General features: G+C 65.5%; 54 protein-coding genes and 2 tRNA genes (2 of these 56 only partly in view). 34 read left to right on the top strand and 22 right to left on the bottom strand.

What is annotated here, in order from left to right; genetic code table 11:
• The 4 genes from Ga0102493_RS13495 to Ga0102493_RS13480 all read left to right on the top strand — a co-directional run.
• Positions 1-746: the 3' portion of a P-loop NTPase gene (locus tag Ga0102493_RS13495; RefSeq protein WP_051698473.1), read on the top strand. 238 nt of this gene lie to the left of the window's left edge; only the last 746 of its 984 coding nucleotides appear in the window; its start codon lies off the left edge, out of view; its stop codon occupies positions 744-746.
• Positions 747-750: 4 nt separating this feature from the next.
• Positions 751-3,078, top strand: coding sequence for a molybdopterin cofactor-binding domain-containing protein (locus Ga0102493_RS13490; RefSeq protein ID WP_034906742.1), 2,328 nt, complete (start codon positions 751-753; stop codon positions 3,076-3,078).
• A gap of 106 nt (positions 3,079-3,184) precedes the next feature.
• Positions 3,185-4,219 (top strand): ferrochelatase, encoded by a 1,035-nt coding sequence (hemH, locus tag Ga0102493_RS13485; protein WP_034906743.1) that lies wholly within the window; start codon positions 3,185-3,187, stop codon positions 4,217-4,219.
• 66 nt (positions 4,220-4,285) lie between these two features.
• Positions 4,286-5,692 (top strand): cytochrome P450, encoded by a 1,407-nt coding sequence (locus Ga0102493_RS13480; RefSeq protein WP_034906745.1) that lies wholly within the window; start codon positions 4,286-4,288, stop codon positions 5,690-5,692.
• Between the two features lie 96 nt (positions 5,693-5,788).
• On the opposite strand, the gene Ga0102493_RS13475 is transcribed toward Ga0102493_RS13480, so the two are convergent.
• Entirely contained in the window at positions 5,789-5,959 is a 171-nt protein-coding gene (locus tag Ga0102493_RS13475; protein ID WP_069297556.1) for a DUF1674 domain-containing protein, read from the bottom strand.
• Positions 5,960-6,016: 57 nt separating this feature from the next.
• On the opposite strand from Ga0102493_RS13475, the gene Ga0102493_RS13470 reads away from it, so the two are divergent.
• Entirely contained in the window at positions 6,017-7,264 is a 1,248-nt protein-coding gene (locus Ga0102493_RS13470; protein WP_034906748.1) for an RsmB/NOP family class I SAM-dependent RNA methyltransferase, read from the top strand.
• A 7-nt stretch (positions 7,265-7,271) separates the two neighbouring features.
• On the opposite strand, the gene msrA is transcribed toward Ga0102493_RS13470, so the two are convergent.
• A complete protein-coding gene (gene msrA / locus Ga0102493_RS13465; RefSeq protein WP_034906752.1) occupies positions 7,272-7,835 on the bottom strand; it encodes a peptide-methionine (S)-S-oxide reductase MsrA in 564 nt (187 codons plus the stop codon).
• Positions 7,836-7,968: 133 nt separating this feature from the next.
• On the opposite strand from msrA, the gene Ga0102493_RS13460 reads away from it, so the two are divergent.
• From Ga0102493_RS13460 to Ga0102493_RS13445, 4 genes are all read left to right on the top strand, one after another.
• On the top strand, positions 7,969-8,805 hold the full coding sequence (locus tag Ga0102493_RS13460; RefSeq protein WP_034906758.1) for a class I SAM-dependent methyltransferase: 837 nt from the start codon (positions 7,969-7,971) through the stop codon (positions 8,803-8,805).
• A 35-nt stretch (positions 8,806-8,840) separates the two neighbouring features.
• A complete protein-coding gene (gene aguB / locus Ga0102493_RS13455; RefSeq protein WP_034906760.1) occupies positions 8,841-9,719 on the top strand; it encodes an N-carbamoylputrescine amidase in 879 nt (292 codons plus the stop codon).
• Positions 9,716-10,204: a 2-amino-4-hydroxy-6-hydroxymethyldihydropteridine diphosphokinase gene (folK, locus tag Ga0102493_RS13450; protein WP_034906763.1), complete on the top strand. Its 489-nt coding sequence runs from the start codon at positions 9,716-9,718 to the stop codon at positions 10,202-10,204. Before aguB ends, folK begins: the two co-directional genes overlap by 4 nt.
• A 47-nt stretch (positions 10,205-10,251) precedes the next feature.
• A tRNA-Lys gene (locus tag Ga0102493_RS13445) sits at positions 10,252-10,327 on the top strand.
• An 18-nt stretch (positions 10,328-10,345) separates the two neighbouring features.
• On the opposite strand, the gene Ga0102493_RS13440 is transcribed toward Ga0102493_RS13445, so the two are convergent.
• Positions 10,346-10,672, bottom strand: a complete 327-nt coding sequence (locus Ga0102493_RS13440) for an MliC family protein (RefSeq protein ID WP_081845799.1) — start codon at positions 10,670-10,672, stop codon at positions 10,346-10,348.
• Positions 10,673-10,747: 75 nt separating this feature from the next.
• Entirely contained in the window at positions 10,748-11,449 is a 702-nt protein-coding gene (locus Ga0102493_RS13435) for a queuosine precursor transporter (protein WP_034906896.1), read from the bottom strand.
• 249 nt (positions 11,450-11,698) lie between these two features.
• On the opposite strand from Ga0102493_RS13435, the gene Ga0102493_RS13430 reads away from it, so the two are divergent.
• The 3 genes from Ga0102493_RS13430 (at position 11,699) to Ga0102493_RS13420 (ending at position 18,003) form a co-directional block, all read left to right on the top strand.
• Positions 11,699-13,177: a NupC/NupG family nucleoside CNT transporter gene (locus Ga0102493_RS13430; protein ID WP_081845800.1), complete on the top strand. Its 1,479-nt coding sequence runs from the start codon at positions 11,699-11,701 to the stop codon at positions 13,175-13,177.
• Between the two features lie 79 nt (positions 13,178-13,256).
• A complete protein-coding gene (locus tag Ga0102493_RS13425; protein ID WP_034906767.1) occupies positions 13,257-14,204 on the top strand; it encodes an isopenicillin N synthase family dioxygenase in 948 nt (315 codons plus the stop codon).
• Positions 14,205-14,547: 343 nt separating this feature from the next.
• Positions 14,548-18,003 (top strand): TonB-dependent receptor, encoded by a 3,456-nt coding sequence (locus Ga0102493_RS13420; protein WP_034906770.1) that lies wholly within the window; start codon positions 14,548-14,550, stop codon positions 18,001-18,003.
• A gap of 346 nt (positions 18,004-18,349) precedes the next feature.
• Here Ga0102493_RS13420 and Ga0102493_RS13415 read toward each other — a convergent pair whose 3' ends face one another.
• Positions 18,350-18,586, bottom strand: a complete 237-nt coding sequence (locus Ga0102493_RS13415; protein ID WP_069297555.1) for a hypothetical protein — start codon at positions 18,584-18,586, stop codon at positions 18,350-18,352.
• Between the two features lie 114 nt (positions 18,587-18,700).
• Between Ga0102493_RS13415 and Ga0102493_RS13410 the strand changes: the two genes are divergently transcribed.
• From Ga0102493_RS13410 to Ga0102493_RS13400, 3 genes are all read left to right on the top strand, one after another.
• Entirely contained in the window at positions 18,701-19,426 is a 726-nt protein-coding gene (locus Ga0102493_RS13410) for an energy transducer TonB (protein ID WP_034906777.1), read from the top strand.
• 114 nt (positions 19,427-19,540) lie between these two features.
• On the top strand, positions 19,541-20,605 hold the full coding sequence (locus Ga0102493_RS13405; protein ID WP_034906780.1) for a mannose-1-phosphate guanylyltransferase: 1,065 nt from the start codon (positions 19,541-19,543) through the stop codon (positions 20,603-20,605).
• Complete coding sequence (locus Ga0102493_RS13400) at positions 20,602-21,423, top strand: class I mannose-6-phosphate isomerase (RefSeq protein ID WP_034906784.1); 822 nt, start codon at positions 20,602-20,604, stop codon at positions 21,421-21,423. Before Ga0102493_RS13405 ends, Ga0102493_RS13400 begins: the two co-directional genes overlap by 4 nt.
• Before the next feature lie 4 nt (positions 21,424-21,427).
• Here the strand turns inward: Ga0102493_RS13400 and Ga0102493_RS13395 are convergent, their stop codons facing one another.
• Genes Ga0102493_RS13395 through Ga0102493_RS13385 form a run of 3 tightly spaced genes read right to left on the bottom strand, consistent with a single transcriptional unit; the run spans position 21,428 to position 23,794 of the window.
• Complete coding sequence (locus Ga0102493_RS13395) at positions 21,428-21,724, bottom strand: polyhydroxyalkanoic acid system family protein (RefSeq protein ID WP_034906786.1); 297 nt, start codon at positions 21,722-21,724, stop codon at positions 21,428-21,430.
• Between the two features lie 10 nt (positions 21,725-21,734).
• Positions 21,735-22,550 (bottom strand): hypothetical protein, encoded by an 816-nt coding sequence (locus tag Ga0102493_RS13390; RefSeq protein WP_034906788.1) that lies wholly within the window; start codon positions 22,548-22,550, stop codon positions 21,735-21,737.
• Positions 22,551-22,561: 11 nt separating this feature from the next.
• Positions 22,562-23,794, bottom strand: coding sequence for a toxic anion resistance protein (locus tag Ga0102493_RS13385; RefSeq protein ID WP_034906902.1), 1,233 nt, complete (start codon positions 23,792-23,794; stop codon positions 22,562-22,564).
• A 198-nt stretch (positions 23,795-23,992) separates the two neighbouring features.
• Here Ga0102493_RS13385 and Ga0102493_RS13380 point away from each other — a divergent pair, with 198 nt between their 5' ends.
• A complete protein-coding gene (locus tag Ga0102493_RS13380) occupies positions 23,993-25,600 on the top strand; it encodes a TIGR00341 family protein (protein ID WP_051698476.1) in 1,608 nt (535 codons plus the stop codon).
• A gap of 10 nt (positions 25,601-25,610) precedes the next feature.
• On the opposite strand, the gene Ga0102493_RS13375 is transcribed toward Ga0102493_RS13380, so the two are convergent.
• A complete protein-coding gene (locus Ga0102493_RS13375; protein ID WP_034906790.1) occupies positions 25,611-27,344 on the bottom strand; it encodes a fatty acyl-AMP ligase in 1,734 nt (577 codons plus the stop codon).
• A gap of 134 nt (positions 27,345-27,478) precedes the next feature.
• On the opposite strand from Ga0102493_RS13375, the gene Ga0102493_RS13370 reads away from it, so the two are divergent.
• From Ga0102493_RS13370 to Ga0102493_RS13355, 4 genes are all read left to right on the top strand, one after another.
• On the top strand, positions 27,479-28,156 hold the full coding sequence (locus tag Ga0102493_RS13370) for a regulatory protein RecX (protein WP_081845801.1): 678 nt from the start codon (positions 27,479-27,481) through the stop codon (positions 28,154-28,156).
• On the top strand, positions 28,153-28,692 hold the full coding sequence (locus Ga0102493_RS13365; RefSeq protein WP_051698477.1) for a DUF192 domain-containing protein: 540 nt from the start codon (positions 28,153-28,155) through the stop codon (positions 28,690-28,692). Before Ga0102493_RS13370 ends, Ga0102493_RS13365 begins: the two co-directional genes overlap by 4 nt.
• A gap of 99 nt (positions 28,693-28,791) precedes the next feature.
• The gene (locus Ga0102493_RS13360) at positions 28,792-29,226 is read left to right on the top strand and encodes an NADH:ubiquinone oxidoreductase subunit NDUFA12 (RefSeq protein ID WP_034906793.1); all 435 of its coding nucleotides are present in this window, start codon (positions 28,792-28,794) and stop codon (positions 29,224-29,226) included.
• A gap of 12 nt (positions 29,227-29,238) precedes the next feature.
• Entirely contained in the window at positions 29,239-29,772 is a 534-nt protein-coding gene (locus Ga0102493_RS13355; protein ID WP_034906796.1) for a DUF2155 domain-containing protein, read from the top strand.
• On the opposite strand, the gene aat is transcribed toward Ga0102493_RS13355, so the two are convergent.
• Positions 29,697-30,443: a leucyl/phenylalanyl-tRNA--protein transferase gene (gene aat / locus Ga0102493_RS13350; RefSeq protein ID WP_236922233.1), complete on the bottom strand. Its 747-nt coding sequence runs from the start codon at positions 30,441-30,443 to the stop codon at positions 29,697-29,699. The two genes, Ga0102493_RS13355 and aat, sit on opposite strands and share 76 nt — an antisense overlap.
• 133 nt (positions 30,444-30,576) lie before the next feature.
• Here aat and Ga0102493_RS13345 point away from each other — a divergent pair.
• Both Ga0102493_RS13345 and Ga0102493_RS16185 read left to right on the top strand, forming a co-directional pair.
• A tRNA-Trp gene (locus tag Ga0102493_RS13345) sits at positions 30,577-30,652 on the top strand.
• Positions 30,653-30,799: 147 nt separating this feature from the next.
• Complete coding sequence (locus Ga0102493_RS16185; RefSeq protein WP_161490070.1) at positions 30,800-30,949, top strand: hypothetical protein; 150 nt, start codon at positions 30,800-30,802, stop codon at positions 30,947-30,949.
• 288 nt (positions 30,950-31,237) lie between these two features.
• Here the strand turns inward: Ga0102493_RS16185 and Ga0102493_RS13340 are convergent, their stop codons facing one another.
• Positions 31,238-32,755, bottom strand: a complete 1,518-nt coding sequence (locus Ga0102493_RS13340) for an alanine/glycine:cation symporter family protein (RefSeq protein WP_034906799.1) — start codon at positions 32,753-32,755, stop codon at positions 31,238-31,240.
• Between the two features lie 324 nt (positions 32,756-33,079).
• On the opposite strand from Ga0102493_RS13340, the gene secE reads away from it, so the two are divergent.
• The 3 genes from secE to Ga0102493_RS13325 all read left to right on the top strand — a co-directional run bounded on the left by secE (position 33,080) and on the right by Ga0102493_RS13325 (position 34,524).
• Entirely contained in the window at positions 33,080-33,301 is a 222-nt protein-coding gene (secE, locus tag Ga0102493_RS13335) for a preprotein translocase subunit SecE (RefSeq protein WP_034906801.1), read from the top strand.
• A gap of 52 nt (positions 33,302-33,353) precedes the next feature.
• A complete protein-coding gene (gene nusG, locus Ga0102493_RS13330) occupies positions 33,354-33,890 on the top strand; it encodes a transcription termination/antitermination protein NusG (protein WP_034906804.1) in 537 nt (178 codons plus the stop codon).
• Between the two features lie 97 nt (positions 33,891-33,987).
• Entirely contained in the window at positions 33,988-34,524 is a 537-nt protein-coding gene (locus tag Ga0102493_RS13325) for a septal ring lytic transglycosylase RlpA family protein (RefSeq protein WP_236922232.1), read from the top strand.
• 53 nt (positions 34,525-34,577) lie between these two features.
• Here the strand turns inward: Ga0102493_RS13325 and Ga0102493_RS15800 are convergent, their stop codons facing one another.
• Together Ga0102493_RS15800 and Ga0102493_RS16180 are read right to left on the bottom strand one after the other, a co-directional pair.
• Entirely contained in the window at positions 34,578-34,877 is a 300-nt protein-coding gene (locus Ga0102493_RS15800; RefSeq protein ID WP_069297554.1) for a GNAT family N-acetyltransferase, read from the bottom strand.
• Positions 34,874-35,080: a hypothetical protein gene (locus tag Ga0102493_RS16180; protein ID WP_161490068.1), complete on the bottom strand. Its 207-nt coding sequence runs from the start codon at positions 35,078-35,080 to the stop codon at positions 34,874-34,876. The genes Ga0102493_RS15800 and Ga0102493_RS16180 overlap by 4 nt, the downstream gene beginning before the upstream one ends.
• 281 nt (positions 35,081-35,361) lie before the next feature.
• Between Ga0102493_RS16180 and rplK the strand changes: the two genes are divergently transcribed.
• The 4 genes from rplK (at position 35,362) to Ga0102493_RS13295 (ending at position 37,679) form a co-directional block, all read left to right on the top strand.
• Entirely contained in the window at positions 35,362-35,793 is a 432-nt protein-coding gene (rplK, locus tag Ga0102493_RS13310) for a 50S ribosomal protein L11 (protein ID WP_034906806.1), read from the top strand.
• A 4-nt stretch (positions 35,794-35,797) separates the two neighbouring features.
• Positions 35,798-36,490, top strand: coding sequence for a 50S ribosomal protein L1 (gene rplA, locus Ga0102493_RS13305; RefSeq protein ID WP_034906809.1), 693 nt, complete (start codon positions 35,798-35,800; stop codon positions 36,488-36,490).
• Positions 36,491-36,829: 339 nt separating this feature from the next.
• Positions 36,830-37,093: a hypothetical protein gene (locus tag Ga0102493_RS13300; RefSeq protein WP_034906812.1), complete on the top strand. Its 264-nt coding sequence runs from the start codon at positions 36,830-36,832 to the stop codon at positions 37,091-37,093.
• Between the two features lie 232 nt (positions 37,094-37,325).
• Complete coding sequence (locus Ga0102493_RS13295; RefSeq protein ID WP_034906815.1) at positions 37,326-37,679, top strand: hypothetical protein; 354 nt, start codon at positions 37,326-37,328, stop codon at positions 37,677-37,679.
• Here Ga0102493_RS13295 and Ga0102493_RS13290 read toward each other — a convergent pair.
• The 5 genes from Ga0102493_RS13290 to Ga0102493_RS13270 all read right to left on the bottom strand — a co-directional run bounded on the left by Ga0102493_RS13290 (position 37,638) and on the right by Ga0102493_RS13270 (position 42,422).
• Positions 37,638-38,606: a GNAT family N-acetyltransferase gene (locus Ga0102493_RS13290; protein WP_034906818.1), complete on the bottom strand. Its 969-nt coding sequence runs from the start codon at positions 38,604-38,606 to the stop codon at positions 37,638-37,640. The two genes, Ga0102493_RS13295 and Ga0102493_RS13290, sit on opposite strands and share 42 nt — an antisense overlap.
• Positions 38,607-38,615: 9 nt before the next feature.
• Entirely contained in the window at positions 38,616-39,590 is a 975-nt protein-coding gene (locus tag Ga0102493_RS13285) for a polysaccharide deacetylase family protein (RefSeq protein WP_034906821.1), read from the bottom strand.
• Between the two features lie 69 nt (positions 39,591-39,659).
• A complete protein-coding gene (locus Ga0102493_RS13280; RefSeq protein ID WP_034906825.1) occupies positions 39,660-40,421 on the bottom strand; it encodes a competence/damage-inducible protein A in 762 nt (253 codons plus the stop codon).
• Positions 40,422-40,488: 67 nt separating this feature from the next.
• Positions 40,489-40,839, bottom strand: coding sequence for a hypothetical protein (locus tag Ga0102493_RS13275; protein WP_150132483.1), 351 nt, complete (start codon positions 40,837-40,839; stop codon positions 40,489-40,491).
• A 74-nt stretch (positions 40,840-40,913) separates the two neighbouring features.
• A complete protein-coding gene (locus Ga0102493_RS13270; protein ID WP_034906830.1) occupies positions 40,914-42,422 on the bottom strand; it encodes a flavin-containing monooxygenase in 1,509 nt (502 codons plus the stop codon).
• 128 nt (positions 42,423-42,550) lie between these two features.
• On the opposite strand from Ga0102493_RS13270, the gene Ga0102493_RS13265 reads away from it, so the two are divergent.
• Both Ga0102493_RS13265 and Ga0102493_RS13260 read left to right on the top strand, forming a co-directional pair.
• Positions 42,551-44,599, top strand: a complete 2,049-nt coding sequence (locus tag Ga0102493_RS13265; protein WP_034906833.1) for a TonB-dependent receptor — start codon at positions 42,551-42,553, stop codon at positions 44,597-44,599.
• 231 nt (positions 44,600-44,830) lie between these two features.
• Positions 44,831-47,509 carry a TonB-dependent receptor gene (locus Ga0102493_RS13260; protein ID WP_069297552.1) on the top strand — a complete coding sequence of 893 codons (2,679 nt, stop codon included), beginning with the start codon at positions 44,831-44,833 and terminating at the stop codon, positions 47,507-47,509.
• Positions 47,510-47,766: 257 nt separating this feature from the next.
• Here the strand turns inward: Ga0102493_RS13260 and Ga0102493_RS13255 are convergent, their stop codons facing one another.
• On the bottom strand, positions 47,767-48,930 hold the full coding sequence (locus Ga0102493_RS13255; protein ID WP_034906840.1) for an acyl-CoA dehydrogenase family protein: 1,164 nt from the start codon (positions 48,928-48,930) through the stop codon (positions 47,767-47,769).
• Between the two features lie 63 nt (positions 48,931-48,993).
• On the bottom strand, positions 48,994-49,767 hold the full coding sequence (locus Ga0102493_RS13250) for a crotonase/enoyl-CoA hydratase family protein (protein ID WP_034906842.1): 774 nt from the start codon (positions 49,765-49,767) through the stop codon (positions 48,994-48,996).
• Between the two features lie 128 nt (positions 49,768-49,895).
• Between Ga0102493_RS13250 and Ga0102493_RS13245 the strand changes: the two genes are divergently transcribed.
• Together Ga0102493_RS13245 and Ga0102493_RS13240 are read left to right on the top strand one after the other, a co-directional pair.
• On the top strand, positions 49,896-51,164 hold the full coding sequence (locus Ga0102493_RS13245; RefSeq protein WP_034906844.1) for an acetyl-CoA C-acetyltransferase: 1,269 nt from the start codon (positions 49,896-49,898) through the stop codon (positions 51,162-51,164).
• 10 nt (positions 51,165-51,174) lie between these two features.
• Positions 51,175-52,716, top strand: a complete 1,542-nt coding sequence (locus Ga0102493_RS13240) for an acetyl-CoA acetyltransferase (protein WP_034906847.1) — start codon at positions 51,175-51,177, stop codon at positions 52,714-52,716.
• On the opposite strand, the gene Ga0102493_RS13235 is transcribed toward Ga0102493_RS13240, so the two are convergent.
• Both Ga0102493_RS13235 and Ga0102493_RS13230 read right to left on the bottom strand, forming a co-directional pair.
• Positions 52,713-53,357, bottom strand: coding sequence for a carboxymuconolactone decarboxylase family protein (locus Ga0102493_RS13235; protein ID WP_034906850.1), 645 nt, complete (start codon positions 53,355-53,357; stop codon positions 52,713-52,715). The genes Ga0102493_RS13240 and Ga0102493_RS13235 overlap by 4 nt on opposite strands.
• Complete coding sequence (locus tag Ga0102493_RS13230) at positions 53,357-53,890, bottom strand: VOC family protein (protein ID WP_034906853.1); 534 nt, start codon at positions 53,888-53,890, stop codon at positions 53,357-53,359. The genes Ga0102493_RS13235 and Ga0102493_RS13230 overlap by 1 nt, the downstream gene beginning before the upstream one ends.
• A gap of 174 nt (positions 53,891-54,064) precedes the next feature.
• On the opposite strand from Ga0102493_RS13230, the gene hppD reads away from it, so the two are divergent.
• Positions 54,065-54,935, top strand: partial view of a 4-hydroxyphenylpyruvate dioxygenase gene (gene hppD / locus Ga0102493_RS13225; protein WP_034906855.1) — the 5' portion only. Its footprint extends 248 nt past the window's final position; the window shows 871 of its 1,119 coding nt (coding positions 1-871); it begins with the start codon at positions 54,065-54,067; its stop codon lies off the right edge, out of view.

Raw genomic sequence — 54,935 nt, 5'->3', positions numbered from 1 at the left:
TCGCGCTCACCGGAGAACGGCGGCGGCGGCGCATCATCGCGGTCGGTTCGGGCAAGGGCGGGGTCGGCAAATCGACGCTGACCACCAATCTTGCAGTCGCCCTGGCGCAAGCGGGACGCAGCGTCGGCGTGATCGACGGCGACATCTATGGCCCCTCCCAGCCCAAGCTCCTCGCGACCGAGGGGACCAAGCCCGCGGTCGAAGACGACAAGCTCGTCCCGCTCGAAAGCCCCTATGGCGTCAGGGTGCTTTCGATGGGGCACATCGTCGCGCCCGGAAAGGCGCTCGCCTGGCGCGGGCCGATGGCGGGCAAGGCGCTGGGCCAGCTGGTCGATGCGAACTGGGGCGATACCGAATTGCTGCTGATCGACATGCCGCCGGGCACGGGCGACGTGCAGCTTTCGATGATGGCCGATCACAAGCCCGACGGGGTGATTCTCATTTCGACACCGCAGGATCTCGCGCTCATCGATGCCGCGCGCGCGGGACAATTGTTCGAACAGGGCGAAGTCGCGATCATCGGGCTGGTCGAAAACATGTCGGGCGAGATATTCGGTTCCGGCGGGGTCGAGAAGTTCGCCCATGCGCTGGACATCCCCTTCCTCGGCCGCATTCCGCTGAATGCGGAAACGCGGGCGAGCGGAGACGCCGGAAAGCCTCCCGCCGCGAGCGAGGGCGAGGCCGGGGAGCCTTTCCGCGCGATCGGCGCGAAGGTCGCGCGCTGGCTCGATACCGGGAAAGTCTAGCCCGATGAAGCTGTCGCGGCGCGGCATCCTGACGGGCGCTGCCGCAGGCGGCGGGTTGCTGGTAGCATGGTGGCTGCTGCCGCGCACCTATCACAACCCGCTTACCCCGGGACGCGGCGAGGATGTTTTCGGCGCATGGCTGAGGATCGGCGAAAATTCGGTGGTGACCGTCGCCGTGCCGCAGCTCGAAATGGGGCAGGGCGTAACCACCGTGCTCCCGCAGCTCGTGGCGATGGAGCTGGGCGCGGACTGGCGCCAGGTCGCGATCGAGCCCGCGCCGCCTTCAGGTGCCTATCCCAATCTCCCCCTTGCCCAGAAATGGGCGCCTTTGTGGGACCCGGTCGCGGCGGGGCTGTCCGACACGACCGACGAACTCCTCGCCGCCCGCTTCGCGCGTGAGACGCGCTTCAACGCGACGGCGGAAGGTACGACGCTTGCCGCCTATGAGGACATGGCGCGCGAGGCGGGCGCGGCGGCGCGGGCGATGCTGGCGCAGGAGGCGGCCGAACGCTGGGGCATGGCGTGGGAGGAGCTCACGATTGCCGAAGGCCTCGTGCGGGGTGGCGATGGTCTCATCGCGACTTTCGGCGAACTCGCCTCCGGGGCGGCCGAGCGGGCAGTGCCCGATCCGGCTCCGCTGCGGCCCGAACCCGCGCGCGAGGAGCCGCTCGCCGTCTTTGCGGATGCCGCTCCTGCCTTTCCCCGGATCGACCTGCCGGCCAAGGTCGACGGATCGCTCCAATTCGCCGGCGATGTGCGACTACCCGGAATGCTCCATGCCTCGATCCGTCACGGGCCTAATGCCGGGGCCGAGCTGACCGGCTTCGACGCCGCCGCAGGATACGGCGTGCCGGGCGTCGTGCAGGTTGTCGAAGGCAGGCGCTGGCTCGCCGCGGTGGCCGAAACCTGGTGGAGCGCCGAACGCGCGCTCGAGGCGATGAACCCGCAATTCACCGTCTCCTATCCCGCAGGCAGCGCCGAGATACCGGCCCGGCTCGGCCTGATGCTCGAAAACGGGGCGTCCTTCCGCATTGCCGAAACGGGTTTCGGCGCGGAAGGCATGACCCGGGTCGACCTCGCCCGCCGCTATGAGGTCGAGCCGCATCTCGCCGCCCCACTCGAGACTGCGACAGCCACCGCGCGCTTCGCCGGCGGGCGCCTCGAATTGTGGATCGCGAGCCAGGCCTCCGAAAGCGCGCGCAGGGCCGCCGCCGATGCTCTCGGCATCGCGGCCGAGGATGTCGCGCTCTACCCCATGCCGGCGGGAGGCAGTTTCGATGCACGGCTCGAACACGATCACGCGATCGAGGTGGCGCTGGTGGCGCGCGAGGTCGCCGAGCGTTTTCCGGAAGGCGCGCGGGCCGTTCAGCTGACCTGGCCGCGGCGTTCGGAACTGACCCATGCCCGGCCGCGCCCGCCTGCATGGATGCTGCTCGGCGCGCAGCTGCAGCCGGGCGTTCCCGGCAGTCCCGGTACCGGCGGGGCGATCGACGCGCTGCGCGTGCGCATCGCCTGTCCGCCAGCCGCGCTCGAATTCGGCCGCCGCCTGTTCGGCGGGCTGACGCCCTGGGCCGCGATCCGCGAGACCGAGGGGAAGAAGGACCCGCTCGCCTGCACCGGCGCGGTTCCGCCCTATCAATTGCCGAGCCTGGTGGTGGAACACGTGCCGGTCGAGATCAGCCTCCCGGTCGGGCGCGTGCGGGGCAATGCCGACAGCTACACCGCCTTTGCGATCGAAAGTTTCATCGACGAGATCGCGCAGCAGAGCGGGCGCGAGCCGCTGTCCTATCGCATGGCCATGCTGGGCAGCGACATCAGGCTTGCCGCCTGCCTTCAGCGCGCCGCGCAGCTGGGGGACTGGGACGGCGGGGCGAGCGGGAGCGGGCAGGGTCTTGCCTGCCACCGCCTCGGCGATGGGCCGGATGCTCCCCGCATCGCCTGCGTCGCCACCGCGCGCGGCAGCGCCGGGGAAAGCGGGGGCGGTGTGAGGGTGACAAGGTTGTCGGTCGCGGTCGATATCGGGCGGATCGTCAATCTCGACATCGCTCGCCAGCAGATCGAGGGCGGGCTTGTCTTCGGGCTCGGCATGGCACTGGCGCGCGCGCCGCGCTGGCGCTCGGGGCTCCCGGCAAGCGTTGATTATGCCGATCTCGATCTCCCGACGCTCGCCGATTGCCCCGAGATCCAGGTCGATTTCATCGCCAGCGAGGCGCCGCCCGCCGATCCGGGTGAAATCGGCGCGGTCGTCGCCCCGCCCGCCATCGCCAATGCACTGTTTTCGGCTACGGGCTTGCGCCTGCGGCGTCTGCCCCTACTTTCGGACGGAATATGACCCGGACAATCCTGCCCCACCCGGTCCGGGCCGCTTTCCTGCCCGGTATCGACACGCCCCGCACAGGCTCGCGGACATTTCGGCGCGCGCAGGCGTTCGAGGGCTCATGACCTGGCGCGGACAAAACCTCCCTCCCGATCACCCGCCGGTGAAGAGCGGGCGCATCGGCGTGCTGCTCGTCAATCTCGGCACGCCCGATGCGCCCGATCCGGTTTCGGTGAAGAGATATCTGAAGCAGTTCCTGTCCGACCGGCGCGTGATCGAGATTCCGCCGATCGCCTGGCAGCCGATCCTGCGCGGCATCATCCTCAACACCCGGCCGCAGAAAAGCGCCGAGGCCTATGCCAAGATATGGACCCCGCGCGGATCGCCGCTCGCCGACATCACCGCGAGCCAGGCCGAGGCGATGGCCGAAGTTCTCGGCGAGGCTGCCCGCGTCGATTACGCGATGCGGTACGGCAACCCTTCGATCGAGGACAAGCTGACCCACCTCATGCGGGAGGGCTGCGACCGTATCCTCATCGCGCCGATGTATCCGCAATATTGCGCCGCGACGACCGCGACCGTTTTCGACGAGATCGCCCGCGTGCTTTCCGAAATGCGCTGGCAGCCGGCGCTGCGCTTCGTGCCGCCCTATCACGACGACGACAATTACATCGCCGCGCTCGCCGACGACCTTTCCCGGCAGGTGGCCGGGCTCGATTTCTCGCCGGAAGTGATGCTGCTCAGTTTCCACGGCATGCCGCTGCGCACGCTCGAACAGGGCGATCCGTACCATTGCCAGTGCTGCAAGACGTCGCGCTTGTTGCAGGAGCGGCTGCGCGAACGGCCCGAATTCGCAGGCACACGCTTCGAGACCACGTTCCAGTCGCGCTTCGGCCCGGCGAAGTGGCTCGAACCGGCGACTGACGACACGCTCATCAAGGAAGGCGAAAAGGGCACGAAGCGTCTCGTGGTCGCTGCGCCGGGTTTCGCGGTCGATTGCGTCGAAACGTTGGAGGAGCTGGCGCTGGAAGGGCGCGACGAATTCCTCGAGGCGGGCGGTGAGCAATACGCGGTGCTCGATTGCCTCAACACGTCGGATGCCGGGCTCGGCATGCTGGATCGGATGCTGCGGCGCGAGCTTTCCGGCTGGATTTGATCCTTACTCCTATTTACACCAAGGTCAGTTGCAAACCCGAACCTCTTTTGTGGTAAGGAACCTGACATGGCCACTCTTGCACACCCCCACGCCGGCGCCGATGCGCGCTCCTTCGACCACTGGAGCGAGGGGCGCATCGACGATTCGGACCTTTCCCATATTCCGGGCGAGGCCGGCTGGCCCGTCGTCGGCAACACCTTTCGCATGCTCGCCGACCCACACGGTTTCGCTCGGCGGATGATCGACACCTACGGCAAGGTCTACAAGAACCGAGCCTTCGGCGGCTGGCAGGTCGCGCTGATCGGGGCCGAAGCGAACGAGCTTTTGCTGTTCGACCGAAACAAGATGTTCTCTTCCGAGCAGGGCTGGGGCCCGATCCTCGACCAGCTTTTTCCGCGCGGGCTCATGCTGATCGATTTTGAGCATCACCGGGTCGACCGGCGCGCGCTTTCGATCGCGTTCAAGCCGGAACCGATGCGCCATTATTCGGGCGCGCTCAATTCGGGCATCTCGCGCGAGGTCGAGAGCTGGGAAGGGCCGATGACTTTCTATACCGCGATCAAGAAGCTCACGCTCGACCTTGCCGCCGACAGTTTCATCGGCATTCCGTGGGGGCCAGAGGCGGACCGTATCAACGAAGCTTTCGTCGACATGGTGCAGGCATCGGTCGCGCCTGTCCGCAAGCCGCTGCCGTTCACCAAGATGAAAAAGGGCGTCGACGGGCGGGCCTACCTGATCGATTATTTCACCCGCGAAACCCACAGGCGCCGGGCCGAGGGCGGCGGGCAGGACATGTTCAGCCAGTTCGCGACCGCCACCCGCGAGGACGGGAGCCTGCTGCCGGTCGACGAGGTGGTCGACCACATGAACTTCCTGATGATGGCCGCGCACGACACGATCACGTCCAGCGCGACCTCGCTGATCTACTATCTCGCCAAGAACCCCGAATGGCAGGAAAAGCTGCGCGAGGAGGTGTTCGCGGTGACCGGCGGCCCCGATGGCTCGGGCAAGGCGCGCGCGCTCGACTATGACGACCTCGGCAAGCTCGAGCTGACCGAGATGGCGTTCAAGGAAGCGCTGCGGATGGTCCCGCCGGTGCCATCCATGCCGCGCCGTGCGCTGAGGGAATTCGAATACGAAGGCTATCGCATCCCTGCGGGCACGATGGTGGGCATCAACATCTACTGGACCCACCATTCTGAGGAATACTGGGAGGACCCCTTCACCTTCGATCCGATGCGCTTCACCCCCGACAAGGTGAAGGCGCGGCACAAATATGCCTGGGTCCCCTTCGGCGGTGGCGCGCATATGTGCCTCGGCCTGCATTTTGCCTACATGCAGGTGAAGATCCTGATCGCGCAGCTGCTCCAGCGCTACCGCATCGAAGTGGCGGATGGCTATGCGCCCGCATGGCAGGAATGGCCGATCCCGCAGCCCAAGGACGGGCTGAAGGTGGAATTCGTGAAGCTGTAGGAAACCCGCAGGGACGTTCCTACAGCCGCGATTCCGGCTAGATCCAGGGGGTATGGATGGCGCGAATCACGCCCCCTTCTAGCCGCGCGGGGAAAATCAGAAGTCCCAGGCGATGCCGTTCTTCTCCCAGTCGCCATAGCGGGTGGGGGAAAGATCGCGCGGCTCGTCCTTGAGCGGATCGACCTTTTTCGGCTCGGGCACGGGATCGTTGGTCCAGTGCGCGGGCTTCTTGAAGTTCCTGGCGGCTTCGGATTTCTGCTTGGTCATGGTGCTCTTTGAAATGCGCGCGCTGGCGCTTGGTTTCAATGCTGTTATGTGCGCGGCATGCCTTCGACCCCCGGTCTTCCCGCGCGCCGCGCTGCGCTCAAGCTAATCGATGCCGTTTTGCGCCGGGGTGAAACGCTCGAACAGGCCGAAGGTGCGGCCATGTCCGGGGTCCATGCCGCCGAGGACCGCGCACTCGCCCGAGCCATCGCGACCGAGGTGTTGCGCTGGCTTACCGATCTGGATGCGCTGATCGACAGCGCGACGAAGCAGAACCTGCCTTACGACGCCAAGGTGCGCAGCGTGCTGCGGATCATGCTGGCGCAGGCGCTGCGGCTCGGCACGCCGCCGCACGCCGTGGTCGCGACCGGTCTGCCGCTTCTTGCCGGAGGGCCGCGCCGACTCGCGCACGGCGTGTTTTCTACCCTTGCGAAGCGCGAGGCAACGCTCCCCGTGGTCCCGACCCTGCCAGACCGTGTCCGCGCGCGCTGGGGCGAGCGTGCCGACGCAATCGCCCCCGGGCTCGCCGATCCGCCCGAACTCGACCTTGCGCTCAGGGACCCCTCGCAAACCGACGCGCGCGCCGCGGCCATGGGCGGGGTCAGCCTGGCGCCAGGCCATGTCCGATTGCCACGGGGCACGGCGGTCGAGGCGCTCGAGGGCTTTGCCGAGGGCAAATGGTGGGTACAGGATCTGGCGGCGCAGACGCCTGCGCGCCTGCTCGGCGAGGGAGAAGGGCGCCACGTGCTCGACCTGTGCGCCGCGCCGGGGGGCAAGACGCTGGCGCTTGCCGCTGCCGGGTGGAAAGTGACCGCGCTCGACATCTCGAAGCGCCGGCTCGACCTTTTGAAAGCGAACCTGAGACGCACCGGTCTTGCCGCCTCGCCGCTGCGCGCCGATGCGCTCACATGGGAGCCGAAGCACCGTTTCGACGCCATCCTGCTCGACGCGCCCTGCACCGCGACCGGCACCTGCCGCCGCCACCCGGACGTGCTCCACCGGATCGGCAGGGGCCAGATCGCCGAGATGGTCGAACTCCAGCGTGCCCTGATCACCCGCGCCGCCGACTGGCTCGCGCCCGGTGGGCGGCTGGTCTACGCGGTCTGCTCGCTCGAGGAAGAAGAGGGCGAGGCGCAGGCGCGCTGGATCGGCGAAACGCTCGGCCTCGATCCGGTGCCGGTCGCCGCGGCCGAACTGCCCGCCGGCCTCGCACCGACGGGCGAAGGTCATGTCCGCACTCATCCCGGCCTGCTTGCCGAAGCGGGCGGGCTCGACGGGTTCTTCGTCAGCCGATGGGTCAGGCCCTGAACCGGGCTCAGTCCTGCTTCACCTTGTCCTGGAAACTCTTCCTCAGCTTCATCAGCTTGGGCGGGATCACCGCGAGGCAATAGGGGTTCCGCTGGCCTTCGCCGTCCCAGTATTCCTGGTGGTAATCCTCGGCCGGGTACCATGGCTTGACCTGTTCGCCGCCGTCTCCGGCTTCGGCGTCGAAGCCCTCGATCGTGGTCACGGCCATCTTGCCGTGTTCGGTGTTCCAGCGCCCGATCGCGGCTTTCGCCTCCTCGAACTGGGCCGCCGAAAGCGGGAAGATCGCGCTGCGATATTGCGTGCCGACATCGTTGCCCTGGCGATTGAGCTGGGTCGGGTCGTGCGTGCCCATGAAGACGTCGAACACCTCGGCAAGGCTGATCGCATCGGGATCGAAGGTCACGCGGATCGCCTCGGCATGTCCCGTCCGGCCCGAGCATACTTCCTTGTAGGTGGGATTTTCCGTGTCCCCTCCGATATAGCCGCTTTCGACCTCGCTGACGCCGACCACGTCGCGAAACACCGCTTCGGTGCACCAGAAGCACCCGCCTGCCAAGATTGCCTGTTCCATTCCGTCTCCTTTGCCTTTTCCCGGGACTTAGGAAGGGAACGCGGCAATGTCATCGCTTGTTTCCGGGTCATCGCTTGTTTCCGCGGGCGCGATCACTAATCATGTCACGCACCCCCACGAGAGGAGATCGAACATGAAACGCCTTGCACTTGCCGCCGCTACTGCGCTTGCCGGAGCCGCCGGCCTCGCTGCCGTTCCGGCCATCGCGGACCATCACATGGAAGCGGCCGCGCCCGCGCTTGAGGAGGTGCTCGCCGACAGCCGCCGCGATGGCGACCGGGCGCGCGACCAGTATCGCAACCCGGCCGAGACGCTTGCCTTCTTCGGGGTCGAACCCGGCATGACCGTGGCCGAATTCAGCCCCGGGGGCGGCTGGTACACCCGCGTGCTCGCACCTTATGTCATGGGCGATGGCAAGTATGTCGCCTTCAACACGCCCGCGCGCCAGCCGGCCGAGGGCGAGGGCTGGGCCAAGACCTTCACCGCGAAGGTTTCCGAAATGCTCGGCGCTCCGGAAGGCAGGATCAACGCCTTCGAGGTCGGCTCGATGCCGGAGGACATGGCCAGCACGGTCGACCGGGTGCTGATCTTCCGTTCGATGCACGGGCTCAACGCCGGCAACATGGCCGACAGCGTGCTCAAGACCGCGCGCCAGCTGCTCAAGGACGACGGCATGGTCGGCGTGGTCCAGCACCGCGCGCCCGACGGGGCGAGCTACGACGATTACGGCGCCCGTCAGCGCGGCTACATGCGCGAGGCCGACGTCGTGAACATCTTCGAGGCGAACGGCTTCGAACTGGTTGAAAGCTCCGAGATCAACGCCAATCCGAAGGACCCCGCCAATTGGGAGAGCGGCGTGTGGACCCTGCCCCCGACGCTCGCCACGGGCGAGGACGATCCGAAGCGGTCCGAATATCTGGCCATCGGCGAGAGCGACCGGATGACGCTCCTGTTCAAGAAGGCCTATTGATCGCCAGAGGGCGGCGGCGAGGAAACACGTAAACCATGCGCAGCATCACCGTCGCCGCCCTCCAGCTCGCGCTCGACCGCGGGAGCGAGCAGGCCAATATCGATGCCGTCGCCGATCTCGTCGGTGAGGCTGCGGGGCGCGGCGCGAAGGTCATCCAGCCGCCCGAACTCTTCTCCACCCCCTATTTCTGCCGCGAGGAGGAGGAGGCGCTGTTCCGGCTGGCGAAACCGACCGCCGAACATCCGAGCGTCATCGGGATGCAGCGCCTCGCCGAAAGGCTGAAGGTCGCGATCCCGACCAGCTTCTTCGAACGCGACGGGCACCATTATTACAACACGCTCGCCATGATCGGGCCGGACGGAGCGATCATGGGGACCTATCGCAAGAGCCATATTCCCGACGGGCCAGGCTATGAGGAGAAGTATTACTTCCGCCCCGGCAATGACGGGTTCAAGGTCTGGGACGTACCCGGCGATGACGGGACCCCGGTGCGCATCGGCGTCGGCGTGTGCTGGGATCAATGGTATCCGGAATGCGCGCGGGTCATGGCACTAAAGGGGGCCGAAGTGCTGTTTTACCCCACAGCGATAGGGTCCGAGCCCTACGATCCCGAACTCGACACGAGCCGCATGTGGCGCCGCGCGATGCAGGGCCATGCGGTCTCGAACTGCATGCCCGTCGTCGCGGTCAACAGGATCGGAGCAGAAGGACCGGAGGGCGCGCAGCAGGTCTTTTACGGCCATTCCTTCATCACCGACGAATGGGGCGACCTCATCTACGAATTCGGGCGCGAGGAGGAGGGCGTGCTGGTGGCGACGCTCGACCTCGATCGGGCGGCGACGCACCGGGCGGGCATGGGCTTTTTCCGTGACCGCCGGCCCAATCTCTACGAACGCTTGGCGCAGGACATTTGAGTAGCCTCTACCTCGTCGCGCTCGGATCGAACCGGCGACATCATCTCTATGGGCTCCCGCGCGCGGTGGTGCATGCCGCGATGGAGGAGCTTGCCGCTTTCGGCACCGTGATGGCCCGTTCGCGCGTGGTGCGCTCGGCACCCGTGGGGGCCGCGCAGCGCCGCTTTGCCAATGCCGCGAGCGTGCTGGCGAGCGAATACGACCCGCCCGCGCTGCTGGCCGCGCTCAAGCGGATGGAGCGCGAATTCGGACGGCGGCCCGGGCGACGCTGGGGCGACCGGGTGCTCGATCTCGACATCGTCCTGTGGAGCGGCGGGGAGTGGGCGGACGAAGCGCTGAGCGTGCCCCACCCGCATTTCCGCGAGCGCGCTTTCGTGCTCGGCCCGGCCTGCGAGGTCGCGCGTTCGTGGCGGGATCCCGTCACCGGTCTCACGATCGCCCAGCTCACTCGCCGCTTGACCCGGTGCGAGGCGCTGCCTAGGTGAGCGCTCCGCAAGGCGGGCCGCCCGGCCGCTCTGCGTGACCCTCCCGGGGGCCCTTAGCTCAGTCGGTAGAGCAACTGACTTTTAATCAGTAGGTCGCTGGTTCGAACCCAGCAGGGCTCACCATCCCTCGGAATCGGCATCTTAGATCGTGCCCGGTGGCACGACTTTGCGACAGGTCATCGGCATCATCCGGCCCACCGTCCAGGTCGCTTCCCCACCGCGGTCCCAGAAGACGTGGCGTGCAGTCATGTATTTCGCGCCCGATGCGGACGGCACCTGGGGCAGGATGAGCGGCTCATCATTGCCGACCTGCACCTGAACCTGTTCATCGGCGATGTAATCGACCTTGAGAACGGGACCGCGATCACATTGGTAATAGGCGCTTGCGCGCGATCCGGTAGAATCGTCGGTGCTGCAGCCTCCGAGCGTCACCGCGCCCGCGGCCATTGCAAATGTAAGCTTCCGCATCCTCTCCCTCCTTGCTTTCGGGCCCTTCTGAACATTACTTCAAGGAGCGATTAAAACAACTCGTCTCTGTCCGCGTCAGGAGGGGCTTTCCGCGCGACTTTCGCGGCCGTCGAGCCACTTGGCGGCCCGAACGCCGAAGGTAATCAGGAACGGCACAAGCACGAGGCTCAGTGTCACCTTGGCGATGACCTGTCCGACCAGCAGGCTGGAGATGTCGAATTCGCCATAGAAGGCAAGCGTTACGAAAATCACCGAATCCACCGCCTGGCTGAGCGCCGAGGCGATAGCGCCGCGCACCATCAGGCCGATCGTCGAAGAGCCGTCACCGCTCCCGCGAAGTCGGTCGAAGATCCAGATGTTGAGCAGCAGTGAGACGAGATAGGCGACCGGACCCGAGGCAACCACTCGCCAGAATTGGCCGTGCACCAGTTCAAAAGCCTCGAGCGCGCCGGGCCTCCCCGCGATCATCTCGGGCGAGGCGGGCAGGGCAAGGACCAGAGTCATCAGGCCGATCGACATTGCGAGCGGCAGGAATCCCCACCACACGATCCGGTTCGCCATTTCGCGTCCGTAAAGCTGCGCGATCGTGCTCGAGATCACGACCAGCAGGAGAAAGGCGAAGATGCCGGATTCGACGGCGAGATCGCTCGGCCATAGGCGCGATTGCTTGTAGGCTAGGAACCCGGCAAGCACGGTCATGCCGCCATAGAGCAGAGTGAAGACGAAAAGTCCCAGCGGCATGGCGATCCGGCGGGGCGCGGAAACGGGTTCGGTCATGAGGCGCAGCGCTAGTCGCGCGCGGGCGAAAAGGAAAGCGGCAAGCCCCGATCCCCGCGCAGCCATTTCCGGTCGGGCGCGCAGTCGGCCCGATTGTCCTTCCGCTATTGCGCAAACGCTCGCAAAGTGCCACCCGATCAGCATCCAGTGCGCGAACCCGCGCGCCGCAGGGGTCTTTTCTTCCGACACGCATATCGCCCGCGGAGAGGTAGAGCCTTCCGTGCGCCCACCAAGAGCCAAGTTTCGCCAGTGAACGAAAGCGCCACTTCCATCCTGTTCAGCCTTTTCGGCATCATCGTCATTCTCGGCATCGCCTATGCGCTGTCCTCGGGGCGGTCGCATATCCGCGTGCGCGTCGTGGGCGCGGCGTTCGGCCTGCAGGCGGCGATGGCGGTGCTGGTCCTGCGCGTGCCTTTCGGACAGGACGTGATCCAGAGCCTTTCGCAGGGCGTGATCGCGCTGCTCGACTATTCGGTGGTCGGGATCGAGAGCGTGTTCGGGCCGATGGACAGCAATCCCTTCGCAACCGCCTTCGTCATCGCGGCGCTGCCGGTGATCGTCTTCTTCGCCGCCATCGTTGCGATCCTCTATCATCTCGGGATCATGCAGCGCCTGGTGCGCTGGGTCGGCGGTGCGATCGGCTGGATCACCGGGGTCAGCCGGGTGGAGGCGCTGGGAAGCGCGGCCAACATCTTCGTAGGCCAGTCCGAAAGCCCGCTGGTCGTGCGACCCTATCTCGCCGCGCTGCCCCCGTCGCATTTGTTCACGCTGATGACGGTCGGCATGGCTGGGGTCGCAGGTACGATCCTTGCCGCCTATGCAAGCTTCATCGGCGCCGAGGCTGTGCCCTTCCTGCTTGCCGCCGCCTTCATGTCGGCGCCGGGCGGCATTCTCATGGCCAAGATCATCATGCCCGACGAGCCCGTCCAGGCCGAAACCGGCCCTGTGGATGTCGCGTCGATGGCGGGTGCCCGGCTGCGCCGCAAGGCCGGGCCGCCGAGCGAAGGCACGCGCGTCGCGATGGTGGGGGCGAACGGCGAGGAGATCGAGCTGCCGCAGCAATTCGGCAGGCCCGGCGCGCCCGGTGCGACCGGCATCTACGAGCCCGACGACGAGGTCGAAATCGCCGAAACCTTCGAGGAAGGACAGCGTCCCGCTAACATCATCGAGGCCGCCGCACAGGGCACCCAGACCGGCGTCAAGCTTGCGGTGGCGGTCGGGGCGATGGTGATGGTCTTCGTCGCACTCGTCGCGCTCGCCAACGGGCTGCTCGGCGGGGTCGGATCGGGGATCGTCACGCTCGCAGCGGCCATCGGCACGCCATTCGGCGCGGAAACCGCCGCCTGGCTCGAGACGCTGAGCTTCCAGGGCCTGCTCGGCATCGTCTTCGCCCCGGTCATGTTCCTAATCGGCATTTCCGACTGGGAGCAGGCGCGCCTTGCCGGAGGGCTGTTCGGGACCAAGATCGTGCTCAACGAATTCGTCGCCTTCATCGACCTCGGCGCGATGACCGGGGACCAGCTGACCGAACGCAGCCGGGCGATCATCACCTTCGCGCTGTGCGGCTTCGCCAATTTCTCCTCGATCGCGATCCAGATGGCGGTCACCGGCAGCCTCGCCCCGAACCAGCGGCCCGTGATTGCCCGGCTTGGGCTTAAGGCGCTTGCCGCGGGCAGCCTTGCCAACCTCATGAGCGCGGCGCTGGCCAGCCTTTTCCTGCCGCTTTGAGCGGGATCAAGGGCTACGGCAAAGGGCTCCGGCACAGCATGCTGGCACAGGGCCGGCGCACTCACTAAATAGGCTTTCCATGACCGACACGACCTCCGAACAGCAAGCCGACATCGCCGTGGTCTCGATCGCTCAGCCGCTCGAGACGATCGCCGACGAACTGGGGCGCAGCTTCGCCGAATACGGCTTCGCGGTGATTCGCGACCACGGTATCCCGCAGGACCTGATCGATCGTGCGGAGGCGAAAAGCCGCGAATTCTTCGCCCTGCCCGATGGCGTAAAGCGCGCCTACAAGCTCGAGGGCGGCGGCGGTGCGCGCGGATACACCCCGTTCGGGACCGAAAAGGCGAAGGGCGCGGAAGTCTTCGACCTGAAGGAATTCTGGCATGTCGGGCGAACCCTGCCCGAGGGCCACCAGCTCGCCGAATTCATGGCCCCCAATATCTGGCCCGAGGAAGTCGCCGGTTTCGAGCAGACCTTTTTTGATCTTTTCGCCGCCTTCGAGACCGCCGGGCTGCGCGTGCTGGAGGCGATTGCGCTCCATCTGGGGCTCGAACGCGATTTCTTCGCACCGACGGTCGAGGACGGCAATTCGGTGATGCGCCTGCTGCATTATCCGCCGCTGGGCGATGACGCTCCCGAAGGCGCGATTCGCGCCGCAGCGCATGGCGACATCAACACGATCACGCTGCTTCTCGGGGCCGAGGAAGCCGGACTCGAACTGTTGACGAGGCAGGGCGATTGGCGCGCGGTCGACGTGCCGCCGGGCGCGCTGGTTATCAATGTCGGCGACATGCTGGAACGGCTCACCAATGGCCGCCTGCGCTCAACCACGCACCGGGTCGTCAATCCGCGCGGGGAAGCGGCGCGGCGTTCACGCTATTCAATGCCTTTCTTCCTCCATTTCCGGCCCGATTACGTGATCGAGCCGCTGGCAAGCTGCATCGGTGAGGGCCAGGATGCGCCCGAACCGATCAGCAGCCACGATTTCCTGATGCAGCGCCTGCGGGAAATCAATCTCGCCTGAGGGAGCAGCGTTCGCGTCCCACCTCACTCGTCTTGGCGCCCGGATGCGGGCGGGCATCGAAGCCGATGACGGAAATGTTACAGTGTGGGCGCGCGAACTACCCGGCAAAGCCCTGAAAATGCATTCTCCGCCAAAAAGGCGCAGTTCGTGGCTCGCATGCAACACATGTTGGTCAACTGCCGGGAATCAGGGGGTTTCGCTGGTCAGGGGAGGGGGGCGAAATTTCCGGTGAAGGAGGCTTGGCCGCGGTTTCACAAAACTGTCACAAAACCGTCAATTTTGTGCAGCGCAACGCACCTAGGAGCGGCCTCGGCTTTACTCCAACCTTCTCCAGGGGCTTTCCATGAAGATCAAATATCTCCTTGCAGCGAGCGTCGTCAGCCTCTCTGCAGCAACAATCGTAGCGACCCCGGCGGTCGCACAGCAGATTACCTCGGGCGTCGAGGGTCAGGTTACCGACGAAACGGGCAATGCGCTTCCCGGTGCGACGATCACCGTCACCGACGAACGCACCGGCGCCTCGCGCACCGCGACTTCGGGTTCGGGCGGCCAGTTCCGCGTGGTCAACCTGCAGCCGGGCGGTCCCTACAGCGTCACCGTTACCGCGCCCGGTTATGAAGGCCAGACCGTCGAGGACGTCTTCACCAACATCGGCGGTCGCCAGAGCTTCTCCTTCCAGCTGACCTCGGGCGCTGCCGAAACGATCATCGTAACGGGCGCGCGCGCTGGCGCCACCCAGCTCGCCGTCGGCCCCGGCACGGCCTTCGATTCCCAGACGCTCGAAGCCTTCCCGTCGATCACCCGCGACATCCGCGACATCATCCGCATCGACCCGCGCGTCGCGATCGACACGGCCAACGACGTTGACCGCATCTCCTGCCTCGGCGGCAACGACCGTTCGAACACCTTCACCGTCGACGGCATCGTCCAGGCCGACGTCTTCGGCCTCAACGGCACGCCCTTCGCCGCACGCAACGCGCTGCCGCTGCCGTTCGACGTGGTCGACCAGGTCTCGGTCGAATTCGCTCCGTTCGACGTCGAGTATTCGGAATTCACCGGCTGTCTCGTCAACGTCGTGACCCAGGCCGGTTCGAACGAATTCCACGGTTCGGCCTTCATCACCTATTTCGACGATGGGATGCTCGCCAACGAAGTAGACGGTCGTCCGCTCCAGGCCGGCAGCGAAAAGCGCTGGGGTGCGACCATCAACGGCCCGATCATCAAGGATCGCCTGTTCTTCTCGTTCGGCTATGAGGAAACCGACCTTGGGGATGGCAACGATTTCGGCCCGGCCGGCGGCGGCTTCGCCAACGAGGCGGACTTCGTCAGCCAGGCCCAGTTCGACGAATTCGCGCAGATCGCGCGCGACGTCTACGGTCAGGACGTTGGCGGATATCCGACCACCCTTCCGGAAAGTTCGGTTCGCTATTTCGGCCGTCTTGACTGGCAGATCGCCGATGGTCACCGCCTTGAGGGCACCTACCAGCGGCTCGAGGAAACCAATGTCGAATCCGACACTGGTGGCCAGAACCTCACCGGCCTCAACTCGTTCGAAGACGAAGGCACGATTTCCGACTATTACTCGGTTCGCCTGTACTCGGAATGGAGCGACACGATCTCCACCGAACTGCGTTTGAGCCGCGCCGAAGTCGGCGACGTGCAGGGTCCGTTCGGTTTCGGTGAAGCGCAGTCGGCCAATCCGACCGTGCGTCTCGCGGTCGGCGTCACTCCTGACGGCACGCCTGCCCAGGGTACCGGCGGCGTGACTGATCAGAACGGCCTGCTGACCACCGGCCCGGGCATCTTCCGTTCGGCCAACCAGCTCGACACCAAGATCGACCAGGCCCGTTTCCAAATGAACGTCGATGCTGGCGACGGCCACTTCCTGAAGTTCGGCGCCGAAATCAACGATCTCGAAGTGTTCAACCTGTTCGCGGTCAACGCGACCGGCACGCTGTTCTTCCGCAACCTCGACGATTTCCGCAACGGCATTGTCGCGAGCGGCGACTTCTCGAGCGTGTTCGGCGATCTTGCCGACGACCTGATCCTCGGCGACGATGGCGACTTCCTCGGCGGCGGCACAATCAGCGCCTCGCCGTCGGGCGACATCAACGAGGCCGCTGCGCTGTTCAGCCGCCGGATCTACTCGATCTATGCGCAGGACGAATGGCAGGCGACCGACCAGCTGTCGATCATCGCCGGCATCCGCGTGCAGATGTATGACGGCGATGCCCCGCCCGCGAACCCGAACTTCCTCGAGCGCTACGGCTTCACTAATGCGACCTCGTTCGGCCGCCTCGACACGCTGCTCCTGCCGCGTCTTTCGGCGACCTACGAATTCGACAATGACGGGTTCTTCTCGAACTCGCGTCTCACCGGCGGCGTCGGCGTCTTCTCCGGCGGCGACCCGGTGGTGTGGTTCTCGAACGCGTTCTCGAACAACGGCTTCAATGTCGGCGAAGGCTCGACCTTCTCGGCGGGCTGTGCCGGGTTCACCAATCCCGACGGTTCGTTCAACGTCCTGAACAACGGCCAGTTCACCGGCTTCCCGCAGTGCGCGATCGATGAAGGCTCGGCCCAGGCTGCCGAGGGTCTTGCCGACACCCAGTCGATCGATCCCGACATCGACATCCCGAGCGTGGTGCGTGCGAACATCGGTCTCGTCACCGATTTCGGCACCGAAACCGGCTTCTTCAGCAACTGGCGCCTGAACCTCGACTACATCTATTCGCGGTTCAACGATACGCTGAACTGGGTCGATCTGTCCCAGACGCCGAACCCGTCGGAGGGCCTCAACGGCTTCACCGTCGACGGTCGCCCGATTTACGACGCGATCGATCCGAGCAATGCCGGCTGCACCGCGCAGCTGCAGGGCACGGGCGGCACGCCGCCGGTCTACACCAACGTCAACGCGCCTTGCTTCAGCACGGGCCGCGATGACGAAATCCAGCTGACCAACGGTCCGAGCTTCGACAGCCACGTCTTCTCGGCGATCCTGTCGAAGACCTTCGAAAGCGGGCTCTTCACCTCGGGCGGCAGCACCCGACTGAACTTCGGCTATGCCTTCACCGACTCGAACAACAACCGGAATGCCGGTTCGTCGACCGCCACTTCGTCCTATGACGTGACCGCGGCCTTCGACCGCCAGAACCCGGCGGTGTCGACCTCCAACTTCGAGACCCGTCATAACATCACCGCGACGGTGAACTTCCGCGAGGAATTCTTCGACGGTTACGACACCAATATTGGGGTCTTCTTCCGGGCGCGTTCGGGTCTGCCCTACAGCCTGACCTTCGACGGCGGCGGCGTCTTCAACGACTCTTCGTCGGGTTCGGACAACGCGCTGCTCTACATCCCGACCGGCGTGAACGATCCGAACCTGTCGCCCGACAGCGATCCGGCTGCGGTGACTGCGCTGCTCGACTATCTCGCCACGAGCGAAGTCGGCGAACAGTGCAGCTTCAACCTCGGCGAGTCGGTCGCGCGCAACACCTGCAACAACGACTGGCATTTCGACATGGACCTGCGCTTCAGCCAGGAACTTCCGTTCCTCGGCAGCCTGACCGGGATTGCCAATGACCGGGTCGAGGTGTTCGCGGACTTCGCCAACTTCCTGAACCTGCTTGATGGTGGGTGGAACGTCCTGCGTGCCCGCGGCGAGTTCGTGGACCTGGTCGACGGCGACTACGACGACGAAGGTCGCTACGTGATCGACGGCTTCAACCCCGACGATCAGAACAACCTCGCCATCGGCCCTTCGGCCTGGCGGATCCAGATCGGCGCCCGCTACGAATTCTAATTCGTAGTCGTCCGGTCATCGGAACATGCGAGCGGCGGGGCCCAAACGGGCTCCGCCGCTTTCGTTTGGGTATGGCTTGGCGCACCCTTTGCGCTCTTGCCTGATTTGCATGAGGGGAGCGAAAGCCATTCGGAAATCCGTTTGTTCCGGTCCTTGCCCATGACGACGACAGATCAATCGGCGTCGGGTATGCCGCCGCTTCTGCCTATCCACAGGCGCTTCCGGCCCCCGGCTCCTGCGGAGCGCCATCGGCATCCGCCACGGCGAGCAATTCGCGAGCCAGCCTCTCTCGGAGCACCCGCATGCTCCATCGCGAGCGCCCTTCCGAGCGCGGCTGCCTGGTCGCCTAGCATTCCCCGCAGAACATCGCGGCAGTGCCCCCCCCCCCCGCAAGGCGGTGGAGTTTGCGCATGAGCGCTGCTCCCGAGGCGCTCGTGCCCGCCCCTTCACGTAAATGTGCGGTCGCAAGGCCTGCGACGGCAAGAACGAAGAACGCGCCCGCCCCGAGAATCGTGCCGAACAGGCTCTTGCGGTCGACACCGCCCATGACCGGCAAACCCGTCCCTGCTTTGGCGCCCTTCATGAAACCTGTCCTAGCGTTTGATCGCAATTCATCGCCCCATGCTGTAGGACGCGGCGCGCGAAAGCAGGCGGAGTTTGCTCCGAACTAGACGCAATCGGGAGCCACGGGGCCAGCATGGCCGATTTTTCCAACCGGGATGGAGCGAGGTCGCAGCGTGTGCGCTGGCCCCTGCTGTTTGGCATCGCCCTCGCTCATCTTGCCGGGCTCTATCTGCTTGGGAAACTGCTCGCTCCTGATTTCACCGGGGGGATCGAGCGCGAAGTGATCGCGGCCTTTTCGCTGGAAACCCCGCCTGCTCCGCCTCCGCCACCCGAAAACGAGATCGAGCCCGACGAAGGCGCACAAGCTGCACCGGGCAAGGAGGCGGTGCCGCAGCCGGTAACCGCGCCTGAACCAGAGATCGCTCTGCCAACACCCAGCCCGGTGCCGCAGTCATCATCGACCGGCGCGGCCGACCGTTCCGGTGCGCGCGCTTCGGGTGACGGGACCGGCGCTGCTGGGAGCGGCCCGGGGACGGGCTCGGGCAATCGCTGCGGCGGGCGCGGCGGGGTGGCGGTGACACGCCCGGTGCACGTCTCCGGGCGGATCGATGATGCACGCGACTATCCCGTCCCTCCCGGCGGGCGCGAGGTCCGGCGGGGGAGCGAGGTGATCGTGCGGGTGATCGTCGGTACGGACGGGCGCGCCCGCGACTGCACGATCTACCGCCCCAGTCCCGACCCCGAGGCCGATGCGATCACTTGTCGGCTGGTCGAACAGCGGCTCTGCTTCCGCCCAGCAATGGATGCGAGCGGGAACCCGGTGCCGGCACCCTTCTACTGGCGCCAGCGCTGGTTCTGAACATGGCGGCCGGGACGGGTCTCATGGCTGGTTTGCGCGGCCCGACTGAATTTTCGCGCGTCCTCCGCGCTCAGTGCTGGCATCGGCTGCCTGCGATGCTATATCTTCGCGCCGATGAGCGTGTCCGCCCCCATCCACCCGGTCATCCTGTGCGGAGGCAGCGGCACGCGGCTCTGGCCCGTCAGCCGCAAGGCCCGGCCCAAGCCGTTCCTGCCACTTGTCGGAAAGCGCACCCTGTTCGAAGCGGCGCAGGACCGGGTCGGCGATCCCGATCGCTTCGCCCCGCCGATCATCGTTGCCGGGCCCCAGCATCAAGACCTCATCGAAGCGCAAGCGCGCGGGGATCATCGCCTTGTCGTCGAGCCGGCGGCCAAGAACACCGCGCCTGCGATAGCGCTCGCCGCCGCCTTGCTCGCGCCCGATGACGTGATGCTGGTCTGCCCGAGCGATCACCACATCGCCGACGAAGCCGCATTCGGCGCCGCCGCCCTCGCCGCGACGGACCTTGCGCGAAAGGACTGGCTCGTCTCTTTCGGCATCGCGCCCGACCGTCCCGAGACCGGCTATGGCTACCTCCATCGCGGCGAGGAACTGCCCGGCGGCTTTCGCATCGCCCGCTTCGTCGAGAAGCCCGATCTCGCGACAGCGCAGAGCTATCTCGCCACCGGCGAATACAGCTGGAACGGCGGCATCTTCGCTTTCCGCGCGGGCAAGTTCCTCGAGGAGCTCAAACGACACCGGCCCGAAATGGCCGGCCTAGTGACCGAGGCGGTCGCGGGCGGTATCGAGGACAGATCGCGCTTCCATCCTGCAGCCGAACCCTTCGGAAGGATCGAGGGGGATTCGGTCGATTACGCGGTGATGGAGAACACGACCCGCGCCGCAATGGTACCGGTCGACATGGGCTGGTCCGATATCGGCAACTGGGACGCGCTTGCCGAGGCGCTGGCCGCCGAACCCGGGCTTGCCGACGGAACGGGCAATGTCGCGTTGGGGCGCGCCGATCTCTTCGGCTGTCGCGGCGTGCTCGCGATTAGCGACGGTCCGCGCGTCTCGGTCGTGGGGCTCGAGGACGTGTGCATCGTGGTGTCCGGGGGCGAGGTACTGGTCACGACCCGCGAAGGCGCTCAGCGCGTCGGCAAGCTGCCGGGGGCGAGCAATCAGGAGCAGGCACGATGAGCGGGCCCGTGCACCGGCTTCCCACCCGTATGGTCGAAAAAGTATGGGGCCGCGACCATCTTCCGCTCCCTTTCGAGGCGCTCGCCGGCACCCGCATCGGGGAAATCTGGTTCGAACCGCCGCCAGAACTGCCGCAGGTTCTCGTCAAATACCTCTTCACTTCGGAAAAACTCTCGGTCCAGGTCCATCCGAGCGATGCGAATGCCCTGCCCGGCGAGGCAGGCAAGGAGGAGTGCTGGCTGGTGCTCGACGCCGAACCGGGTGCGAAACTCGCGATCGGCTTTCGAGAACAGGTGAGGCCCGATCGGATCGAGGCGGCCGCGCTCGACGGGTCGATCGAGGACCTGCTCGAATGGCACGAGGCGAAGCCGGGTGACCTGTTCTACCTGCCCGCAGGCACGGTCCACGCGATCGGTCCGGGCCTTGTGCTGGTCGAGGTGCAGCAGTCGAGCGACACCACGTTCCGGCTCTACGATTACGGACGCCCGCGCGAACTCCACCTCGATCGCGCCATGGCAGTCGCGAAGGGCGAGCCCTATGCGGCCGAGTATCGCGGCAGCATAGCCGAGAGGGGAGAGCGCCTCGTCGACGGCCCCTTCTTCCGGCTCGACCGGATCGAGGGGGTGCCCTCGGACGACATCGCGGCAGACTATTCCGCTCCGCTGCTCGCCCTGCCGCTCGAAGGTTCGGTCGCTGCGCGCACCGGGCAGGCGCGTGCCCGGCCGGGCGAATGCCTGTGCGCGCCCGAAATGGGCACGCTCGATTTTTCGAATGCTGGGATCACCCTGCTGACCCGGGCCCGGAGCCTGGACGGATAGGGCTTCAGCGCAGGAGGCGCGTGCCTTCCTTCTTCATCGCACGCTCGATCGTTCCGCGCAGAAAGGACAGGGCGAGCGGCAGTTCCATCTCGATCGTCACGCTTTCCTCATGGATTTCGATAGCGCCTTTCAGTCGCTGGCCGACCACGGTGATGACCATGTCCATGTGGTCCTCGTCGCGCCATGTAGTGTCGAGATCCGCCATTCCAGGCGGGAAGAACTGGGCGATCTCGTGATGGCGTTCGTGCAGGCGGCGGCGGACTTCCTCGCGGCCGAGATCATGCGGAAGCGATACGCGCATCAGGATGCTTTCAGGATTTCGATTTTTCGCGGGTCGCGATCGACGGCGCGGGAAGCGGCGTGCCACTCGTTTCGAGATCGCCGCGCATGTCGGCAAGCAGCTCGTCGCCGCCATAGCGATAGTCGAGATAGCGCGATTTCACTGCCAGATCGTCGAGCGCGCCTTCGGCCAGCCGCCAGGTGACCCGTTCGACTTCGCCCGACAGGCGGGAGAGGCTCTCGGTCAGGCGCTCGTCGGCGGTCTTGCCGGCATGTTCCTCGCGCCGCAGGTGTTCAGGGATCTTGCGATAATTCTCGATGGTCTCGGGAATGTATTCGCCGATCAGCTCGCGCACCTCGGCAACCGCCGGATGCGCGGCGTCGATCGTCTCCAGCTGCAGGCCGAGCGCGTCAAGCTGCACGCCGAGCTGGTCCACCAACCGCACGGCGGGCGGGGGCAGGGCGGCGCGCTGGGCTTCGAGCCAGAGTTCGGTCCGTGCTACCATCTGCTGCGGATTGCCCTGCTTCAATTCGCTGCGCTTGGGCGGTTTCGGGGTCGGGGCGAGCGCGAAGACACCCACCGCGACGATCACCGCCAGCGCCAGCGCCATGACGCCCCAGAAGCCGATCCCGCCGATGATCCAGCCGGCAACCGCCGTGGCGATGAAGATCGCGACCAGCGCCGCGGCAAGCCAGGCGCCGCGGCGGATCAGATGCTTCATCTTGGCCTGCGCGCTGCCTTTTCCGATGCTGCCGGCCGGGCGATGCGTCCCGCCTTCGCGCTGCACCGCGAGCGAGGTTTTCGCCTCTTTCAGGATGCGCTCGGATTCGCTGGTGGTGTCGGGCATCGCGGCGGCGCTCAATTATCCAGCGCGAGCAGCGAGGGTTCCGAGGCCACCTTGGCCTGCGCCTGGGCCTGCCCTTCGGCGCGGGCGATATAGCCCTTCGACTTCTCGACCTCTTCGGACAGCACGGTGACGGTCTGCTTCATCGAGGACAGCGCACGGACCTTGAATTCGTCGACCTCGTCCATCGTGTCGTAGATGTTCTGGAAGGCGCGCTGGAGCGTTTCGAGCGGGATTGTCGAGGAGGCGGCCTGTTCGTGGATCTGGCCGGTCTGTTCGCGCAGCAGCGTGCTGGTCGAATCGATAATGTCGCTGGTGGTCTGGTTGAGATTGGTGATCTGCTGCAGCACCAGTTTCTGGTTGGTCATCGCCTGCGCCACGGTCACCGCCGTGCGCAGCGCGCTGACGGTGGTGGTGCTGGCGCGGTCGACGCCCTTGACCAGTTCGACGTTGTTCTTCTTGACGAGGTCGAGCGCGAGATAGCCCTGCACGCTCACCGCCATTTGCGTCAGCAGGTCCTGCGTACGCTGGCGGACGTAGAACAGCGCGCTCTCGCGCAGCGCCTTGGCCTTTTCGGGATCGCTTGCATCGAGCTCGTTCGCCTTCGCCTCCAGCCGCGCATCAAGGGTCTTGGCGATGTGGATCATCTGTTCGAGTTCGCCCATCGCCTCCCACAGTTTCTGGCGTTCGGTGTCGATCGCGGCATTGTCGAGATGCAGTTCCTTCTTGCCGGATTCGAGCCGTTCGAGGATCGCCTGGATGTGGCCCTGCGCGCTCGTATAGCTGTCGAAATAGTTCTTAAGCCGGTTACCGAATGGGATGATGCCGAACAGCTTGCGCGGGGCGAGCAGTTTCTGCTTGCGGCCGGGATCGAGGTCTTCGACCGTGCGGCGCAGTTCGGCCAGGTCCTTGCCCACGCTGCTGTCCTCGTCCATCGCGCGCACCGGACGGTCCAGGAACCGGTTCGAATGGCCCGCGGCGGCGCGGATCTGTTCCTGTCCCATGCGGGTGATCTGATCGACCTTCTCGCCGAATTCGGGCGAATTGGAATCGGCCGAGACAAGATCGGCGACGAAGGCATCAACCTTGCTGTCGAGCTTCGATTTCTGCTCAGAGGACACGGGCACGAGCCCGGCAGCCTTTTCCGGCGCCACCTGCGGCACCGGATCGGGCGGGGTGAGTTCGAAATCGCTCGCGGTCTTGGTCGCGGTCGCGATCTTGGTTTCGGGCGTTTCCTGCGTGCTCATGCGGCTCATCGTGCTCCCTCGGGGCCGCTTCGTTTTCGCGGCGCTCGCCTGTCCGGCTGTATTAGTGATCTAAGACACGTCTTTCAAGGCTCCCTCAAACTAGCGGCAAGCGATGGGGCGCGTCCATCGCTTTGAAGGCGGGCAGGCTGGTGCGGGGATGAAAATACGCTAGAAACGCGCCCCGGAGGGACTTTGCAAATGACCGACAACGCCGCCCCGGCCGAACCGCGCCGGCCCGACAGCGCTTCCCCGGCCGAGGACGCGCGCGAGCCCGACGCTGGCGCGCAAGCGGTTGCCGGTTCGCCCGCCGCGCGCAGCGAAGGCGGGATCGCCGGGATCGTCCAGAGCATCCGCCGCTGGTGGCTGACCGAAGTGACCGGCGCGGTCGACCAGGTCCAGGTCATCGCCGACCGCCGCGAGGAATGCCTGCTTTCCGAACGCTATCTGTTCATGATCGCGATGAGCGCCGGGATCGCCGTCGTCGGCCTGCTGCAATCCTCGACCGCGGTCGTGATCGGGGCAATGCTGCTTTCACCGCTGATGGGGCCGATCATGGGGCTGGGCTTCGCGCTCGCGATCGGGGACTATCACTGGCTCAAGCAGAGCGCCCGCAGCCTTGCGTGGGGGAGCGCGCTTGCGGTCCTGCTGTGCGCGCTGATCGTCTACGTGTCGCCAATCAAGACTATCACGCCCGAAATCGCCGCGCGGACCGAGCCGACCCTGTTCGACCTCATGGTCGCGCTCTTTTCCGGCATGGCGGGCGCCTATGCGATGATCCGCGGGCGCGCGGGCACGATCGTCGGGGTCGCGATCGCCACCGCGCTCATGCCGCCGCTCGCGACGGTCGGCTTTGGCCTTGCCACCCTCAACGGCACGGTGTTCTCCGGCGCGCTGCTGCTGTTCGTCACCAACCTCATCACCATCGCGCTCACTGCATGGGCCATGGCCCGGCTCTACGGGTTTCGCACCCGCCTGTCCGAACGGCAGACGCAGGCGCAGAATCTCGCTGTCGTGCTGGTCTTCGTGATGCTCGCGATCCCGCTCGGCTTCTCGCTCCAGCAGATCGCCTGGGAAGCGAATGCGCAGCGCATCGTGCGCTCCGAGATCGAGGAGACCTTCGACCCGCGCTCGGAGGTCTTCGCACTCGAAACGGATTTTAACAGCCAGCCGATCTCGGTCGCCGCGACCGTCTTCACCCCGGCCTTGAGGGAAGATGCCGAGCTCGACATCGAGCGCGCGCTGGCGAAGCGGCTCGGCCAACCGGTCGAACTGACGCTGGTGCAGGACGAGGTCGGAAGCAATGCCGGCGCGGCCGAACAGGCGCAGCTTTCCGCCGCCCGTGACCGCGAGGAGGCGGCTGCGCGTGCCCGGGCTGATGCCCTGGCCCTGCGACTCGCGCTGGTCGCCGGGGTCGGCGAGGATGACGTGACGATCGATCGCACCCGGCGCCGCGCGGTGGTGCGTGCGCGCCCGCTCGAAGGGGCGAACATTGCGACCTATCGCGCGCTCGAGGCGCGCATAAGCGCTACGGAGCAGGACTGGACGATCGAGGTCATCCCGCCCGCTGCCGCCCTGCCCACCGGCTTCGCCTTTAACGAGGAGGGCCTGCCTACCGCCCCGGCGCGGCGCGCGCTCGAAACGCTTGCCTGGGCGGCGGGACGGATCGACCTGCCGGTGGTTCTGGTCGGCAATGACGAGGATGCGGAGCGGGCACGCACCTATCTCGCCGAGCGCGGCATCACCGTCGAATTGCGCGAGGAACGCGGAGATTTGCGCGCCGAATGGGGCGCACTGCCGGCGGAGTGATGCGCCTCGCTCAGGCGGCGAGCTTGAGCGGGACGATCTCGCCCGACAGGTAGAGCTTCTTCGCCTTGGCCCGCGACAGCTTGCCCGAGGATGTGCGCGGCAGCGTGCGCGGCGGGACGAGTTCGACGACGCAGCTCATGCCCGTCACCGAACGCACCTTGTCCGCGATCAGTTCGCGCAGGCGAATTCGTTCGGCAGGATCGGAGACGCGGCAATGGACCAGCACCGCGGGTGCTTCCTCGCCTGTCTCGGTCTCGATCGCGAAAGCGGCGATGTCGCCATGATTGAAGCCGGGCAGCTGCTCAACCGCCCATTCGATGTCCTGCGGCCAGTGGTTCTTGCCGTTGATGATGATCATGTCCTTCGCCCGGCCGACGATGAACAGGTAGCCGTTCGCCATGTAACCCATGTCGCCGGTGTCGAGCCAGCCGTCGACCAGACAGTCACGCGTCGCTTCCTCGTTGCGGAAATAGGAATGCATGACGCTGGGGCCGCGGCACCACACCTTGCCGATGTGATGGTCGGCGCGCGATTCCCCGTCCTCTCCGCGGATTTCGACCTCCATGTCGGGCAGCGCCTTGCCGCAATTGACGATCGCGCGGTACCGGGCGGGGCGGGAGATGTCGCGCGGCGCGCCCGACAGGCGCTCCTCCTCGACCAGTTCGACGCGGATGCCTTCGCCCGGCGGCATGACCGTGACCGCGAGCACCGCCTCGGCAAGGCCATAGGAAGGGGTGAAGGCCGAGGCGCGAAAGCCCGCGTCGGAAAAGGCATTGACGAAATTCTGCATAACGTCCGGGCGGATCATGTCCGCTCCGTTGCCCGCGACCCGCCAGCGCGACAGGTCGAAACGTTCGGCGACGTTCGACTGGCTCGATATCCGGCGCGCGCAGATGTCATAGCCGAAGGTCGGCGAATAGGAGAGGGTGTAGCCTGGATTGCGGCTGATCATGTCAAGCCAGGCAAGCGGGCGGCGGGCGAAGGCATCGGGTTTCAAGAAATCGCCCGACACCTGATTCGCGATCAGCGACAGGAAACAGCCGACGAGGCCCATGTCGTGATACCATGGCAGCCAGCTGATGCAGCGATCGTTCTCGCCCAGATGCATCGTCGTCGAATGGCCGTAGAGATTGTGCAGCAAGGCCTTGTGCGTGACCGCGACCCCGGTCGGGAAGCGGGTCGAGCCGGACGAATATTGCAGGTAGCAGATATCGTCCGGAGCGGCTTCGGGCAGGTCGCATCCGGGCGCCTCGGCCTCGGCGAATTCCTGCCAGCTCGATGCCTTGCATCCCTGCCGCGCCGCAGCGGCCGAGGCCATCTCGGCGATCTCGGCAGGATAGATCAGCAGTTTCGGGTCCGAACTTTTCAGCTGGACCGCGAGCTGGTCGATATAATTCTCCTTGCCGCCGAAGGTCGTCGGCAGCGGCAGCGGAACGGGCCAGGCCCCGGCATAGACGCAGGCGCAGAACAGGGCGGCGAAATCGGGCCCGGTTTCAGCGATCAGCGCGACCCGGTCGGCCTTGCCGATCCCGGCGCCAACAAGGCGGCGCGCCATGACGAGCGCGTCCTCGCGCATTTCCCGATAGGGATACACCCTCTCGAGCACGCCCCGCATGTCATGGAAATTGAGGCCCTTCTCGCTCTTCGCAGCGTAGTCGATAGCCTCGCTGAAAGTCGCGAAATCCGCGCGGCGGCGCGGCAAGTCGCAATCGTTCGGCGTCGGCGTCAAGGCGGCGTCGGTCATTGTCCCTCGCGATACCCGTTATCTGCAGCGCGGCTCTTGCGCGCGATATCGTGCCCATTCATGGTTCGGGAAACTCTCCCCGAGACGATCCAAATTTTCCCATTTGATAAGGACTGTGGCACGAATAAGGCGAAATGGTTTCACCTCCACATCAATCGTCACAGCGCCGTAGCGAGAAAACAGGCGAGCGCAAGGGGCAGGCGGGCCATGGAAAGGCCGCGCGCAGGAACCCGCTGGACTCCGAAACGCTGCGCGATCTCGCCCTGTCCTATGCCGCGCGCTATGCGACGACCGGCGCGAAGCTCGAAGCCTATCTCGCCCGCAAGATCCGCGAGCGCGGGGTCGCGGAAGACGGCGAGGGCCGCTTGGTGGAACTCGATGTCGGCGCGCTCGTCGCGCGGCTCGTGGAACTCGGCTATGTCGATGACGATGCTTTCGCGCGGGCCCGGTCGCGCGATCTCACGACGCGCGGATACGGTGCGCGCCGGGTCGAACAGGCGCTGTGGGCGGCCGGCGTCGAAGAGGAGGTGCGCGGTGAACACGCCCCTGGCGAAGCCGAACGACGCCGCGCGGCGATGCTGATGGCGCGAAAACGCGGCTTTGGCCCCTATGCCCGCGGCGAGGCTGCCGAGGCGGAGGATGAGCCCTCGCCGCCGATCGATCCCGCACGGCGAGAAAAGCAGATTGCGGCAATGCTGCGCGCGGGCCATGATTACGAGCATGTCCGAAAGGTGCTGGAGGCCTCGGTGCGCGCCGACCTGGAGGATTGGCTGGCCGAAGCCGAAGCCGAAGAGGAAGACCAAAGACGATGACATCCGCCGCCATCAAGCGTCCGCCCTTTGCGGGGCTTTTCGTCGGGCTCGCCGCCGTGCTCTCCTGTGCCTGCTCGCCGGTGCAGAGCGCCGAGCAGTTCGCGCCCGCCGCAACGGCCGAGCAATCCGCTGATCAGCCTGAACGCCATTCCGAATCTGGCCTGCCGCTGATCGAGGTCACGGTGGTGCGCGGGGAACGGCGCATCGTTTTCGAAACCGAAGTCGCCGACACCCCGCAGGCGCAGGCGCGCGGCATGATGTTCCGAACCGAGATGGGCGATGACGAGGCCATGCTGTTCCCCTCCGAAAGGCCGGCGCAACGCAATTTCTGGATGAAGAACACGCCCCTGCCGCTCGACATCATCTTCATCGGGGTCGACGGGCGGATTAGCAATATCGAGAGGGGTGTGCCCTACGAACTCGAATCGGTCGGGTCGGACGGCCTGGCAAGCGCGGTACTGGAGATTCGCGGCGGGCTGTCCGCGGAGCTCGGCATCGTGGCGGGCGACCGGGTCGAATATGACTGGCCGCAATGAGGTACGGTAATTGAGGTTCGGCATCGCAGGTCCGGGAATGAAGGTCGGACCGACAGTCCCGCTTGAAGGCGGCGCGCAAACGCAGTAACCGCGCCGGTTATGGGAATCCTCTCCAAGATATTCACCTGGTGGGACGGCGCGACGATCGGCACCCACTTCTGGGCGAGCCGCGTGGGCGCCGAACATGTCGGCACTGATGCGCAGGGCAACAAGTATTATCGCGCAAAGCCGAAACACCTCGAGGGCCGCGTCGACGGCTCCTATACCAGCCGCGAAAAACGCTGGGTGATCTACGCCGGCAACAACGATGCGAGCCGCGTGCCCAGCGAATGGCACGGCTGGCTCCACGGCGCGTTCGACGACGTGCCCGAAAGCCACCTGCCGCCGCCCAAGATCTGGGAAGCGGACTACACTCCGAATTTGACCGGCACCGCAAAGGCCTACCGGCCGCAGGGCGCGCTCGAGCGGGGCGGGCGGCGCGCGCCGGCCGACGGCGATTACGAGGCGTGGGTTCCGGGCAGCCCCGAAGGCTGAGGGGCGCAGGCGATGCGCGCTTTTCTATCCGCCGCGCTTGCATGCGCCGCGCTGCTGCCTGCGGCGTGCTCCGATAGCGAGGAAGAGGCAGGTCCGGTGGACGAACCGGCCGCGAGCGGCGACGCCTCGCCCGCGGCGGGAAGCTCTGCGACGACCGAGCGCGGGATCCGGCAGGATGCGATCGAGGGGGCCACGCCCAACGAGGAGCGGGTGGCGACGCTCGGCCTGCTGAACAAGCGCAACAACCTGTCCGAGGACATCGAACTCAAACCCGGCGAATCGCGCGAGATCGGGCCGGTGATCGTCACGCTCGCCACCTGCGAGCGCACGCCGCCCTGGGAAATGCCCCAGGAAACCGGCGCCTTCGTTCAGGTCGATGTGCTCGAGCGCGGCGAGAGCGAGCATAGGCGCGTCTTTTCCGGCTGGCTGTTCAAGCAATCGCCCAGCCTCAACGTGGTCGAACACCCGATCTACGATGTTTGGGTCAAGGATTGCGCGATGCGTTTCCCGGGCGAGGAAGACCTGCCCGCGCCTTCGCAAGACTGATCTCCGGTCATGAAATGTCGCCACGCCGCGCCGAGGCTCGCCTTCGGCTCGCCGCGCGCTGCGGCTACCCGGTGCATGTAATCCGCCTGCGTGATCTCCTGCGCTCCCATGCTGGCGAGGTGATCGGTCATGAACTGGCAGTCGAGCAGCGCAAAGCCCGCCTGCCGCATGAGCGCGACGAGCCAGCACAGCGCGACCTTGCTGGAATTGTCGGCGCGGCTGAACATGCTTTCGCCGCAGAAAACGCGGTCGAACGAAACTCCGTAAAGCCCGCCGACGAGCCGGGGCTCGCCCTCGTCCCCGTCCTGGGCCCAGCATTCGATCGAATGGGCGTGGCCAGCACGGTGAAGCCCGCAATAGGATTGCACGATCCGTTCGCTGATCCAGGTTTCCGGATGTCCTGGTCGCGGTTCGGCGCAGGCGCGCACGACATCCTCGAAGCGGCGGTTGACCGTGACCGCGAAGGCATCGCGGCGCAGAACCTTGCGCATGCTTTTCGAGACATGGATTGCGCTGAGCGGGAGGATCGCCCGGTCGCGCGGCTCGACCCAGAAGATATCCTGATCGTCGCGCCGGTCGGCCATCGGAAAGATACCGCTGCGATAGGCCAGCAGGAGCGTTTCGACTGGGATGGGGGCGCGAAAGGGGGAATGCATGGTGTCGGGCTTCATTCTAACAGCTTGCAGCGGACCTTCCAGCAATGTTTCCCGCCCCCCACCCGTTCCACCGGATTTGCCGCCTCGCCTGGTGGCGCCATAAGTGTTGCCTATCGCGCGGGGCTGGGATAGAGCGCGCCACTCCTGCAGGGGTGTAGCTCAGCTGGTAGAGCATCGGTCTCCAAAACCGAGGGCCACGGGTTCGAATCCTGTCACCCCTGCCATTTCCCTTTCTTCGGAATGTCTCGACGCGGCTCGTCTCGCATGCGGCGCGCGGCGACCTTCACCCGAAGTCTCGGAACGATAGGCTGTGCCCCCTGTTGTTTATGCGAAGCGCAAGTAAAACAAGCAGAAACAAGGAGATGAACGCAATGACCGCTGTTCGAATCCATACGAGCGCTCCCGATCGCTGGAGCAATCCACGGCCCCATACCGATGCGGCGATCCGCCGGGCCAAGCACGGCCCGATTCGCCCGATGCAAGAGCCGAGCTGGCTCGAGAAGCTGTTCGGAATGGTCTGACCGCTCAACTCTCGAAAGAGAAAGGCGCCCGGTCCTCGCGAGAGGGTCGGGCGCTTTCCTTTCGGGTACACTGATCGCCAGGTCCCCGCTAAAGCGAAGAACGCGATGATGGCGGCCATCTCACTGAACGGCCGGGCCGCCGTCTAGACGAGTTGGGCCGCAAGCGCTGCATTCGAACCGTTTGCGGCCTTTTGCGAAAACCCGCGTTCTTTCAGCCGATCGGCGTTCTGCAGCCCGGACGACGCCCTCGCGACGATTCGGACAGGTCGGACAGGCAAGCGGATGCGTTCAATATTCCTCGGGCTCTTCGGGCGTGTCGACCGTGTGGGTGCGACCTGCGTCCTTGATGCCCTTTGCAAGCTTGAACACAACGCCCGACAAAAGCAGCAGCGCGACGAGGTTGGGCAGCGCCATGGCCGCGTTGGAGATGTCGCCCAGGCGCCAGACCAGTTCGGAAGGCTGCGCGGCCGCGAGCCAGATCACGACGCACCAAAGCACCCGCCAGATGATGTGCAGCGCACGCTCTCCCCCGCGGGTGGAACCCGGGATGCGATCATAAAGGAAGGTGATCGCCCGCTCGCCGTAATAGCTCCAGGTCAGCAGGGTCGTGAAGACGAACAGGATCAGCGCGATGCTGGCGACCAGGGTGCCGATCGCTATCCCCGCGAGTTCGATCGGGAAGGCGGCGGCAAAGGCACCGCTGGTCATCTCGAAACCGACCCGGTCGGATTGCCACGCATGCAGCACCGATTCGCCGCCTGCGGTGAAGTCTCCGCGCACGGTGAGGATCACGAGCGCGGTCATGGTGCAGATAACGATCGTGTCGATGAAGGTGCCGAGCATCGCCATGCGGCCCTGCTGCTCGGGATCGTCGGTCTGGGCGACGGCATGCGCGATCGCGGTCGAACCCTGGCCCGCCTCGTTCGAGAAGAGGCCGCGTGCGACCCCCGCTCTCAGCGCGACGATGAAGGCCGCTCCCGCGAAGCCGCCGACCGCCGATTGCGGGTTGAACGCGCCGTAGAAGATCAGCGCGAAGGTTTCGGGCAGGTCGCCGAAATTGAGGATCAGCGCGGTCACCGCCATGATGACATAGGCGCCGGCCATGAACGGGATCACCTTTTCGGCAACGCTGCCGATCGACTTGATCCCGCCGATGATGACGATGAAGACCAGCACCGCGACGATGGCTCCGCCGATCGCTTCCTCGATACCGAACAGCTCCTTGAGCCCGTCGGCGACGGCATTGGCCTGGATCGAATTGCCGGTGACGAGCGCGGAGAACAGCGTGCCGAGGCAGAATATGATCGCCAGCCAGGTCCATTTCGGCCCGAGGCCCATCATGATGTAGGTCATCGGCCCGCCGCGCAGGGTCCCGTCGCTGGTGCGTTCGCGGTACCGGATCGCAAGGCTGCCTTCCGCGAAGGCGAGCGCCATGCCGAAAAGGGCGGTGATCCACATCCAGAAGATCGCGCCCGGCCCGCCGAGTGCGATGGCGGTCGCAACGCCTGCGAGATTACCCGTGCCGACCTGTCCCGAAAGCGCCGTCGAAAGCGCGGCGAACGGGCTGATCTCGCCCGCGCCCTGTCCCTTGCGGCCTGCGAACAGGCCCTTGAACGCGCTCCCCAGTTTGACGATCGGATAGAATTTGAGGCCGATCATGATCCACAGCCCGATCCCGAGCAGGATGATCGTCATGGGCGGAAAGGCGATGATCTCCTCGCCGTTCCAGGTGCCACCCCAGATGAAATCGGAAACATTCGTGATCGGCTCGATCCACGCATCCGCGCCGGTCGGTGCTGCAGCCATTGGCGGCTATCCCCTGAAATCTAGTATCCCCGTGAGCGCCCCGGACCTCATCTCCCGGTTCGCATTTCGGCGCGCACGCTAGGGCCGCGCGCTGGCCGTGGCTAGCCCCAATGTTGCAGTGCGATGTCAGCGCTGCGCCATCGGCACGCACCCGCTTGCCTTTGGCGGCGGAGGCGCGTAAGTGTTTTGCCGAATTTCCGACATCGGTAGCTTTTCGGCCCCTCCGGCGACCTTGTCCCGGGCGGCGCGGAGACCTACCTGAAAGACTTTGAGGATGCGGGCCTGTCCGCATCGCGGATATCCAAGGATCGAGGCGCCTTTTCCATGGCCGAACAGAAAACCGAACCGAAAAAGCGCAAGCCGAGCATCGCGGAATTCGTGAACCAGGTCCGCACGGAAACCTCCAAGGTGGTCTGGCCCACGCGCGAGGAGACGGTTCGCACCGCGATCTTCGTCTTCATCATGACGCTCATTCTCTCGCTTTTCTTTCTCGGCATCGACAGCGCTTTCAACGCTCTCGTCAATTTCCTCCTGACGCTCGCCTGATCGGCGCGCGGAACCGACAACACCTTTTCAAGACAGGGACACGAACCGACCCATGGCTCGCTGGTACATCATCCACGCTTATTCGGGCTTCGAGAACAAGGTGAAGGAGGCGATCCTCGCCGAGGCGGAACGGCTTGGCCTGTCCGAAGGCGTCGAGGAGATCGAGGTTCCGACCGAAACCGTGACCGAGGTCAAGCGCGGCAAGAAGGTCCAGGTCGAACGCAAGTTTATGCCCGGCTACGTGCTGGCCAAGCTCAGCATGACCGACGACATCTACCACCTCGTCAAGAACACGCCGAAGGTCACCGGCTTTCTCGGATCGGGCAACAAGCCGCAGCCGATCTCCGAAAAGGAGGCCGCGCGCTATTTCGGCGGGGTCGAGGAGGCCAAGGCCGCCCCCAAGAAGGACGTCAATGTCGAGTACGAGATCGGCGACCAGGTCAAGGTGCTCGACGGCCCGTTCGCGAGCTTCAACGGCGTGGTCGAGGAGCTCGATTTCGACAAGGCGAAGGTCAAGGTCTCGGTCTCGATCTTCGGCCGCGCGACCCCGGTCGAACTCGATTTCGAACAGGTCGAACTGGTCAAGTGAGAACCCTTGCGGGAGGACGCGCGCCGGAACTCCGGCGCGCCCGACCCATTGATTCGGTATGACCGTGCCGAATTCCGCCGCCTCTGCGGCTCACACCATGCCCACCCGCCGCGAGCGCCTTCGCGTCCTCATGCGCCTCAAATCGCAGCGCCAGCTGATGCTGATCGGCATCGTTGCGATGGGACTGCTGGCCTTCGGGCTAGCCAGCGCGCTGTGGTCGCGCGAGCCTGTGCCGGACATGGTCCGCCTGGGCAAGGGCGGGGTGAGCGTCGAGGCGACGGCGCCCGATGCCTTGTCCGGCCGGATGCCCGATCCGGGCGAAGCGGCCCGCCCGTCGAAGAATATCGGCAGCGGAGCTGCGAGCTATTACGGCAATGAACTCGCCGGCAACCCGACCGCGAGCGGCGAACGCTTCGATCCGAACAAGCTCACCGCCGCGCACCGCACCCTGCCGCTGGGCAGCCGGGTCCGGGTGACCAATCCCGCCAATGGCGAAAGCGTCGTCGTGCGAATCAACGACCGCGGGCCGTTCCATGGCAACCGCGTGATCGACCTTTCGCTTGCCGCCGCGCGCGAGATCGGCCTGCTGCGCTCGGGCGTGGCGCAGGTGCGCATGGCGCTGCTGCTCGACTGATCCTTTCCTATCGGGAAGGGCGCCGCCAGCCGGGGCAAGATGTTCGTGCGGCTCTAGGGCTTGGCAAGGTCCCGCCACAGCTTGGCCGCACCCATCGCCCCTCCCAGCACGCCGCGCCGCCCGGGTGAACCGATCGCAACCACGCAATCGAGCACCTTCCGCCGGTCGGGCCAGAACGGATCGGGCGCCGCGCCCTCTCCCGCGCAGGTATCGAAAGCCAGCGCGGGATCGCCGGCGAAGTCTTCCGCCACGGCGCGCATCAGCAGGCGCCCGGGCGCATGGCGGCGGGCCGTCTCGTCATGCGCCATCTTGAAGCCGAAAGCCCGGCCGGAGCATTCGAACCAGGTCGTCATCGCCAGCACCTGCCCGCCCGCCGCAAGGCTCGCCAGATGCGCCAGCCCGCCTTGCACACCGTTTTGCGGAACAGGTCCGCATTGCTGCGCTCGCAGGCGAGCGCGCTGCCGCCGCGGCCCTTCCAGCCCGCGCGTTCGAGATCGAGGAACTGTTCGATCCATGGGCCGGGATCGCTTTCGCGCGCATGCAGTTCGATCCGCACTTCGCCCAGCTCGCGCGCCAGACGCCGCTCAAGCGAGGCAAGCCGGTTGCGGGCCTTTCTGAGGGCGGCCTGGGCCAGACCCGGCTCGCCAGCGCCGTTGCTCGCACGGCCGGCCCGCTTGCAATCCGCTGTGAAGCCGCTATGTGCCGCGCTCCGCCTCGCAAGGGGCGGATCCGTGCGGGAGCCGCTTTGCACTTGGCGGCGTCGGACCGCTTAACATGAGAGCGCAACTTCGCGTCCTTCCCGGCGCTTGCGCTCGACAGTGCGAAAGGAGTGGCCTCATGGCCAAGAAGATCGAAGGCTATATCAAGCTTCAGGTGCCTGCGGGCACCGCCAATCCCTCGCCGCCCATCGGCCCGGCCCTGGGCCAGCGCGGCGTCAACATCATGGAATTCTGCAAGGCGTTCAACGCCGCCACGCAGGACCTTGAAAAGAACGCTCCGATCCCGACGATCATCACCGTCTACGCCGATCGCAGCTTCACCTTCGTTACCAAGACTCCGCCGGCGAGCTTCTATCTCAAGAAGGCCGCCAAGTTGAAGTCGGGTTCTAAGGAGCCGGGCAAGGTCAGCGCGGGGACGATCAAGGCGAGTCAGATCAAGGAAATCGCCGAGGCCAAGATGGCCGATCTCAATGCGAACGATATCGACCAGGCCATGAAGATCATCGAGGGCTCCGCGCGCTCGATGGGCCTCGAAGTGGTGGAGGGCTGATCCGATGGCGACGATGACGAAGAAGCAGAAGACGCTGGCCGAACTCGACCGCGAGAAGCTCTACACTTTCGAAGAGGCGATCGCCCTGCTGCGCGAGCACAAGGCGAAGTTCGACGAAACGGTCGAGGTCTCGATGAATCTCGGTGTCGACCCGCGCCATGCCGACCAGATGGTGCGCGGCATGGTCTCGCTCCCCTCGGGTACGGGCAAGACCGCCCGCGTCGCGGTTTTCGCGCGCGGCGACAATGCCGACAAGGCGCTTGCCGCCGGTGCCGACAAGGTGGGTGCGGAAGACCTCATGGAAGACATGCAGAACGGCAATGTCGATTATGACCGCGTCATTGCCACGCCGGACATGATGGGCGTGGTCGGTCGGCTCGGCAAGCTGCTCGGCCCCAAGGGGCTGATGCCGAACCCCAAGCTCGGCACGGTGACCCCGAACGTCGAACAGGCGGTCAAGGACGCCAAGGGCGGCCAGGTCGAATTCCGCGTCGAAAAGCAGGGCATCATCCATTCCGGGATCGGCAAGCTGTCCTTCGACGATTCCGACCTCAAGGCCAATTTCAAGGCGCTGACCGATGCCGTGGTCAAGGCCAAGCCGTCCGGCGCCAAGGGCAAGTATGTCCAGAAGGTCTCGGTCACCTCGACCATGGGCCCGGGCCTCAAGCTCGACCTCGGCGAGGTAGAAGGCGCGTAATCCGCACGGGGGGCGGGTGCGAACGCATCCGCCCCACCTTTGCTCATGCCACCCGAGGTCGCAGGCAAGCGGGCGCGCCCCAGGGCCACGGCCCCCGATATCCGGCACATGGTTGGACTTTTCAGCCGGCCCCGCATCGGGGTTTGGTTGATGAAAGTCATGCGTCCCGGCATTCCCCGAAAAGTCCTGTAGGATCCGCGGCAATTTCCCGCATGCGACGGAAAATGTCCCACAAGCCGCGCGCGGCTTGTCCAGCATGCGCACCGGCTTGCGGGGTCTGCATCCGCCATCTCGGAAAGAACGCCCGCGCAAAGCATTGATTCATCGAAGGAGTCATCGATGAAACACTTTGCATGGATTGTCACCGCGCTGACCGCGATCGGCTTTGCCCTCAGCTTCCTGCTCGACACGCGCCTCGCGCCGCTGATCGGTGCGGTGTGCCTGTTCGTTGCGATCGCGTGGGCGACCGTGCGGACCAAAACCGCGAGCCGCGCCAATTACGAACACGCCGAACGCGCCGCGCGCGAAAACAGGCTGGAACGCGAACGCGAGGCGAAGATCCACGCTTCGCAGGAAGAGCGCATGAAGCGCCGCGACATCTGATTCAGGCGGGGCCCCGCGCCCCGACCGGCGTTGCATCCGCTGCGCAGCAATCGGCTCGTGCCGCTTTGTGGATCTTGCGCGCGCGGGCACCAGACCTTCGAAATCGCCGCGCAAGGCGGCCTTTCATGTCTTGTATCCCGCCACACAAAGCCCAATTATATCAGAGGAGCGATGACACGCTGCAAAAGCGGTCTCGCATCCGTCTGTCCACCCTCTCCCAAGGACACCCAGCATGCCTCTCCCGTCTTCCACGTCGGACTGGCCGTTCGATCCCAAATGGCTCGTTATAGGCTTCGCGCTCGGCGCGCTGGTGATGGTTGCGGCCTTCGACCTCAGGATCGGTGCGGCGGTGGCGAGCGCCTTTGTCGTCATCCTCGTCTTTTATGTCTGGATCCGGCTGCGTTTCGCGCCGGAGCCGGGCGAGCCGGCTTCGGAACGCGACGCGATGATGGAGCGCTTTGCCCTGCTGCGCGACCAGCGCCGGCTCGCCGCCTCGCGCGAAAACGCGCCGGGGGGACGCTCGGACCGGGAAATTCCGGCGGGCTCAGCCCCGGATGAGCGAACGCGCCCCGGCGAGGACGCCTAATCGCGCCGCGAGCGCCTTGACCCCCGCCACCGCCCCATCGAATCCCGCCCGCGACGCGAGCAGCGCGCGATTGGCGGGCGTCGCCTTCAACAGGACGAAGCTAGCGCAGGGAACGCCGTTCGTTGCGAACATCGCCTTGTGCTTGCCGTCGCCTTCGGTGAAATCGAAATGGGTGAAACGCGCCTCGGCATAGAGCCGCTCGAGCGCTTCGAGCTGGAGCACGGTGCCGGGGGAAACGCGCGCCCAGTCGGGATCGTAGCCGAGATGGGCATAGACCAGCACGCGCCCTTCGACCGGGAGCACGAGATAGGCGATGGCGCGCCGCCCGCCCTGCGACCCGGCATGGAGGAGGAAGCAGTGCATGGCGCCCGCCTCGGCCGCCTCCAGCATGACGCGGCGCGCCCCCGGAGTGTCTGGCAGTCCCGCATCGAGCAGCCGCGCCTGATAGGTCCGCGCGGAGAGCGGCAGGGCCAGCTCGAGAAAACGCTCGATCTCGCGCGGCGTGCGATGCTCGCTGACATGAAAGCCGCCCGCCTCGCTTTCGAGCTTTCGTGCCTTGCGCCGCAGGGTCGAACGGGTCTTGCCTGAAAAGCGCGCCATGTAGGCCGCGAAATCGGGCGCGCCGCTCTTGCCCATATCGATGTAATGGCGCGGATAATCCTGGCGCGAGCCGATCAGGTGATCGGGGAGATGGGCGATGATCGCGGGCACCGCGTGCTGCGGCGCGGACAGTACGCGCAGGCCATCTGGTCCCGGATCGGGCGGGCACAGCCTCGCGCAAGCCTGCGACAGCACGTCGGCAAGTCCGAAGCGCCAGGTTGCAAGACTGCGCGTGACCGAAGCGAGGCGGCGCGCGCCCACTGTGAAATCGACCCCGACGGGCGCGATCTCGGATGCGGGACCGGGCGGCTTGACCGGAGCGTTCACCGACGCCTCCTAGAGCGCGCCGTACAGCGTATTGGAAACGATCTGCTCGGCGACGCGCAGCCCGGTGCGAACCGCGTGGGCGGGGAGCGGTTCGCTCGGGCGGGATGCGGGCGCGATCTCCGGCGGGTTCTCGGCATAGGTCGCGGTGGTCACCCCGCGCATCGCTCCCAGTTGGCGGCACAGCGCATTGAAGCGCCGACGCAGGATCCGGTTCACCGCGAGCCGGCGGCGATTGATGAGCTCGAAGGAATGGGTGACGAGCGTGAAAGAGCCTCGGTCCTCGTCGCGGGCATGGCGGATCGCGGCGGTCATCTCGCCCAGCGAAAGCGCTGTGATCTGGGCGTGGCGCTGGCCCCCGCCAAGGGCGGCGATGCTTCCGACGGGCACTTCGATCACGCCCTGATGGATGACGGGCTCGCGGTCCTCCGGGCCGAGCGAGATGCGGCTCGCCCCGGGCAGAGCGGGGCAATGGCTGGTGTCGTAGCCAAGGCCGATTTCGGCAAGCGCGCGCAAGGTGTCGTCATTCGCGCCGTAATTGCCCGCGCGGAAGGCGACCGGCGGCGCGGCGCCCGCGGCGACAAGGGTGTCGCGAGCATAGGAGAGGATCGCGCATTGCTCCTCGAAGCGGAAATCGCCGATGTTGCGCCCCGTCCCGACCGCGTGGAGCGGGCTGCCCGCGCCCGCAATGGCAAGCCATTCGGTGTGGCAATGGAGTTGCACGTCCTGCCCTGCCTCGAGGATCGGGGCGACCACGTCCTCTATGGCGGCGACGCCCCATTGCAGCGCGGGCATGGGATCGACGAAGAACACAGCGCGCTGGCCATGCTCTGCGAACAGCCTGAGCTTGTGGGTGATGCCCGCCGGGCCTTCGGGCGTGAGGCAGGCGATCGAGCGCGCATAGTTTTCCGCCCGGTCGGCCGGACCCGACCCGGTCGCGAGGCCCGAGGAATATTCGGTGTCGATAGTGATGTAGACGCGCGTCATCAAGGGTACGGATAACACGCGAAGGTTAAGGCGGCGTTCGGCCTGTTTCGGCCCCGGGGCGGGCGGCGGTCAGATCCCGCCGGGGGTGAAATCGTAGCCGCTGGTGGCAAGCCCGTCGCACAGGGTGTGGACACAGGAGGCGAGGTCTTCCGTATCGGTCGAGCGGATCACGAAATTCGCGCCGACGCGGCCTTCGCGGAAAAACGGGTAGGAACCGATCTGGCAATTCTCGTGCGCTGCCTCGACCTCGCGCAGGAGGTGCGCGATCTCGCTTTCGGCGACCCAGCAGCCGATCGTCTCGGAAAGCAGCGGCGCACCCCCTTCGAGTTCGCCCGTGAGCGCATCGAGCATGCCCGCCGTGATATGCGGCACGCCCGCCATCAGGATGACATTGCCGCGCCTTATGCCGGGCGCACCCGACATGCGGTTGGGGATGAGGTCGGAGCCTTCGGGCACGCGCGCCATGCGCAGGCGCCCTTCGTTGAGCCCGCCCTTGTCGGCGTAATAGCGTTCGAGCAGGGCGCGTGCATCGGGGTGGATGATGACGGGAACGCCCAGCGCCTCGGCGACGGCATCAACCGTGATGTCATCATGGGTCGGCCCGATCCCGCCGGTGGTGAAGAGATAGTCATTGGCCTCGCGCAGGGCATTCACCGCCTCGACGATGCGTTCGGCCACGTCGGGCACGACCCGGACCTCGGCAAGGCGGATGCCCTGGACCTGCAGCCAGGTCGCGACCTGCGCGATGTTCTTGTCATGGGTACGGCCCGACAGGATCTCGTCACCGATGATGACGAGCCCTGCGGTCCAGATCTTTGCGCCGGAGTTCATGGGGGCTGGTTAGGCGAGTTTCGGGCAGAGCAAAAGGGCCTGATTGGCCCCGAACAGACCCACCTCGTCAACGCGACTCGATAAACCAGCGGTCCTCGGCAAAGTCGCTCGACCGGATGCGGACCGCCGGAGCGCCGTCGATCCGGCTCACGGTGTTGAACCAGCCGCCCGACACGCGCTCCAACGCGCAGCCCGAGGGCGTTTCCCGAAAACGCAGCGCGCCCTCGGTGACGAGCAGGTTCTCGCCCTTCACATAGTCCAGTTCGCCACGCACGGCGAAACCGCCCCCGCGCATGAGGCCGTTCGTGATCGTGATGGAGGGGCAGTCGCCGGAGACATAGGTACCATCGAGGTCCGCGAGCGCAAGGCGCGGCGATGGGTAGCGATCGAGCGGCTCAGCCAGGATGATGCCCGTCACGATACCCCCGGTGAACAACAACAGGAACAAGCCGAGCGCCGCCCGCGGCCATAGCGACGGCCTGTATCCCGAGCTCATTCCGCCGCTTCGAGCTGCTCCTCGGAGGTCCGCGCGTTCGATCCGGCGCGTTTGAAGGTGAGCAGGCCATCCTCGACCGGGCTTTCCTTCAGTTCCTTGCGGTCGGAAAGGTAGTCCTGGTTGAGCCGCCACGGATAACGCACCGCGTTGCGCGGCATGATGTGCTTGGAGCGCTGGATATATCCGCTCGAGAAATCGAACACGTCGTCCTCCTCGATCTGGGCCTCTGCTTCGGGCGTGAGGACGGGGGTGACGATCTGTGCACCCTTTTCGCGCTGACGGTTGAGCACGCGGCAGATGTAATCGGAATTGATATCGGCGCGCAGGGTCCAGCTTGCATTGAGATATCCGAACACCACCGCGAGATTGGGCAGGTTCGAGAACATGCAGCCCTTGTAGTAGAACCTTTCGTTGAACTGGACCGGCTCGCCATTGACGCTGACCGCGATCTTGCCCGCGACGGCGAGTTTCAGGCCAGTGGCGGTGATGATGATGTCGGCCTCGATCAGCGTGCCGTCGGTGAGCCGCGCGCCGTTTGCCTCGAACTTCTCGATATGGCCGGTGACGATCTGGGCCTTGCCCGCTTTCATCGCCTTGAACAGATCGTCATCGGGCACGAGGCAGACGCGCTGTTCCCACGGATTGTAGGGCGGGGTGAAATCCTCGGGATTGTAATCGGGTCCGAGCGCCTTCTCGATCCGCTTGTGCAGGTTTTCGCTCACCTTTTCCGGCTTGTCGCGCGCGGTCTTGAAGCTGAGGTCCTGCATGTGGATGTTCTTGAACCGGGTGATCTTGTAGGCGATTTCTTCCGGCAGGACCTTGCGCAGCAGGTTCGCGATCCGGTCCTTGGCGGGGCGGGCGAACATCCAGGTCGGCGTGCGCTGGAGCATCGTCACGCTCGCCGCCTTGTCCGCCATCGAGGGCACGATCGTCACCGCGGTCGCGCCCGATCCGACCACCAGCACCTTCTTGCCCGCATACTCGAGGTTCTCGGGCCAGAATTGGGGGTGGATCACCTGTCCCTCATATTCCGAGAAATCGAAGCCCGCATCATAGGGATCGTCGTAATCGTAATAGCCCGCTCCGAGATAGAGCCAATTCGCGGTCATGTGGGTGCGGCTGCCGTCGTCCGCTTCCATCTCGACATGCCAGCGCGTCTCGTCCTCGCGGAAATCGGCCGAGATCACCTTGAGCCCGAAGCGGATGTGCTCGCGGATGCCGCGTTCGTCGACGATCTTGTGGAGATAGTCGAGGATGGCGGGCGCATCGGCGATCGACTTTTCATGCTTCCACGGTTCGAAATCGAAGCCGAGCGTGTGCATGTCGCTGTCGGAACGGATGCCGGGATAGCGGAACAGGTCCCATGTCCCGCCCAGGTTCTCGCGTCGCTCGACGATGGCATAGGAATGGTGCGGCGCCTTCATGCCCATATGGGCGGCCATGCCGATGCCGGAAATGCCGGCGCCGACGATCAGCACATCTACATCGGGGGGCGTGGCTAGCATGGGGTGATCCTCTCTTTTCTCTCTTCATCCGATAAAACCACAGGCGCGTCGCAAATGCGAGTCCTTGATTGCAAATCGAAACTGATTGGCGGGTGACGCGGCGCGCACGAGCGGCTAGGCGGCGCGCCATGAAAACAGCTTCTGCGCTTGCCCCTCTGCTTGCCCTCTCCGTCTCTCTCTTTGCCCTCGGCGTCGCCGCTCCTGTTTCGGCGCAGGAAGAGGATGATGCCTCCCAGCGCCCGACTGCCGAACGCATCATCGTCACCGGTGAGGGGCTGGAGGAAGCCCCCTCCGAAGGCGCCTATGCGGTGACGGAAATCGACCGCGAGCGGATCGTCTCGACCGCCTCGGGCCGGATCGAGGACGTGCTGCGCGATGTCGCGGGCTTCCAGCAATTCCGCCGCTCGGACAGCCGCTCTGCCAATCCGACCGCACAGGGGGCGACGCTGCGCGCGCTGGGCGGCAATGCGACGAGCCGCGCGCTTGTCCTGCTCGACGGCGTGCCGATCGCCGACCCGTTCTTCGGCTACGTCCCGTTCAACGCGATCCAGCCCGAAACCCTTTCGCGGATCCGCGTCACCCGTGGCGGCGGGGCGGGGCCGTTCGGGGCAGGCGCGCTGGCCGGCACGATCGAACTCGAAAGCGCCGGCCCCGCGGCGCTCGACCCGCTGCTCGCGAGCCTCGTCGTCAACGACCGCGAGGAAACCGAGGCGAGCGCGGTGCTGACGCAGGAACTGGGGGCGGGCTTTGCCGTGGCGAGCGGGCGCTGGGACCGGGGGCAGGGCTTTTTCACGGCGCCCGCAGGCGAGCGCATCCCCGCGAGCGCGCGCGCGGGCTTCGACAATTGGCAGGTGGGCCTGCGCGGTGTGGCCCCGATCGGGCGCGATGTCGAAGTGCAGGCGCGGGTCAGCCTGTTCGAGGACAACCGCACGCTTCGTTTCGAGGGCGCGGATTCCTCGAACGAAGGGCAGGATGCGAGCCTGCGCGTGGTCGGGCGGGGCGAGTGGGCCTTCGATGCGCTCGCCTATGTCCAGGCGCGCAATTTTTCGAATGTCATCATTTCCTCGACCCAGTTCAGCCGTGTGCTCGACCAGAGGAACACGCCTTCGACCGGATTGGGCGGCAAGTTCGAGCTGCGCCCGCCCGTGGGCGAGGCCCACACGCTGCGGCTCGGCGTGGATTATCGCCGCGCGGACGGGGAATTGCAGGAGGACAATTACAGCGCCTTCACCGGCGCGCTGCGCGAAAGGCGGCGGGCTGGCGGCGTCAATTCCAATCTGGGGTTCTTCATAGAGGATGACTGGCGGATCGGGCGCCTGCTGCTGACGGGCGGGCTGCGCGCGGACCGGACGGTGATCGAGGACGGCTTCTTCCGCGCGGTCGATGCTTCGGGCGCGCTGGTCGAGGAGACCTTGGCTCAAGATCGTTCCGACTGGACGCTGAGCTGGCGCGCGGGAGCGGCCTTCGAGGCGAGCGACGCGCTGCGGCTGCGCGCGGCGGCCTATACCGGGCTGCGCCTTCCGACTCTCAATGAGCTGTATCGGCCCTTCGTCGTGTTCCCGGTGGTGACGCAGGCCAATGCCGCGCTCGAGAACGAGCGGCTGGAGGGTTTCGAGATAGGGGTCGACTGGCAGGCGTCGGACGCGCTCGCGCTTTCGCTGACCGCATTCGACAACCGGGTGGAGAACGCCATTGCCAATGTCACGCTGGCGCCCAATCTGCGCCAGCGCCGCAACCTGCCCGCGATCGATGCGCAGGGGATCGAGGGCAATGTGCGCCTCGGGCTCGGGCGGGTGAGCCTCGATGCCAGTCTCGCCTATACCGATGCGGCGGTGGACGGGGAGGGGCCCTCGCTCCCGCTCGATGGAAACCGCCCGCCGCAGACGCCCGATTTCGCGGCCTCGGCAACGCTCGCATGGGAGCCGTCGGCGGGCTGGCGGCTCGCCGCGACGCTGCGCCATACGGCGAAGCAATTCGAGGACGATCAGGAAAATGACGTGCTTCCGGCGGCGACGACTCTCGATGCTTTCGCCGAAATTCCGGTCGGCGCAGATTTTTCCTTAATGCTGCGCGGCGAGAACCTGACCGGCGAGGAAATCGTCACCCGCAACGCGGGAGGCGCGATCGATCTCGGCGTGCCGCGGACCGTCTGGGCGGGTTTACGCTACGGCTTCTAGGGCTTTCGGGCGTGCCCGAAAGGCAACACGTGCGAGCCCTGCAACTTTCCAAGCCTTTAGCGGGCCTTGCTGAACTTATGCTGCGCTGCGGCATGATTTGTTGCATTTTTGCATCTGTCCCCAAAAAGCGGCGCAGCGACTCTTGGCAGGCGCAAACGCGCTGATAGTCTCCACTTCCGCGTAAGCCGCCCGAGGTCAAAAGGCCCGGTGGGATTGTGGAGAGGAAAACCTATGACACGTAAGCTTGCAGCCTATGCTGCCGGCCTTTTGGCCTGCAGTTCGTTCACCGTACCCGCCTTTGCGCAGGACACGGAAATGCCCGAGATGCCCGAGGCACCCGAGGCGGATGACAGCGTAATCATCGTGACCGCCACCCGCCGTGCGCAGGACGTGCAGGACATTCCCCTCGCCGTGACCGCGGTCTCGCCGCAGCAGCTCGACAACCAGGGCGTCGACAGCATCCAGGAGGTCGTTTCGGTCGCCACCAGCTTCACGGCCTCCAATGCGCAGGTCGCATCGGGCTCGGTCGTGCTGCGTATCCGCGGCATCGGCACGACCTCGAACAATATCGGCTTCGAAAGCGCGGTCGGCATCTTCATCGACGGCACCTATCAGTCGCGTCCCGGCGTTGCCCTGACTGAACTGGTTGACGTCGAGCGGGTCGAGGTGCTGCGCGGGCCGCAGGGCACGACCTTCGGCCGCAACACGTCGGCCGGTGCGCTCAACATCACCAACAAGCGTCCCGATCTCAACGAGGTCGGCGGCTTCGTGAATGCCGGCTACGGCAATTTCGACGAGATCAGTCTTCAGGGCGCCGTCAACGTGCCGATCGTGGAGGACGCGCTCGCGCTGCGCGTGACCGGTGCCTATCGCGAACGCGACGGGTTCATCACGCTGGTCGATGAGACCGGCACGCCGTTCGACGATTCCAACGACACCGATCAGTGGCTGGTCCGCGCGCAATTGGGCTTCGAGACCGAAGGCGGCGTGCGTGGCCGGATCATCGGCGACTATTCCAAGAGCAATTCGAGCTGCTGCAGCCCGATCGAACTCTACCAGTCGCCGCTGGTGACGGGCGGCGCCTATGCCGCGGTCGGTCTCGGCGCGAATGGCGGCAACGGCCAGCCAACGGTCGCGACCACGCCGTTCGACAATGCGACCTTCCGCGAGGCTCTCAACGACCGCGTCGCATCGGCCAATTTCGCCCCCATCGTCGACATCGACAACTGGGGCATCACCGGCGAAGTCGAATTCCCGGTGGGCGATGATGCGGACCTCATCTTCATCGGCGGCTATCGCAAGTTCGCCTCTAACGAGACCTACGATTCCGATTTCACCGCGCTCGACATCTTCAATGTCGACCTGCTCGACCTCGAACTCGAGACGATCACGGCGGAATTGCGGCTGCAGGGCGAAGCCTTCGAGGGCAAGCTCAACTACATCATCGGCGGTTTCTATTCGGACGAACAGATCGACCAGTCGGTGAGCTTCTCGCTCGGCTCGGATTACGACGCGAATGTCGGGGCGCTGCTGTTCGTCCCCACCGGCGGCGCGCTCGGCGCGGCACCGCTCCAGACGTTGAGCGGCGGGGTCAACCCGGCCGGCACGACGAACACCAACCGCTTCCAGCAGAGCGCGCAGAGCTATTCGATCTTCACTCACAACACCTTCGAGGTGTTCGACGGGTTCGAACTCACGCTCGGCGCGCGCTATTCGTGGGAGGAAAAGGAAGGCGGATTCACCCAGACGACGGTCAACAACCAGATCTGCCCGGCGATCCTCGGCGCGTTCGGCGCGGGCTTCATCCCCGCCGGGCTCGAAGGGCCAGCCGTCCAGCTCGGCTGCTTCGGCTTCACCGCGCCGGCCGACCTTCCGCAGGCGACCCAGCCGGGACTTCCCGCAGCCTTCCTGCCGCGCACCTTCCAGGCCGATTTCAGCGACGAGGAGCTGATCTACACGATCCGCGCCGCCTATGAAATCAGTCCCGAGGTGAACGCCTATGGCAGTTTCACCCACGGCTACAAGGCGGGCGGGATCAACCTCGATACCACCGCCGCCGTGGCCGGAGCGGACCCGACCTTCCTCTCGGAAGAGGTCGATGCCTTCGAAATCGGTCTCAAGACCCGGTTTCTCGACAATGCGGTGACGTTCAACCTCGCCGCGTTCTACTCGGAAGAGGTCGATGCCTTCGAAATCGGTCTCAAGACCCGGTTTCTCGACAATGCGGTGACGTTCAACCTCGCCGCGTTCTACGAAGAGTTCCAGAACTTCCAGGTTCTCGAATTCACCGGGACCGCGTTCCAGACCTTCAACGTGCCGCTGGCCGAGACGAAGGGCCTGGAGATCGAGAGCGTTATCCGGCCGAGCCGCGAACTGACGCTCAACGCCGCCGCGACCATCCTCGAGGCGAGCTATCCGGAAGATTGCGCGGGCGATCAGACGGCTCCGCAGGTGGTGTCGCTGTGCGGCTACGACCTCACCAACGCGCCGCAGGTGATCGCCCTGTTCGGTGCGCTGTGGGAAAAGCCGATCAGCGACAGCGCGGAGTTCTTCCTGTCAGGGCAGGTCCGGATCGAAAGCGACCAGCGCACCTCGACCCAGGCGATCGTGCCGCCGAGCTTCCCGCCCGGCTCCAACCCGACGCAGGCCCAGGTCCAGGCCGCAGCCGCTGCGCAGCCGCTCATCATCGCCGACGTGCAGGACGGCAATGAGTTCATCAACCTGCGCGCGGGGCTCCGCTTCAATGACGGGGCCTATTCGATCGAGGGTTTCGTCAACAACCTGACCGACAACGTGGCTCGCGGGGTGACCTTCAACACCACGCTGCGCGGTTCGGGCGCGGCGAACTCGCGCTCGGCCTTCCCGCTGCAGCCGCGGACCTACGGCGTGGTGCTTCGCGCCAAGTTCTGACGCGCGGCGACAGCCAAACGAAAAACGCCCCGGGAAACCGGGGCGTTTTTTATTTGCGCGCCTGCATCCTCGGGTGCCTCTTCGGGGCTGTTCCCTCCGCTTCGCTACAGGGCCCCTGCGGGCGCGCAGTCGCGCTTGCGACGCCTTGGGGGCCTCGTTAAGGCGCGACCCGCCTTCGTGAGAGCACGCAAACGACGGCGCGGGCGCAGCTATGCTGCGCCTCTGGCGAGGAAGCAGCCCCGGATGGGGCTGCGCAATCACATACTCCGCGCGATCAGCATCTTCATGATCTCGTTCGAACCGCCATAGATCCGCGCGATGCGGGTGTCGCGGTACATCCGGGCGATGGCGTAATCGTTGATGTAGCCCGCGCCGCCGTGGAACTGCAGGCACTTGTCGACCACTTCGGATTGCAGCTCGGTCACCCAGTATTTCGCCATGCTCGCGGTCGCCACGTCGAGTTCGCCTTTCAGAAGCTTGGCGATGCAATCGTTGACGAACACCCGTGCCGCCGTACCGCGCGCCTTGAGATCGGCGAGAGTGAACTGGGTGTTCTGGAAATCCCAGATCGTCTTGCCGAAGGCCTTGCGGTTCTTGACGTATTCGACGGTCACTTCGAGCGCCTTCTCGATTCCCGTCATCGCGCCCATCGCGATCACGAGCCGTTCCTGCGGCAGCTCGCCCATGAGCTGATAGAAGCCCTTGCCCTCGACCCCGCCGAGGATGTTGTCCGAGGGCACGAACACGTCGTCGAAGAACAGTTCCGATGTGTCCTGCGCATCGAGCCCGATCTTGTCGAGTTTCTTGCCGCGCTGGAACCCCTCTGCCCCCTCGGTTTCGAGCAGCATCAGCGAAATGCCCTTGTGGCCCTCGCTGGGATCGGTCTTGGCGACAACGATGATGAAGTCCGCCGTCTGACCGTTCGAGATCCAGGTCTTCGACCCGTTGAGGCGATAGCCGTTGCCGTCCTTCAGCGCGGTGGTCTTGATCGCCTGCAGGTCGGACCCGGCATCGGGTTCCGACATCGCGATCGCGCTGACGAGGTCGCCGGTGACCAGCTTGGGCAGGTATTTCTGCTTCTGCTCCTCGGTCCCGTGGCGCACGAGATAGGGCAGGATGATCGTGTTGTGCAGGCTTGCGGCGAAACCTTCGACGCCGTGCTTGGCCTGCTGGTCGATCACCACCATGTCATGGCGGAAATCGCCGCCATGGCCGCCATATTCTTCCGGAACGGAAACGCCGAGCAGGCCGGCCGCACCCGCCTCGCGCCAGAATTCGCGTTCGACCTGGCCGTCCTCGCGCCATTTGTGGACGCGCTTTTCGGGCGCGTGCTGCTGATAGAACTTGCCCACGGCGTCGGCGAAGATCGAGATTTCCTCGTCTTCCATGAATTCGGGCTGCGGTACGTCGATGACGGGCATTTCTCTCTCCTCTTGATCCCACGTGTTGACGGGCAGACCTGCAACAGGCCCGCCCGCCTCAACTCATTTACCCTTCCAATTGGGCTTGCGCTTCTCGGCGAAGGCAGCTGCACCTTCGCGGGCGTCTTCGGAAACGAAGACGGGGCCGATCAGTTCGCCCTGCTTCTTGTAGCGTTCGTCCATCGCCCAGCCGCGCGACTGCTTCATGATCTGCTTCGAAACCTTGACCGCGAGCGGACCGTTGGCGGCGATACGGGCGGCTAGCGCTTTAGCAGCGTCGAGCGCGCTGCCTTCGGTCACTTCATTGATGAGGCCGAGTTCATAGGCGCGCTTGGCATCGATGAAGTCGCCCGTCAGCGCGAGTTCCATCGCGATGCGTTCGGGAATCTGGTCGGGCAGCATCATCACGCCGCCCGCCGCCGCGACGAGGCCGCGCTTGACCTCGGGAATGCCGAATTTCGCGCCCGCATTGGCGACGACGAGGTCGCAGGCGATCATCAGTTCTAGCCCGCCCGCGAGCGCATAGCCTTCGACCGCGGCGATCAGCGGCTTGGCCGGTGGCGCCTGAACGACGCCGCCGAAACCGCGACCCTCGACCGTCGGGCTTTCGCCGCGCAAGAAGCCTTTGAGGTCCATCCCCGAACAGAACGTCCCACCCGCGCCGGTGAGGATGCCGACCCGCAGGTCGTCCTCGTTATCGAGCCGGTCCATCGCCGCCGCTATGCCTTCCGCGGCGGCCTTCGACATGGCGTTCTTCGCTTCAGGGCGATTGATCGTGACGATCAGGACGCCGTCGTCGACTTCGGTCAGAACTTCGGGGGTTTCGGTATCGCTCAATTTGCTCTCCTATCAAATTTCGGCGTTTCGAATTGCAACTGAATTCTTGTGCGAGTGGTGCAGTGGGCTTACGGAAACGTCAACCGCGATTTCAATAATCCGTGACAGCCAAAGAGGATACCAGAACCATGGGCGAAGCCTACATCATCGACGCAGTGCGCACCCCGCGCGGGATCGGCAAGCAGGGCAAGGGTGCACTGGCCGAACAGCACCCGCAGCATCTCGCCGCGACCGTGCTGAGAGCCATTGCCGAGCGCAACAAGCTCGACACCTCGACCGTCGATGACGTGATCTGGTCGGTGTCCACGCAGGACGGGATGCAAGCGGGCGACCTCGGGCGGATGGCCGCGCTCGATGCGGGCTATGACATCACTTCGTCGGGCACGACGCTCGACCGGTTCTGCGGCGGCGGGATCACCAGCGTGAACCTCGCCGCGGCACAAGTGATGAGCGGGATGGAGGACTGCATCGTCGCCGGCGGGACGGAGATGATGAGCCTGACCGCTGCCATGTCGAAGGAAAAGATGCAGGCCGGGCTCAAGCCGCCGATGATGGGCAGCTACAACGAACGGCTCCAGCGCGTGCACCCGCAGTCGCACCAGGGCATTTGCGGCGATGCGATCGCCAGCATGGAAGGCTTCACCCGCGAGGAACTGGACGAGGTCGGCTACCGTTCGCAGCAGCGCGCGGCCGAGGCGATTTCCGAAGGGCGGTTCGACAAGTCGGTGGTCCCGGTGGTCGACGATGAGGGCAACGTGGTTCTCGACCGTGAGGAATATCCGCGCCCGCAGACCACCAAGGAAGATCTCGCCAAGCTCGAGCCCGCCTTCACCAAGATAGCCGACGTGCCGCTCGACAAGAACGGGACCACGTTCCGCAGCCTCATCAACCAGAAATACCCGGACCTCACGATCGAGCATTTCCACCATGCCGGCAATTCCTCCGGCGTGGTCGACGGGGCGGCCGCGGTGCTGGTGTGCAGCAAGGAATACGCCCAGAAGCACGGGCTGAAGCCGCGCGCGCGGATCGTCGCGACCGCCAACATGGGCGATGACCCGACATTGATGCTGAACGCGCCCGTCCCGGCGGCAAAGAAGGTGCTGGCGAAGGCGGGCATGACCCTCGAGGACATTGACCTGTTCGAGATCAACGAGGCCTTCGCGGTCGTCGCCGCCAAGTTCGTGCGCGACCTCGGGCTCAGTTGGGACAAGGTCAACGTCAACGGCGGCTCGATAGCGCTGGGCCACCCCATCGGCGCGACCGGCTCGATCCTGATCGGCACTATCATTGACGAGCTCGAACGCCGCGATCTCAAGACCGGCCTCGTCACGATGTGCGCGGCGGGCGGCATGGCGCCTGCCATCATCGTCGAGCGCGTCGACGACTTCGTGAACTGAGGACAGTCGCATGATCGCCGACAGCACGCCCGTCATCATCGGGGTCGGGCAGTATTCCGAGCGCGTGCGTGAGCCCGGCTATGAAGGTCTCAATTACATGGACCTTGCCGGGCGGGCGCTGTCGGCGTCGATTGCGGACAGTTCGGCTACGGGCAAGGTCGCGGACAGCATCGACACGCTGGCCGCGATCCGCGCCTTCGAAATGTCGCGTCCTGGCAAGGAGCCGCCCTTCGGCGCGCCCGACAACATCCCCGGCGCGATAGCGAAGCGCGTCGGCGCCGACCCTTCGCGCAAGATCCTGACCACGACGGGCGGGCAGACCAACCAGCAGCTCGTCGGCGAATTCGCGAGCGCCATCGCGGCGGGCGAAAGCCGATGCGCGGTGGTGGTCGGTTCGGAAGCGATCTCGACCGTGCTCGCTCTCGCGGCGAAAGGCGAGAAGCCCGACTGGTCGGAGGACATCGGCGGCGATTACGAAGACCAGGGCTTCGGCATCGACGAACTCATGGAGCCCGCTCTGTTCGCGCACGGCGCGTCCGGGGCGATCCCGCTCTATGCGCTCGCCGAGAATGCCCGGCGCGCAAAGCTCGGCAAGAGCCTCGAGGAATACAGGCTCGATATCGGCCGCCTGTTCGAACCCTTCACCCGCATCGCCGCCGCCAATCCCCATGCCGCCGCGCCCGCGATGCGCAGCGCCGAGGAACTCGCGACCGTGACGGAGCGCAACCGCATCGTCGCAGAGCCCTATCCGCGCATGACGGTGGCGCGCGACCAGGTGAACCAGGCGGCCGCGATCATTCTCGCGAGTGCGGGCCTGGCGCGCGAACTCGGCGTGCCGGAGGACAAATGGGTCCACATCCACGCCGTTACCGCATCGACCGAGCTCAAGCTTTCGCAGCGCCCCGACCTTTCCGCCGCGCCCGCTTCCATCGCCAGCGTCGAGGCGGCGCTCGCGCGGGCGGGCCGGGGAATCGAGGACATCGGCTACATCGATTTCTATTCCTGCTTCGCCATTCCCGTCTTCAACCAGATCGACCATTTCGGGCTCGGCATCGACGATCCGCGCGGCCTAACCCTGACGGGTGGCCTGCCGTTCTTCGGCGGGGCGGGGAACAATTATTCCGCCCACGCCATCGCCGAAGCGGTGGAGCGCGCGCGGCGCGACCGGGGCGCTTTCGCGCTGGTCGGCGCGAATGGCGGCTGGATGAGCAAATACGCGACCGGGATTTATTCCACCGAGCCTGCCGACTGGTCCGCGAATGACCGCTTCGAGAAGCTGCCCCTGGCGCAGGATGCGGTCCCGCTGGCGAAGGAAACGGCGGCGCGCGCCACGGTCGAGACCTATACGATCAACCACGGCAAATCGGGCAGCGATGCCATCTTCATCGGCCGCAACGACAGGGGCGAGCGCGTCATCGGCAATGCCGACCTCTCGGACGAGGCGACCCGCGAACTGTTCGAAAGCGGGGAGCCTTTCGGCGACACGCTCGCGCTCGAACAGGACGAGCGCGGGCGCACGATCGGCCGTCTTGCGCCGATGCCCGGCCTTTAGCGCCCGCGCCGCTCCCCGCCGAGAAAGTCCATCGCGTCGAAGCCTTCGGGCGCGGGGACTTCGGTGATCGGATCGTCGCGGTCGTCGAATTCGGTCCGCAGCGCCCGGCTCATCACCGCGTGCATCTGGTAGAGGCAGGTGATGTAGGTGAGTTCAAGGATTTCCTCGTCGCTGAATTCCGCCTTCACCTGCGCGAACAATGCATCGGGCACGCGGCCCGCATGGGTGACGAGCCGATCCGAATAGGCAAGGACGAGGCGTTCCCTTGCGGAAAACGCGTCCGATGTCTGCCATGTCGGTATCGACTCGATCTTCTCCTCGGGCACGGCGAGCCCGCGCAGGCTCTTGCAATGCTGCGAGAAAACGAACTGGCTGCCGGTCGCCCAGCCCGCCCAGGTCTGTCCCAGCTCGCGCAGCACGGGGTCGAGCTTGCGCTCGGGAGAGCGGTAATAGGCAAAGCCCTGGGCTGCGTGTTTCAGCGTCGCGGGCGAATTGGCGAAGACCGTCCACCAGTCGCCCGGCGTGCCCGTCGCGGTGCCGGGCTCGGCGACGGGATCGCGGTCACCGAACAGCATGGCGTAAAGCGCAAGGACGGTCTTTTCCTCCGCCTCGGCCCTCGGAACCTCCCTCAGCCGGGGCATCAGGCGTCCTCCCGCGTTTCCGCCGTCGCCGGTTCGTGGGCCACGTCCTCGGGACCGAACTTCTTCGTCGTTGCCGCGAATTCGAGCAGGATGCCGTCGGGGTCGGAGAAATAGACCGAGCGCACGAAGACGCCCTCGTGCATCTCCTTTGCATAGCCCGAGGGACTGTCATCGTGGTTGAAGACCATGTGGGTGTGTTCGACCCCCGCTTCCTCGAGCCGTTCGAGCGCGGCCTCCAGTTCATCCTCTTCCATGTGGAAGGCGAGGTGGTTCATCGATCCGTGCGCGGTCTTGGCATCGAAAGGGAATTTCCTCACCGATGCGATGCCGGGCGCGGCGGGCGGCGCGTCCTTCCACCAGAAGAAGGCTACCGAATTGCCGCCGCCGCAGTCGAAGAAGAAATGCTGTCCGCCATCGGGCAGTTGCACCGTCTTGAAGAGCGGCATCTTCAGCACTTCGGTGTAGAACTGGACCGTCTCCTTCATGTCGCGGCAGACGAGGGCGACATGGTTGATGCCCTTGGTCTTGATCATTGGTTTCTCCCTTCGCGCGGCAGACTGCACCGCCCGCGCGGCACATGCAATCGGGCGGGCCAGGGCAAACCGCCATCCGCCTTTGACAAGCACGGGCGATTCGCATAGATAGTTACAGTTGTAACGATCTCGAAATATCGCGCTCACCGCGTCAACCGATTGAAAGAGGCCCCCATGACCCAGCACCCCGGAGACCTGTTCGAAAACCCTGCCGGCCTCGACGGCTTCGAATTCGTCGAGTTCTGCGCCCCTGAAAAGGGCGTGCTCGAACCCGTCTTCGAGGCAATGGGCTTCACGCTGGTCGCCAAACACCGGTCCAAGGACGTGCATCTCTGGCGCCAGGGGGGGATCAATCTCATCGCCAATTATGAACCGCGCAGCGCGGCCTGGTATTTCGCCCGCGAACACGGGCCGAGCGCGTGCGGCATGGCGTTCCGCGTGCGCGATGCTGCGGCGGCCTATGATCACCTGATCGAGAAGGGGGCCGAACCGGTCCATGTCGAAACCGGCGTGATGGAACTGCGCATCCCGGCGATCCGCGGGATCGGCGGCGCGATCCTCTATCTCGTCGATCGCTATGCCGGGGCCGAGGGCAAGAGCCTGACGATCTACGACATCGATTTCGATTACCTGCCCGGCGTCGATCCCTATCCCGAAGGCGCCGGCTTCCACACGATCGATCACCTCACCCACAACGTCTACACCGGGCGCATGAAGTACTGGGCCGATTATTACGAGACCCTGTTCAACTTCCGCGAGATCCGCTTCTTCGACATCAAGGGCGAATATACCGGCCTCACCTCGCAGGCGCTGACCGCGCCCGACGGCAAGATCCGCATCCCGCTCAATGAAGAAGGCGAGGGCGGCAAGGGCCAGATCGAGGAGTTCCTCAAGCAGTTCAACGGCGAGGGCATCCAGCACATCGCGCTGATCTGCGACGATCTGATCAAGTGCTACGACCGGCTCAAGGAATACGGCGTGCCGTTCATGACCGCGCCGCCCGCGACCTATTACGAAATGCTCGACGAACGCCTTCCCGGCCACG

It is taken from the genome of Erythrobacter litoralis (genome assembly GCF_001719165.1).
GTDB classification, from domain to species: domain Bacteria; phylum Pseudomonadota; class Alphaproteobacteria; order Sphingomonadales; family Sphingomonadaceae; genus Erythrobacter; species Erythrobacter litoralis.
The sequence above is the reverse complement of the archived record's forward strand: the minus strand, read 5'-3'. Positions and strand labels throughout refer to the sequence as shown.

Coding starts and splice junctions, on each gene's coding strand:
- Ga0102493_RS13490 (WP_034906742.1), top strand. CDS start 751: ATGAAGCTGTCGCGGCGCGGCATCCTGACGGGCGCTGCCGCAGGCGGC.
- hemH (WP_034906743.1), top strand. CDS start 3,185: ATGACCTGGCGCGGACAAAACCTCCCTCCCGATCACCCGCCGGTGAAG.
- Ga0102493_RS13480 (WP_034906745.1), top strand. CDS start 4,286: ATGGCCACTCTTGCACACCCCCACGCCGGCGCCGATGCGCGCTCCTTC.
- Ga0102493_RS13475 (WP_069297556.1), bottom strand. CDS start 5,959: ATGACCAAGCAGAAATCCGAAGCCGCCAGGAACTTCAAGAAGCCCGCG.
- Ga0102493_RS13470 (WP_034906748.1), top strand. CDS start 6,017: ATGCCTTCGACCCCCGGTCTTCCCGCGCGCCGCGCTGCGCTCAAGCTA.
- msrA (WP_034906752.1), bottom strand. CDS start 7,835: ATGGAACAGGCAATCTTGGCAGGCGGGTGCTTCTGGTGCACCGAAGCG.
- Ga0102493_RS13460 (WP_034906758.1), top strand. CDS start 7,969: ATGAAACGCCTTGCACTTGCCGCCGCTACTGCGCTTGCCGGAGCCGCC.
- aguB (WP_034906760.1), top strand. CDS start 8,841: ATGCGCAGCATCACCGTCGCCGCCCTCCAGCTCGCGCTCGACCGCGGG.
- Ga0102493_RS13440 (WP_081845799.1), bottom strand. CDS start 10,672: ATGCGGAAGCTTACATTTGCAATGGCCGCGGGCGCGGTGACGCTCGGA.
- Ga0102493_RS13435 (WP_034906896.1), bottom strand. CDS start 11,449: ATGACCGAACCCGTTTCCGCGCCCCGCCGGATCGCCATGCCGCTGGGA.
- Ga0102493_RS13425 (WP_034906767.1), top strand. CDS start 13,257: ATGACCGACACGACCTCCGAACAGCAAGCCGACATCGCCGTGGTCTCG.
- Ga0102493_RS13420 (WP_034906770.1), top strand. CDS start 14,548: ATGAAGATCAAATATCTCCTTGCAGCGAGCGTCGTCAGCCTCTCTGCA.
- Ga0102493_RS13415 (WP_069297555.1), bottom strand. CDS start 18,586: ATGAAGGGCGCCAAAGCAGGGACGGGTTTGCCGGTCATGGGCGGTGTC.
- Ga0102493_RS13410 (WP_034906777.1), top strand. CDS start 18,701: ATGGCCGATTTTTCCAACCGGGATGGAGCGAGGTCGCAGCGTGTGCGC.
- Ga0102493_RS13405 (WP_034906780.1), top strand. CDS start 19,541: ATGAGCGTGTCCGCCCCCATCCACCCGGTCATCCTGTGCGGAGGCAGC.
- Ga0102493_RS13400 (WP_034906784.1), top strand. CDS start 20,602: ATGAGCGGGCCCGTGCACCGGCTTCCCACCCGTATGGTCGAAAAAGTA.
- Ga0102493_RS13395 (WP_034906786.1), bottom strand. CDS start 21,724: ATGCGCGTATCGCTTCCGCATGATCTCGGCCGCGAGGAAGTCCGCCGC.
- Ga0102493_RS13390 (WP_034906788.1), bottom strand. CDS start 22,550: ATGCCCGACACCACCAGCGAATCCGAGCGCATCCTGAAAGAGGCGAAA.
- Ga0102493_RS13385 (WP_034906902.1), bottom strand. CDS start 23,794: ATGAGCACGCAGGAAACGCCCGAAACCAAGATCGCGACCGCGACCAAG.
- Ga0102493_RS13380 (WP_051698476.1), top strand. CDS start 23,993: ATGACCGACAACGCCGCCCCGGCCGAACCGCGCCGGCCCGACAGCGCT.
- Ga0102493_RS13375 (WP_034906790.1), bottom strand. CDS start 27,344: ATGACCGACGCCGCCTTGACGCCGACGCCGAACGATTGCGACTTGCCG.
- Ga0102493_RS13370 (WP_081845801.1), top strand. CDS start 27,479: ATGGTTTCACCTCCACATCAATCGTCACAGCGCCGTAGCGAGAAAACA.
- Ga0102493_RS13365 (WP_051698477.1), top strand. CDS start 28,153: ATGACATCCGCCGCCATCAAGCGTCCGCCCTTTGCGGGGCTTTTCGTC.
- Ga0102493_RS13360 (WP_034906793.1), top strand. CDS start 28,792: ATGGGAATCCTCTCCAAGATATTCACCTGGTGGGACGGCGCGACGATC.
- Ga0102493_RS13355 (WP_034906796.1), top strand. CDS start 29,239: ATGCGCGCTTTTCTATCCGCCGCGCTTGCATGCGCCGCGCTGCTGCCT.
- aat (WP_236922233.1), bottom strand. CDS start 30,443: ATGAAGCCCGACACCATGCATTCCCCCTTTCGCGCCCCCATCCCAGTC.
- Ga0102493_RS16185 (WP_161490070.1), top strand. CDS start 30,800: ATGACCGCTGTTCGAATCCATACGAGCGCTCCCGATCGCTGGAGCAAT.
- Ga0102493_RS13340 (WP_034906799.1), bottom strand. CDS start 32,755: ATGGCTGCAGCACCGACCGGCGCGGATGCGTGGATCGAGCCGATCACG.
- secE (WP_034906801.1), top strand. CDS start 33,080: ATGGCCGAACAGAAAACCGAACCGAAAAAGCGCAAGCCGAGCATCGCG.
- nusG (WP_034906804.1), top strand. CDS start 33,354: ATGGCTCGCTGGTACATCATCCACGCTTATTCGGGCTTCGAGAACAAG.
- Ga0102493_RS13325 (WP_236922232.1), top strand. CDS start 33,988: ATGCCCACCCGCCGCGAGCGCCTTCGCGTCCTCATGCGCCTCAAATCG.
- Ga0102493_RS15800 (WP_069297554.1), bottom strand. CDS start 34,877: ATGACGACCTGGTTCGAATGCTCCGGCCGGGCTTTCGGCTTCAAGATG.
- rplK (WP_034906806.1), top strand. CDS start 35,362: ATGGCCAAGAAGATCGAAGGCTATATCAAGCTTCAGGTGCCTGCGGGC.
- rplA (WP_034906809.1), top strand. CDS start 35,798: ATGGCGACGATGACGAAGAAGCAGAAGACGCTGGCCGAACTCGACCGC.
- Ga0102493_RS13300 (WP_034906812.1), top strand. CDS start 36,830: ATGAAACACTTTGCATGGATTGTCACCGCGCTGACCGCGATCGGCTTT.
- Ga0102493_RS13295 (WP_034906815.1), top strand. CDS start 37,326: ATGCCTCTCCCGTCTTCCACGTCGGACTGGCCGTTCGATCCCAAATGG.
- Ga0102493_RS13285 (WP_034906821.1), bottom strand. CDS start 39,590: ATGACGCGCGTCTACATCACTATCGACACCGAATATTCCTCGGGCCTC.
- Ga0102493_RS13280 (WP_034906825.1), bottom strand. CDS start 40,421: ATGAACTCCGGCGCAAAGATCTGGACCGCAGGGCTCGTCATCATCGGT.
- Ga0102493_RS13270 (WP_034906830.1), bottom strand. CDS start 42,422: ATGCTAGCCACGCCCCCCGATGTAGATGTGCTGATCGTCGGCGCCGGC.
- Ga0102493_RS13265 (WP_034906833.1), top strand. CDS start 42,551: ATGAAAACAGCTTCTGCGCTTGCCCCTCTGCTTGCCCTCTCCGTCTCT.
- Ga0102493_RS13260 (WP_069297552.1), top strand. CDS start 44,831: ATGACACGTAAGCTTGCAGCCTATGCTGCCGGCCTTTTGGCCTGCAGT.
- Ga0102493_RS13255 (WP_034906840.1), bottom strand. CDS start 48,930: ATGCCCGTCATCGACGTACCGCAGCCCGAATTCATGGAAGACGAGGAA.
- Ga0102493_RS13245 (WP_034906844.1), top strand. CDS start 49,896: ATGGGCGAAGCCTACATCATCGACGCAGTGCGCACCCCGCGCGGGATC.
- Ga0102493_RS13240 (WP_034906847.1), top strand. CDS start 51,175: ATGATCGCCGACAGCACGCCCGTCATCATCGGGGTCGGGCAGTATTCC.
- Ga0102493_RS13235 (WP_034906850.1), bottom strand. CDS start 53,357: ATGCCCCGGCTGAGGGAGGTTCCGAGGGCCGAGGCGGAGGAAAAGACC.
- Ga0102493_RS13230 (WP_034906853.1), bottom strand. CDS start 53,890: ATGATCAAGACCAAGGGCATCAACCATGTCGCCCTCGTCTGCCGCGAC.